Origin of the sequence: Nocardiopsis sp. NPDC049922, from assembly GCF_040660275.1 — a bacterium.
Taxonomy (GTDB): Bacteria; Actinomycetota; Actinomycetes; order Streptosporangiales; family Streptosporangiaceae; genus Nocardiopsis.
The window spans coordinates 223,275-278,805 of sequence record NZ_JBFAME010000007.1 but is presented as its reverse complement, the minus strand read 5'-3'; the positions used below and the strand labels follow the sequence as shown (position 1 = coordinate 278,805).

At 73.3% G+C, this 55,531-nt stretch carries 57 protein-coding genes and 1 pseudogene (2 of these 58 only partly in view); 23 read left to right on the top strand and 35 right to left on the bottom strand.

Annotated features, from left to right (window positions below; all coding sequences use genetic code 11):
* The 13 genes from AB0I72_RS15900 to AB0I72_RS15840 all read right to left on the bottom strand — a co-directional run.
* Positions 1–104: the start of a GNAT family N-acetyltransferase gene (locus tag AB0I72_RS15900; protein WP_358568360.1), read on the bottom strand. Its footprint begins 865 nt before the window's first position; 104 of the gene's 969 nt are visible here — the first part of the coding sequence; it begins with the start codon at positions 102–104; its stop codon lies off the left edge, out of view.
* 118 nt (positions 105–222) lie between these two features.
* Positions 223–429: a DUF5988 family protein gene (locus tag AB0I72_RS15895; protein WP_358568357.1), complete on the bottom strand. Its 207-nt coding sequence runs from the start codon at positions 427–429 to the stop codon at positions 223–225.
* Positions 430–558: 129 nt separating this feature from the next.
* A complete protein-coding gene (locus tag AB0I72_RS15890; protein WP_358568354.1) occupies positions 559–1,161 on the bottom strand; it encodes a hypothetical protein in 603 nt (200 codons plus the stop codon).
* A gap of 118 nt (positions 1,162–1,279) precedes the next feature.
* Positions 1,280–1,879 carry an HAD family phosphatase gene (locus tag AB0I72_RS15885; protein WP_358568351.1) on the bottom strand — a complete coding sequence of 200 codons (600 nt, stop codon included), beginning with the start codon at positions 1,877–1,879 and terminating at the stop codon, positions 1,280–1,282.
* A gap of 79 nt (positions 1,880–1,958) precedes the next feature.
* Complete coding sequence (locus tag AB0I72_RS15880; RefSeq protein WP_358568348.1) at positions 1,959–2,534, bottom strand: GNAT family protein; 576 nt, start codon at positions 2,532–2,534, stop codon at positions 1,959–1,961.
* Positions 2,531–3,139, bottom strand: a complete 609-nt coding sequence (locus tag AB0I72_RS15875; RefSeq protein ID WP_358568345.1) for a lasso peptide biosynthesis B2 protein — start codon at positions 3,137–3,139, stop codon at positions 2,531–2,533. Before AB0I72_RS15875 ends, AB0I72_RS15880 begins: the two co-directional genes overlap by 4 nt.
* Complete coding sequence (locus AB0I72_RS15870; RefSeq protein ID WP_358568342.1) at positions 3,136–4,827, bottom strand: albusnodin/ikarugamycin family macrolactam cyclase; 1,692 nt, start codon at positions 4,825–4,827, stop codon at positions 3,136–3,138. Before AB0I72_RS15870 ends, AB0I72_RS15875 begins: the two co-directional genes overlap by 4 nt.
* Positions 4,828–4,891: 64 nt before the next feature.
* Entirely contained in the window at positions 4,892–5,017 is a 126-nt protein-coding gene (locus AB0I72_RS15865) for an albusnodin family lasso peptide (RefSeq protein ID WP_358568339.1), read from the bottom strand.
* A 40-nt stretch (positions 5,018–5,057) separates the two neighbouring features.
* Positions 5,058–5,300, bottom strand: a complete 243-nt coding sequence (locus AB0I72_RS15860) for a hypothetical protein (RefSeq protein WP_358568336.1) — start codon at positions 5,298–5,300, stop codon at positions 5,058–5,060.
* 105 nt (positions 5,301–5,405) lie between these two features.
* Complete coding sequence (locus AB0I72_RS15855; protein ID WP_358568333.1) at positions 5,406–6,059, bottom strand: DUF5753 domain-containing protein; 654 nt, start codon at positions 6,057–6,059, stop codon at positions 5,406–5,408.
* A 53-nt stretch (positions 6,060–6,112) separates the two neighbouring features.
* Positions 6,113–6,904 (bottom strand): helix-turn-helix transcriptional regulator, encoded by a 792-nt coding sequence (locus AB0I72_RS15850; protein WP_358568330.1) that lies wholly within the window; start codon positions 6,902–6,904, stop codon positions 6,113–6,115.
* Positions 6,905–6,988: 84 nt separating this feature from the next.
* Complete coding sequence (locus tag AB0I72_RS15845; protein ID WP_358568327.1) at positions 6,989–7,516, bottom strand: DUF6879 family protein; 528 nt, start codon at positions 7,514–7,516, stop codon at positions 6,989–6,991.
* Complete coding sequence (locus tag AB0I72_RS15840; RefSeq protein WP_358568325.1) at positions 7,488–7,733, bottom strand: hypothetical protein; 246 nt, start codon at positions 7,731–7,733, stop codon at positions 7,488–7,490. Before AB0I72_RS15840 ends, AB0I72_RS15845 begins: the two co-directional genes overlap by 29 nt.
* Before the next feature lie 231 nt (positions 7,734–7,964).
* Here AB0I72_RS15840 and AB0I72_RS15835 point away from each other — a divergent pair, with 231 nt between their 5' ends.
* The 4 genes from AB0I72_RS15835 (at position 7,965) to AB0I72_RS15820 (ending at position 10,214) form a co-directional block, all read left to right on the top strand.
* Positions 7,965–8,819 carry a helix-turn-helix transcriptional regulator gene (locus AB0I72_RS15835; protein ID WP_075924750.1) on the top strand — a complete coding sequence of 285 codons (855 nt, stop codon included), beginning with the start codon at positions 7,965–7,967 and terminating at the stop codon, positions 8,817–8,819.
* Positions 8,816–9,031 (top strand): DUF397 domain-containing protein, encoded by a 216-nt coding sequence (locus tag AB0I72_RS15830; RefSeq protein ID WP_075924751.1) that lies wholly within the window; start codon positions 8,816–8,818, stop codon positions 9,029–9,031. Before AB0I72_RS15835 ends, AB0I72_RS15830 begins: the two co-directional genes overlap by 4 nt.
* Before the next feature lie 79 nt (positions 9,032–9,110).
* Positions 9,111–9,344 carry a hypothetical protein gene (locus AB0I72_RS15825; protein WP_358568321.1) on the top strand — a complete coding sequence of 78 codons (234 nt, stop codon included), beginning with the start codon at positions 9,111–9,113 and terminating at the stop codon, positions 9,342–9,344.
* Between the two features lie 93 nt (positions 9,345–9,437).
* Positions 9,438–10,214: a creatininase family protein gene (locus AB0I72_RS15820; RefSeq protein WP_358568318.1), complete on the top strand. Its 777-nt coding sequence runs from the start codon at positions 9,438–9,440 to the stop codon at positions 10,212–10,214.
* 21 nt (positions 10,215–10,235) lie between these two features.
* Here AB0I72_RS15820 and AB0I72_RS15815 read toward each other — a convergent pair.
* The 8 genes and pseudogenes from AB0I72_RS15815 to AB0I72_RS15780 form a co-directional block, all read right to left on the bottom strand.
* A pseudogene (locus AB0I72_RS15815) lies at positions 10,236–11,147 on the bottom strand (lysylphosphatidylglycerol synthase transmembrane domain-containing protein); the annotation flags it as partial.
* Positions 11,144–11,941 (bottom strand): class I SAM-dependent methyltransferase, encoded by a 798-nt coding sequence (locus AB0I72_RS15810; protein ID WP_358568315.1) that lies wholly within the window; start codon positions 11,939–11,941, stop codon positions 11,144–11,146. The pseudogene AB0I72_RS15815 and the gene AB0I72_RS15810, both read right to left, overlap by 4 nt.
* Complete coding sequence (locus AB0I72_RS15805; protein ID WP_358568313.1) at positions 11,938–12,975, bottom strand: glycosyltransferase family 4 protein; 1,038 nt, start codon at positions 12,973–12,975, stop codon at positions 11,938–11,940. The genes AB0I72_RS15810 and AB0I72_RS15805 overlap by 4 nt, the downstream gene beginning before the upstream one ends.
* The gene (locus AB0I72_RS15800; RefSeq protein ID WP_358568310.1) at positions 12,972–13,355 is read right to left on the bottom strand and encodes a 6-carboxytetrahydropterin synthase; all 384 of its coding nucleotides are present in this window, start codon (positions 13,353–13,355) and stop codon (positions 12,972–12,974) included. Before AB0I72_RS15800 ends, AB0I72_RS15805 begins: the two co-directional genes overlap by 4 nt.
* Positions 13,356–13,432: 77 nt before the next feature.
* Positions 13,433–14,407: a zinc-binding alcohol dehydrogenase gene (locus AB0I72_RS15795; protein ID WP_358568307.1), complete on the bottom strand. Its 975-nt coding sequence runs from the start codon at positions 14,405–14,407 to the stop codon at positions 13,433–13,435.
* Positions 14,408–14,458: 51 nt separating this feature from the next.
* The gene (locus AB0I72_RS15790; RefSeq protein WP_358568304.1) at positions 14,459–15,181 is read right to left on the bottom strand and encodes a CDP-alcohol phosphatidyltransferase family protein; all 723 of its coding nucleotides are present in this window, start codon (positions 15,179–15,181) and stop codon (positions 14,459–14,461) included.
* Entirely contained in the window at positions 15,174–15,818 is a 645-nt protein-coding gene (locus tag AB0I72_RS15785; RefSeq protein WP_358568301.1) for a GTP cyclohydrolase II, read from the bottom strand. Before AB0I72_RS15785 ends, AB0I72_RS15790 begins: the two co-directional genes overlap by 8 nt.
* A gap of 176 nt (positions 15,819–15,994) precedes the next feature.
* Positions 15,995–16,615, bottom strand: coding sequence for a hypothetical protein (locus AB0I72_RS15780; RefSeq protein WP_358568470.1), 621 nt, complete (start codon positions 16,613–16,615; stop codon positions 15,995–15,997).
* Positions 16,616–16,647: 32 nt separating this feature from the next.
* Here AB0I72_RS15780 and AB0I72_RS15775 point away from each other — a divergent pair, with 32 nt between their 5' ends.
* Positions 16,648–16,899, top strand: coding sequence for a hypothetical protein (locus AB0I72_RS15775; RefSeq protein ID WP_358568298.1), 252 nt, complete (start codon positions 16,648–16,650; stop codon positions 16,897–16,899).
* A 99-nt stretch (positions 16,900–16,998) separates the two neighbouring features.
* Positions 16,999–17,841 (top strand): alpha/beta hydrolase, encoded by an 843-nt coding sequence (locus tag AB0I72_RS15770; protein ID WP_358568295.1) that lies wholly within the window; start codon positions 16,999–17,001, stop codon positions 17,839–17,841.
* A 40-nt stretch (positions 17,842–17,881) separates the two neighbouring features.
* On the opposite strand, the gene AB0I72_RS15765 is transcribed toward AB0I72_RS15770, so the two are convergent.
* The 3 genes from AB0I72_RS15765 to AB0I72_RS15755 form a co-directional block, all read right to left on the bottom strand.
* Positions 17,882–19,648, bottom strand: a complete 1,767-nt coding sequence (locus tag AB0I72_RS15765) for an ABC transporter ATP-binding protein (protein ID WP_358568292.1) — start codon at positions 19,646–19,648, stop codon at positions 17,882–17,884.
* Positions 19,645–21,324, bottom strand: coding sequence for an ABC transporter ATP-binding protein (locus tag AB0I72_RS15760; protein WP_358568289.1), 1,680 nt, complete (start codon positions 21,322–21,324; stop codon positions 19,645–19,647). Before AB0I72_RS15760 ends, AB0I72_RS15765 begins: the two co-directional genes overlap by 4 nt.
* Positions 21,325–21,533: 209 nt before the next feature.
* Positions 21,534–22,475: a phosphatidylinositol-specific phospholipase C gene (locus AB0I72_RS15755; protein WP_358568286.1), complete on the bottom strand. Its 942-nt coding sequence runs from the start codon at positions 22,473–22,475 to the stop codon at positions 21,534–21,536.
* A 192-nt stretch (positions 22,476–22,667) separates the two neighbouring features.
* Between AB0I72_RS15755 and AB0I72_RS15750 the strand changes: the two genes are divergently transcribed.
* On the top strand, positions 22,668–23,189 hold the full coding sequence (locus AB0I72_RS15750) for a GNAT family N-acetyltransferase (protein WP_358568283.1): 522 nt from the start codon (positions 22,668–22,670) through the stop codon (positions 23,187–23,189).
* 60 nt (positions 23,190–23,249) lie between these two features.
* On the opposite strand, the gene AB0I72_RS15745 is transcribed toward AB0I72_RS15750, so the two are convergent.
* Positions 23,250–24,293 (bottom strand): aldo/keto reductase, encoded by a 1,044-nt coding sequence (locus AB0I72_RS15745; protein ID WP_358568281.1) that lies wholly within the window; start codon positions 24,291–24,293, stop codon positions 23,250–23,252.
* A gap of 97 nt (positions 24,294–24,390) precedes the next feature.
* On the opposite strand from AB0I72_RS15745, the gene AB0I72_RS15740 reads away from it, so the two are divergent.
* Positions 24,391–25,002, top strand: coding sequence for a TetR/AcrR family transcriptional regulator (locus AB0I72_RS15740; RefSeq protein WP_358568278.1), 612 nt, complete (start codon positions 24,391–24,393; stop codon positions 25,000–25,002).
* A gap of 4 nt (positions 25,003–25,006) precedes the next feature.
* Here AB0I72_RS15740 and AB0I72_RS15735 read toward each other — a convergent pair whose 3' ends face one another.
* Positions 25,007–25,525, bottom strand: a complete 519-nt coding sequence (locus AB0I72_RS15735; protein WP_358568275.1) for a hypothetical protein — start codon at positions 25,523–25,525, stop codon at positions 25,007–25,009.
* Entirely contained in the window at positions 25,522–26,325 is an 804-nt protein-coding gene (locus AB0I72_RS15730; RefSeq protein WP_358568273.1) for an IclR family transcriptional regulator C-terminal domain-containing protein, read from the bottom strand. Before AB0I72_RS15730 ends, AB0I72_RS15735 begins: the two co-directional genes overlap by 4 nt.
* 173 nt (positions 26,326–26,498) lie before the next feature.
* Between AB0I72_RS15730 and pcaD the strand changes: the two genes are divergently transcribed.
* On the top strand, positions 26,499–27,275 hold the full coding sequence (gene pcaD / locus AB0I72_RS15725) for a 3-oxoadipate enol-lactonase (RefSeq protein WP_358568270.1): 777 nt from the start codon (positions 26,499–26,501) through the stop codon (positions 27,273–27,275).
* A gap of 53 nt (positions 27,276–27,328) precedes the next feature.
* Here pcaD and AB0I72_RS15720 read toward each other — a convergent pair whose 3' ends face one another.
* From AB0I72_RS15720 to AB0I72_RS15700, 5 genes are all read right to left on the bottom strand, one after another.
* Positions 27,329–28,165 (bottom strand): SAM-dependent methyltransferase, encoded by an 837-nt coding sequence (locus tag AB0I72_RS15720; protein ID WP_358568267.1) that lies wholly within the window; start codon positions 28,163–28,165, stop codon positions 27,329–27,331.
* A gap of 349 nt (positions 28,166–28,514) precedes the next feature.
* Positions 28,515–29,258 (bottom strand): hypothetical protein, encoded by a 744-nt coding sequence (locus AB0I72_RS15715; protein WP_358568264.1) that lies wholly within the window; start codon positions 29,256–29,258, stop codon positions 28,515–28,517.
* On the bottom strand, positions 29,255–32,263 hold the full coding sequence (locus AB0I72_RS15710) for a DEAD/DEAH box helicase (protein ID WP_358568261.1): 3,009 nt from the start codon (positions 32,261–32,263) through the stop codon (positions 29,255–29,257). Before AB0I72_RS15710 ends, AB0I72_RS15715 begins: the two co-directional genes overlap by 4 nt.
* A 57-nt stretch (positions 32,264–32,320) precedes the next feature.
* Positions 32,321–33,727: an MFS transporter gene (locus tag AB0I72_RS15705; protein ID WP_358568258.1), complete on the bottom strand. Its 1,407-nt coding sequence runs from the start codon at positions 33,725–33,727 to the stop codon at positions 32,321–32,323.
* A gap of 8 nt (positions 33,728–33,735) precedes the next feature.
* The gene (locus AB0I72_RS15700; protein ID WP_358568255.1) at positions 33,736–34,560 is read right to left on the bottom strand and encodes a glycerophosphodiester phosphodiesterase family protein; all 825 of its coding nucleotides are present in this window, start codon (positions 34,558–34,560) and stop codon (positions 33,736–33,738) included.
* A 153-nt stretch (positions 34,561–34,713) separates the two neighbouring features.
* On the opposite strand from AB0I72_RS15700, the gene AB0I72_RS15695 reads away from it, so the two are divergent.
* The 5 genes from AB0I72_RS15695 (at position 34,714) to AB0I72_RS15675 (ending at position 40,901) form a co-directional block, all read left to right on the top strand.
* Entirely contained in the window at positions 34,714–35,205 is a 492-nt protein-coding gene (locus AB0I72_RS15695; protein ID WP_358568252.1) for an Rv3235 family protein, read from the top strand.
* A gap of 306 nt (positions 35,206–35,511) precedes the next feature.
* Positions 35,512–37,410: a S9 family peptidase gene (locus AB0I72_RS15690; protein ID WP_358568249.1), complete on the top strand. Its 1,899-nt coding sequence runs from the start codon at positions 35,512–35,514 to the stop codon at positions 37,408–37,410.
* Positions 37,411–37,895: 485 nt separating this feature from the next.
* Positions 37,896–38,894: an NlpC/P60 family protein gene (locus AB0I72_RS15685; RefSeq protein WP_358568246.1), complete on the top strand. Its 999-nt coding sequence runs from the start codon at positions 37,896–37,898 to the stop codon at positions 38,892–38,894.
* Positions 38,895–38,991: 97 nt separating this feature from the next.
* Complete coding sequence (locus tag AB0I72_RS15680) at positions 38,992–39,168, top strand: hypothetical protein (protein WP_358568243.1); 177 nt, start codon at positions 38,992–38,994, stop codon at positions 39,166–39,168.
* 122 nt (positions 39,169–39,290) lie between these two features.
* On the top strand, positions 39,291–40,901 hold the full coding sequence (locus tag AB0I72_RS15675; RefSeq protein ID WP_358568241.1) for a glycosyltransferase: 1,611 nt from the start codon (positions 39,291–39,293) through the stop codon (positions 40,899–40,901).
* 56 nt (positions 40,902–40,957) lie between these two features.
* On the opposite strand, the gene pstS is transcribed toward AB0I72_RS15675, so the two are convergent.
* Positions 40,958–42,112 carry a phosphate ABC transporter substrate-binding protein PstS gene (gene pstS, locus AB0I72_RS15670; protein WP_358568239.1) on the bottom strand — a complete coding sequence of 385 codons (1,155 nt, stop codon included), beginning with the start codon at positions 42,110–42,112 and terminating at the stop codon, positions 40,958–40,960.
* A gap of 188 nt (positions 42,113–42,300) precedes the next feature.
* Here pstS and treY point away from each other — a divergent pair, with 188 nt between their 5' ends.
* The 5 genes from treY to AB0I72_RS15645 all read left to right on the top strand — a co-directional run bounded on the left by treY (position 42,301) and on the right by AB0I72_RS15645 (position 50,090).
* Positions 42,301–44,691, top strand: coding sequence for a malto-oligosyltrehalose synthase (gene treY / locus AB0I72_RS15665; protein WP_358568236.1), 2,391 nt, complete (start codon positions 42,301–42,303; stop codon positions 44,689–44,691).
* A gap of 148 nt (positions 44,692–44,839) precedes the next feature.
* Entirely contained in the window at positions 44,840–46,432 is a 1,593-nt protein-coding gene (locus AB0I72_RS15660) for a serine/threonine-protein kinase (RefSeq protein WP_358568233.1), read from the top strand.
* A gap of 40 nt (positions 46,433–46,472) precedes the next feature.
* Complete coding sequence (locus AB0I72_RS15655) at positions 46,473–47,387, top strand: putative RNA methyltransferase (protein ID WP_358568230.1); 915 nt, start codon at positions 46,473–46,475, stop codon at positions 47,385–47,387.
* Positions 47,388–47,417: 30 nt separating this feature from the next.
* A complete protein-coding gene (gene treZ, locus AB0I72_RS15650) occupies positions 47,418–49,190 on the top strand; it encodes a malto-oligosyltrehalose trehalohydrolase (RefSeq protein WP_358568227.1) in 1,773 nt (590 codons plus the stop codon).
* 75 nt (positions 49,191–49,265) lie between these two features.
* Positions 49,266–50,090 (top strand): alpha/beta fold hydrolase, encoded by an 825-nt coding sequence (locus tag AB0I72_RS15645; RefSeq protein WP_358568225.1) that lies wholly within the window; start codon positions 49,266–49,268, stop codon positions 50,088–50,090.
* A 4-nt stretch (positions 50,091–50,094) separates the two neighbouring features.
* Here the strand turns inward: AB0I72_RS15645 and erm are convergent, their stop codons facing one another.
* A complete protein-coding gene (gene erm, locus AB0I72_RS15640) occupies positions 50,095–50,895 on the bottom strand; it encodes an ErmE/ErmH/ErmO/ErmR family 23S rRNA (adenine(2058)-N(6))-methyltransferase (protein ID WP_358568223.1) in 801 nt (266 codons plus the stop codon).
* Positions 50,896–51,379: 484 nt separating this feature from the next.
* Between erm and AB0I72_RS15635 the strand changes: the two genes are divergently transcribed.
* Complete coding sequence (locus AB0I72_RS15635; protein ID WP_358568220.1) at positions 51,380–52,081, top strand: class I SAM-dependent methyltransferase; 702 nt, start codon at positions 51,380–51,382, stop codon at positions 52,079–52,081.
* A 124-nt stretch (positions 52,082–52,205) separates the two neighbouring features.
* Here the strand turns inward: AB0I72_RS15635 and AB0I72_RS15630 are convergent, their stop codons facing one another.
* Positions 52,206–52,931: a response regulator transcription factor gene (locus AB0I72_RS15630; protein ID WP_358568218.1), complete on the bottom strand. Its 726-nt coding sequence runs from the start codon at positions 52,929–52,931 to the stop codon at positions 52,206–52,208.
* Between the two features lie 382 nt (positions 52,932–53,313).
* On the opposite strand from AB0I72_RS15630, the gene AB0I72_RS15625 reads away from it, so the two are divergent.
* The 3 genes in view from AB0I72_RS15625 to AB0I72_RS15615 are tightly spaced (at most 22 nt apart) and all read left to right on the top strand, a layout consistent with a single transcriptional unit that may run on beyond the window.
* Positions 53,314–53,886 (top strand): TetR family transcriptional regulator, encoded by a 573-nt coding sequence (locus tag AB0I72_RS15625; RefSeq protein ID WP_358568216.1) that lies wholly within the window; start codon positions 53,314–53,316, stop codon positions 53,884–53,886.
* Between the two features lie 22 nt (positions 53,887–53,908).
* Positions 53,909–54,769 (top strand): ABC transporter ATP-binding protein, encoded by an 861-nt coding sequence (locus AB0I72_RS15620; protein WP_358568214.1) that lies wholly within the window; start codon positions 53,909–53,911, stop codon positions 54,767–54,769.
* Positions 54,766–55,531, top strand: the 5' portion of a protein-coding gene (locus AB0I72_RS15615) for a hypothetical protein (protein WP_358568212.1). Its footprint extends 749 nt past the window's final position; only the first 766 of its 1,515 coding nucleotides appear in the window; the start codon lies at positions 54,766–54,768; its stop codon lies beyond the right edge, outside the window. Before AB0I72_RS15620 ends, AB0I72_RS15615 begins: the two co-directional genes overlap by 4 nt.

The window sequence follows — 55,531 nt, the reverse complement described above, 5'->3', positions numbered from 1 at the left end:
GACGCGTCGCTGTTCACCAGTTCCGGGCGGGTGGCGGTCAGACGCTGCGCCAGACCCTGCATGAGTCGTACGTCCGCGGCGGTCAGGAGTTCGAGGTCGGTCATGGTGCGCCACTGTGTCAGGACTTCGACGAAGCCGTCGAGCCATTTTCCGGGGCCGCCCGACCGCGGACACCGACCGACGCGTTCACGACCCGCGGGGCGAACGTCGCCCGCCACGGCGCTACGAGGCCATCTCCGTGCGTGAGGTCCACTCGTAGACGGGCAGGTCCCCCTCATCGGTGTACAGGTGCCGTGCGGTGGCGCTGAAGTGCTCGTATCCGCCGCGGAACGCGATCTTGACCTCGTCGCCCGCGCGCGGCGCCGGTACGATCCGCTGCGGAAGGTCCTTCGGTCCGCCTTCCAGGACCGCCTTCTGTGTCTCGTCCATACGATCAGACTCGCACGCGCCCCGGGGCCTGTCACGCACCGCGCCACCGCCTTTACCCAGGTGGGAAGGGTCGGACGCACGAGTGCCCCGCCGGGGTCCGACGGGGCACTCGTGCGTTCGGTGTGGCGCCTACCGGCGGCCCATCGGGGCCGCTTCGGCCGGGGCGGCCTCAGCCGCCTCCGCGGGCTTGGCGGGCTTGGCGGGCGCCGCCTCCGCGCTCTCCGCCGGGGCGGCCTCAGCCGCTTCCGCGGGCTTGGCCGGCCCCGCCTCGGCGGGCGCGGCTTCGTTCGGAGCCAGCTCCATGGTCTCCCCGGACTCCGCGGCCTCAGCCGCCTCCGCCGCGTCGGCGGGGTTCTGCAGGACGAGCAGAGCCTTCACCGAGGGGTCCAGCTCGCGGACCGTGTCGCCCGCGCTGACGTACTCGACGGCCTGCGCCCGGCCGTTGGACTCGAACTGGTCACAGGAGTTCCGGATCAGGATGACCGGCGACTCGGTGTTGTTCGTGAACCTGTGGAACTCCGTGTTCTTCGCCTCCGCGATCACCTCGTCCGGCAGGTTGTGGCAGGACCCGGGCTTGGCGTCGGTGATGACGTGCTCGTTGGTCTTGAGCTGGCTCCAGTCGATGACCTCGAAGGTCAGCGTGCCCTCCGCGGCCTGGGCCGGGGTGGCGATGGACAGGGTCAGCGCGCAGGCGGCGAGGCCCGTCGCGGCAGCGGTGGTGAAGCGAACCACGATTACACCCTCCGTATGGGATTGATTACAAAACGTTATACACGGGGGTGGGTGTGGATCGCGAGCACGTCGACGGCATGCAGGAAGACTGTTGGCCGTCCCGTGGCCTGCGGTTGGTTCAACCCTCGAGGACGCGCTCCCGCAACGCCCGCAGGGAGGTGAACCGGTGCGCCGCCAGCCCCAGCCGGACGGCCGCGTCGACGTTGGCCTGCCGGTCGTCCACGAACAGCACCCGCGCGGCGGGCACCTCCAACCGCTCCACCGCCCACGCGAAGGCCGCGGGCTCCGGCTTGGCGCGGCGGATGCGGCTGGACAGGCCCACCACCGAGAACGGCTCCAACACCCGGGCGTGCCGTTCCCCGAAGAAGTCGGCGATCTCCGCCGGAATGTTGGACAGCAGCCCGAGGCGCATCCCCTCGGCGGCCAGCCCCGCGACGTAGGCGACCATCTCCTCGTCGACCCGCGACCAACTCTCCACGTCCAGGGCGAGCAGCCGCCGCACCCGCCGCTCGTCGAAGACCACGCCGAGCCGGTCGGCCACCGACTTCCAGTACGCGGGTCCGTCGAGGTCGCCCCGGTCGTAGGCCTGACGCGGGAACCAGTAGGCGTCCCAGAAGTCCGCCCCGGCCGCTCCGGCCTCCCGTTCCAGGGCCGCGCGCCCCTCGGGCGACTGGTCGCGGGCGATCACCCCGAACATGTCGAACAGCACGGCGTCCACGGATCGGGCCTCCCGTCGGATCGGATCCGACCACCCTAGCGCCGCGCCCCTACGCCCCTGGGAGCGGCCCGATCAAGGGTCACGGCGCGAACTGTTGCTTCACCAGAGACTTCCACGGCACGTCCCCGGGGACGGCGTCCATGAGCACCTCGTTCACCGTCTCGCCCAGCCACTGATTGGAGTCCCGGCGCACCCCCTGTCGTCGGAAGCCCGCCTTCTCGTACGCGCGGATGGCCCCCGTGTTCGGTTCGATGACCGTGAGATAGACGCACCGCAGGTTGGTGACGTGGAAGGCGTAGTCCAGGACCAGCCGCGTCGCCTCCGTGCCGATGCCCTTGTTCCGCGATTCGCCCAGTGCCACGACGTACTCGCCGTTGCGGCGCATCGGGTCCACGTAGACCTGAGCCAGTCCCACCGGTTGGGGGTCGTCCCCGGTCAGGTCGTAGACGGTGAAACGCAGCTCCCGGTCCGAGGCTCGCCCGTATCCCTCGAGGAGGATCTCCCGGGTGGTCTCCATCGGCTGCGGCGTCTGCCGGTTGTAACCGACGATGGTGGGAATCGACTGCTCCCACCGCCAGTACTCCTCGACCAGGTCGGCACGCAGCGGGCCGATGCCCGCCCTGTCTCCGTGCAGCCAGACCAGGGGTTCGCTCATGTCGCTTCCTTCATGGTTGGGATGGCCAGCAGCGCCGTGCACCGCCGTGTGCTGTCCGGTTCCGCCACGGGGAACCCTTCCGCCTCGATCCAGGCATGCAGTCGGATGGGATCGCCGATCGCGCCGTGGCACCAGCGCGCCCCTCTTCCCAATGCCGCCAGCGTGAGCACTGCGGCCACCGACTCCTCCAGACACGCGACGCGCACGGGCGAGAACAGCCCGAGACCGCGCACAGCGTGGACTGCTCTCTCCGCCTCGGTGACCGTGGCCGGAGGCCGACCGTACCCGGACACGTGCCGCACGAGGCGGAGCATGCGGTGCATGCGCAGGTGACGTCGTCCGGTCCGTCCGACCACGATCACCACGAGAAGAGCTCCTGCGGCGATGAGCCGATGAACAGGAGGGACGCGTGGGAACTCGGCGAAGCCCATGGGGAGCTCCTGCACACCCCAGCTCGCCTCCCACTTCCGTCCTGCGACGACTGGTCGGGGGTATTTTCCGGTCGCCAGGACCTGGACGGCTCCGGTCTCGTAGTGCACGACCACGGTCGCCGACCCCAGGTCGCACGCTCGGACCGCGTCCAGGTCACCGTGTGAGGTCGTCATACCGCGCCAACCTCACACGCGTCCCACGGGATCCTCGGTGCGGCGTTGACCGCGCGAAGCCACGCCTCGGTGGAGACGGTCGATTCGATCTGGGCGAGCTCGTCTCCGATGCCCAGGGCCGCGTGCCGTATCGACTTTCGCAGGCAGGCGACGTCGACCAGTCCCTGAGCGGCCAGGTGGCCGTCGACGAAGTCGAGGAGCACGGGTAGCGCCTTCCTTAGCCCCTGGTGGTGGTCGCTGGAGGCGTCCCCCTTGGTGGTGCGGCGGGTGAGTCGTACTGGGAAGAGGTCCCGCATGGCCTCGGCCATGACCGGCTTGTACCGCGCTGGTCCGGGCAGGTCGTCGACTGGTACGGACAGATAGGAATGGATGACCTGGGAGTCGAAGTAGGGGTTGTGCAGTGCTATGCCGAACGCCTCGGCGAGCTGTGCGTCGGCGCGCGCCGTGCGTCCGGCCTGGGTCATGGTGCGCATCAGGCTTCGCTGGGTCTGGCTCTGCAACGAGAAGGGGTTCGCATCGTTGGAAGCGGGAAATGCAGCGTGAACCCAGCGCGGAACTGGGTCCGGTTCGATCCTGGAGTTCGCGGTGCGGAACGCGTCGATGATGGACGTCCGGCGAACGTGCGCCCACCGGGCGGCCTCGCCGAGTGCTCGTCCGATTCGGCCACACCTCAGAAGTTCGACCAAGTGGTAGGGCGGTGTGAGGAGGAGGGCATCCCCTCCGTCCCCGGTCATGTGCAGGTCGGAACCCACCTGTTCGACCAGCCACACCAACTGCGCGGAGAAGTAGGCGTACGAGACCGTGGACGGTGCGGGTTCGTCGGTCGCGGGAACCACACCGAGCTCGCGATAGGGGGCGTGTTCTTCGGTGACCGGCAACCAGCGGTGGTCGAGCCCGATGTGGTGGGCGGCCTCGCGGGCGTAGTCCAAGTCTCCGCCGTCGTGGACCCCCTTCGGGTGGACGGTGACGCCCACGATCCGGCGCTGCTGAGAAACCAGCCGTTCCGCCGCCAGGAGACCGAGGGCTGAGGAGTCGAACCCTCCGGAGAAGTCCGTGCTCGGTCGCGACGCTCGGTCTACCCGGACGGAGACCGCTCCTTCGAGCGCGGCACGCAGTCGACGCGCGTGCCCTTCAGATCGTGGTGTCGGCCGCCACACAGCCTGCGGGAGCGGCTCGGTGCGCGCGGACAGCCGGATTCGGTGCCCGGGAGGGACTCGCTCGACGCCGAGGAAGAAGGAGTCCGTTCCGAGTTCCGCCGTGTCGGGGCTGATCAGGCGCGCGGCCACTGTGTCGAGGTTCACCCTCAGTGCGCCGTCGAGGCAGGCCAACAGTCGCGAACTTGAGGCCCACTGCGTTCCCTCCGGGGTTCGTCGAGTGTAGACCGGGATCGCCGACGCCAGGTCGGTCCAGAGGGTGACCGCTTCCGGCTCTATCTGCGCGACGACGTAGCTGCCCGGCCACCGCCACACGACGTCATCGGGCACAGTGCCCGCCGTGGTCTGGTGTAGATCGTCCGTGTCAGCGCCGCACGGGCCCAGCACGACCACGTGCCGTCCTCTGTGCGTGACACACCGGCGTTCGTGTTCGGGCCAGTCCGTGCTTGTCCAGACCTGTGTCAGGTGGGGAAGGATCGGGCGGCAATCACGCGGACGGGTGAGGGGCGGACCGATCGAGCCACCGAACCACATGGGTGTGCTCCTGCGCTGTCTGTGGGGTGTCCGGGACCAGGCGGCCCCGAACACCCCGGTGCGGTCAGTTGTACGGGCTGCGCTTGTTTTCGTTACGGGCGCGGCCCTGGCCGAGGGTCAGGTCAGCGACGTCTCCCAGTTCGATGACTTCGTGCTCGACAGGGGTGGGGGAGTCGGGCTGGGTGTCCATGCGTGTGTCTCCTTCGTTTCGTGGCGGGTGCGGGTAGGGGTCACGCGGTTTCGAACGGCCGACCGGCGCGCTGCCCGGGGCTCTCCAACGCGGCCACGAACAGCTCCAACGTGGGCTCGATGATCGTGGGCGCGGTCAGACCCGACGGGGAGCGGTCGGTGGCCACCCACAGGTCGCTGTTGCGGTGGATGGCGTAGCGGTCGCCGTAGTGCCTGCGCAGTACGGCGAGCGCTACGGCGCTCGGGTCGGGTGACCGCTCGTCAGAGGCGGGGGAAGGGCGCATGGGAGCATCCGATCTGCGTCGGCGATGCGGTGATCGCTGGTCTGATCAGGACGCTACAGAGAGTGTGTGTCGGACTCCAAGCGAGTTGCATGAAGTTGCACAGATTCAGTCGAGCGCCTCGATGGCGGAGGTGATCACGGCGCGGGCCTCGTCGCCGTGGACAGCGAGCTCCTGGAGGCGGTCGAACGCCTTGATGTAGGTCGCGATCTCTGCGGGGGCTTCGATGTTGATTTCCGCGGCCAACAGTTCCGACTGGACGAGCGTGTCGTCATAGATGCTGAACCCTTCGACTGGCCACATGGAGCGAGGGGCAGACGACGGGATGACCCCGAGGGACACATGGGGTAGGGAGGACATGGTCAGAAGGTGCTCAAACTGTTCTGCCATGGTTTCGTTGTTTCCCATGCGGTACCTGAGCACTGACTCTTCAAGAACGATCTCAAATGTTCGATCTTTCTGGTGAATAATGCGGGAGCGGCGCACTCGGGCTTCGGCGGCTGGCTCCACCTCGTTGGGAATCCCTCGGAATTCAGTGATCGTTGCGAGGAGCGAATTCGCGTAGGCCGGTGTTTGGAAGAATCCCGGGATGATGTCCGGCATATATTTCCTGAATCGCTGGGTGCGTTCGTAGAGTGGGATGTAGGACTCCTGTAGCTTGCGGAGTCCGCCTTGCTCCTTCTGGGTCCATTCGGTGTAGACCGATTCAGCGTACTTTGCCGACGTGTTTTGTTCATTGTTGGAATCGGAAGAGTTCTGCATATTCTTTCCCTGTCTGTCTGGAGATGCTGTCTGGCGTCTTCTTTTTATGGCTATTATTCGAGTGCTTCGATGGCTGAGGTGATCAGCGCTCGGGCCTCGGTCCCGTACGCGGCGATCTTCTGGAATCGGTCGAATGTCTTGAGGTATGTGGACACTTCTGTGGGGGCCTCGATGCTGAGTTCCGCAGCTGCGAGTTCAATTTGGACAAGATAGTCATCAAAAATGACGTAGGCTTCCATTGGCCAGATGGGGCGGGGGGATGTGAAGGGGATGATGCCGATGGAGACATGGGGTAGAGGCATGACTGTCAGGAGGTGGCCGAGTTGTCCGGCCATGGTCTCACTGTCTCCGATGCGATGCCGAAGGACTGATTCTTCCAGCACCATGGCAAGGCGGCGGTTCCCTCGCCAGAGAATTCGTGAACGGTCTATTCGGGCCTTGGTGGCCTCCTCGACGTCATCGTCGATCTCATCGAATTCAGTGATAGATCTGAAGAGCGCGGCAGCGTACTCAGGGGTTTGAAGAAAACCGGGAATCAGGTTTGGTGTGTAGTTTCGGAAGACCTTGGTCTGTTCGTAGAGGGGGATATAAGATTCTTGTAGGTGGCGCAAGCCTGCCCGCTGTTTTCTCCGCCACTCCACGTAGAGGGATTCGGCGCTTCGTGACGCGGCGATGAGATCGTCTGCCTGATCACTTGCGTTGCAGGCTCGGCACCAAGCCCTGATATCCGCGTCGGAGGGGGGAGTCCTAGCGTTCTCGATGCGTGATGACTTGGACTTGTGCCAACCGCACTGAGAGGCCAGCTCTACCCCCGTGATTCCGGCATCCAGGCGAAGTTCCTTCAACCGCGCGGCGACGGCTCCACGGGCTGCTTGGGCATTGGATGGGGAAGACGAGGGCACGAGTTGGTGATCCGTTGGTCGTGGTGGTCAGATGCGGAAGGATCTGTGCGGTGTCGCGCGCTTCCAGACTTCCTCGAAAGCAGAGTCGCAGAGTTCGACCACATGCGGTGTTTCGATGATCTCGGGTTCGGTCGGCGTGCCGTCACCCGCGAAGTGGTTGATGTACAAGGTTCGGTTGTCGAAGAGCCAGAAGTCATTGCCAGGAAGAGCGATGTCGGTGGCGTGGCGTCGGGCGAGCCAGCGAACCTCTTCACCGGTGATGAGGTTGCCTTCGGTCTCCTCATACTCGAAGCGGATGTAGTCGGTCACTGGAACAGAGACAATGCGTGCACGGCGCACCGCCGCGCCTTTGGCTACAGCGTTCGAGACGGCTTGGTAGAAATCATTCCACCAAGAAGCGCGGTCCGACCAGTCGGTGCCCTGGCCGCTTCGCTTCCACCTGTGGAAACCCTCCATCTCCTCCTCAACGCCGTAGACGTCACGCATCTCCAGGTGAAGAGCAGATACTTCGCAGGAGTTCAACAGGTCATTGATGCCGGACGCGTTCGACGTCATCGCACGCCTTCCTCAGCAGCTCGATCAGACGGGAGGGAATGCGGACCACGGATTCGTGGTCCGGAATGATATCGATTTTCTGGCAGGCCGCCAGAGTTTCCGCGTCCGCCGTCCAGCCCTGAATCACCAGGTCAGCATTGTCGGCGTCAACGAAAACCGTGGGGGAGCGGCCGTTATTTGACTCAGGGTCCTTGCCGACGAACTTCAGGTTCACCATGGATGCTGTCCTCTCGGGGGTTGGTTGCATCCAGTTGCACCAGGATCCGTGAGAGCTGGACGCTCTGTCAAGGGTTCCTGATTCTCTGTGCTGAAGAATGACCACTTTGAGTAGTGATGCGTCATATGTCGCGCCAGCGGGTCTCCCTGTCGAATCCTCTTCAGAACTTTCATGAAAGGACTTGAAAATCATCACGCTCAGTGCTTACCCTGTGGCGCAGAGGAGGTGGTCATGGCTGATGTGACGGTCGGGCGACGGCGGCTCGGTATTGATCTGCGGAGGTTGCGTGAGCAGCGCGAGATGACCAACGCCGAGGTCGCGCGGGAGTCCGGGCTCTCCGAAGCGACGCTCAGCCGCATCGAGAACGGCAAGCGCGTCGTCAAGCCGAGTGAGCTGCGCGTCCTCATGAACCTGTACGGGGTGACCGACCCTGACCAGCAGGCACGCTTCGCCGCGATGTCCAAGGTCAGCGCCAAGGACAACTGGTGGGACGACTACGACGACGTCCTTCCCTCCGGGCTCGGGAGCTACGTCGGTCTGGAGGCCGAAGCAGATCGTCTGCGGAGCTACCACCCCAGCGTCATCCACGCCCTGCTCGCCACCGAGGACTATGCCCGTGCGGTGACGCGGGCGACCATGCCCGATGGATCGCAGGATGACCTCGATCGTCTCGTGGAGTTGAAGATGCAGCGCCGACAGGTGCTGGAACGCGAGAACCCCCTGAGGCTGTGGGCCATCCTCGACGAGGCCGCGCTCCGGAGGCCGTTCGGCGGACCCGCGGCCATGCGTGCCCAGTTCACGCATCTTGTGGAGATGGCGCACAGGCCCAACATCACCGTGCAGATCATGCCGTTCAGCCGAGGACCACATGCGGGTCTGGTCGGTCCGTTCATGCTGATCGAGTTCGAGGATCCGGACGACCTGGATCACGTCTACGTCGAGTCCCCAGCCGGGAACCTGTTCCTCCAGAAGCGTCCGCTGGTGGCAGAATTCCGAGAGAGTTTCTCCCTGATGAGCGCTTCTGCTCTGGCGCCCGAGGACCTCGAAGAGTTCATTTCCAGTATCGCAAAGGACCTGACCGAATGACTGCTGTTCCTGACCTCTCCGGCGCGCACTGGTTCAAGGCTCAGGCCAGTGACACCGCCAAGGGCTGCGTGGAGGTGGCGCACCTGGACGAGGGGACCGCCGTGCGCAACTCCCGGGACCCGCAGGGCGGCGTGCTGTTCTTCACCCCCCATGAGTGGGAGTGCTTCCTCGACGGGGCGCACAAGGGCGAGTTCGTCCGGCCCGCTCGGTAACCGAGAGAACCACTGCCCGGGGCGTCCATGAGTTGGCGCTCGATCGCCCCGGGCAGTGCTCACCGAAGGGAGATCCACGATGACCGAGGACCACACCAACGGCACTACCTCTGTCTACCACGACGAGCCCGGCGCGGAGTTCTTCGAGTTGCGGCTGACCGAGGGCGAGCACAGGGGCCGGGCGTTCGCCTGGGGCATGGAGCTGCCCGACGGCGGCACGGTCGTCTACAACATCCTCGACCGCTCGATCATCCGGGGGAGCCTGCCGGAACGCACCGCCCGTCGTCTGCGCGCCGAGCTCGTCTGGTTGTGACGCACCGCCGGGTCACGGGGCACGCCGTCCCGTGTCCCGGCGCACCTCTCCGCCCTGCGGCCCGTGCCGCCCGTACCCGCGATACTGGGGCCCATGGACGACCTCATGCTCTCGCTCCTGCCCCTGACCACCACCGTGGAGGAGGGCGAACGCGACTCCCGCGTCGCACTGCTGCCCGTGGGCAGCCTCGAACAGCACGGCCCCCACCTGCCCCTGATCACCGACACCGTCATCGCCTGCGTCCTGGCGCGCGAACTCGCCCGCGCCCACCCCGTGCGCCTCCTGCCACCGCTGACCATCTCCTGCTCCCACGAGCACGCCGCCTGGCCGGGCACCGTCAGCCTCTCCGCGCGCACCCTGCACGCCGTGGTCACCGACATCGCCGCCTCGCTCGGCGACACCCGGCTCGTCCTGGTCAACGGCCACGGCGGCAACCACGTCCTGGCCAACGTCGTCCAGGAATCCCAGGGCACGATGGCGCTCTTCCCCCAGGCGCACGAGTGGGAGGCGGCACGCGAGGCCGCCGGGATGACCACCGACAACGACACCGACATGCACGCGGGGGAGCTGGAGACCTCGGTCCTGCTGCACACTCACCCCCACCTCGTCCGCCCCGGCCGCGCCGACCACGTCACCGGCCCGCGCGACCACATGCCCACCCTGGGCCTGGCCCCCTACACCCCCACCGGCGTGGTCGGCCGTCCCTCACTGGCCACCGCCGACAAGGGCCGTCGCCTGCTCGCCGCGCTCGTCGCCGCCCTCGGCGGGCACCTGGCCGCCCTGGACCCGGCGGCGTCCGACCAGCCGCACGGCGATGACCGCCGCGCCGGGCAGCCCCGCCACGAGCGCCAGCAGCCCGTAGACGACTGACGCCGTCACCCCCTGCTCGGCGCCGAGTCCGGCGGCGCCGAACGCCAACGCCGTGACCGCCTCGCGCGGCCCCCACCCGCCCACGTTCACCGGCAGGCTCATCGCGAGCAGGGACAGCACCACCAGCGGCGCCACCTGGGCCACGGGGGCCGACACCCCCACCACCGAGGCCGCGAACACGAACAGGCCCACGTGACCGGCCAGCGCCGCCGCCGACAGTCCCACGACCTCCGCTCCGCGCGCGAGCACGCCCGCGCGCGCGTCCACCGCCGTGTCCCGCAGCACGCACCACCACCGGGGACGCCGCCCCCGACCCAGCACCAGCCCCGCACCGACCAGCGCCGCGGCGGCCACGATCACCCCGGCGGACACGCCGACCGCCCGCAGCCCCGGACCGAACAGCGCCGCCGGAAGGGCGAACAGCAGCGCCGCGCCGGTCACCGCCAGCACGACCTGACCAGCCACCCGCTCCAACACCACCGCACGCACCCCGCGCCCCACGTCACCCGCGTACCGGCCGTGGCTGACCGCCCGGTGGACGTCGCCCAGCACCCCGGCGGGCAGCACGGCGTTGAGGAACACGGCGCGGTAGTAGTCCCCGACCGCCCGGGTGAACGGCAGCCGCAGCCCGACCCCGCGCGCCACCACCCACCAGCGCGCCGCGCTCAACACGGTCGTGTACGCCCCCACCCCCAGCGCCACCAGCACCGCACCGGCGTCCACCACCGCGAACGCGGACGTGAACGCCCCGGCGGGGAACCACCACACCACGCCCGCCAGGATCGCCGTCCCCACGAGGGCTCGCACCCACCCCGTCCACAGCCGTGCGTTCGTGCCTCGTCGGCCACCCAAGGTTCGTTCGGGGCCCGGGTCCCGCGGTGTGCCCGTGTCCCACGCGGCGTCCGCGTCCGGCGGGGCGTCGGATGCCCTCATGGCGTCTCCGAACCGGGCGCCCGGGGTGGAAGCACCACCAGGTCGGTGTGGTGGACCGTGGCCCACAGGCGGCCCCGCTCGCACTGCGCCAGCCGCCGCTCCAGATACGCCGCCACCGGCAGCGCGGGTTCCTGTTCGGCCGCCGCGCCCACCCAGCCGCGCAACCACTCCCGCAGCAGGTCGCCGCGTTCCGGCCCCAACCGCCACGGGCTCGCGAACGCGCGCGTCCGCGCCCCCAGCCCCTCGAACACGTCGGCCGTGACGGCGGCGGAGTCGGGCCCGAGCCTCCCGCCGCGCCGCTGGTGGTCGTCGAAGGCCCGCGCCAGCCGTGCGTCGAGCGGATCGGCGGGGGACAGCTCCACCCGGCCCGCCACCGTCAGCGTCAACAGCGCCGGACACCCGGCCTCGACGACCGCCCCGGCCAGCGCCTCCACCTCGGCACGCGTCAACAGGTCCAGCAGTGCCGAGGCCACCACCAGAGTCACGCCGTCCAGATCGCGGGCCCGCAATGACGCCAGGTCCAGTGTGCGGGTCCGCACACGGTCGACCGGCACGCTCTCCCTCGCCAGCCCCAGCAGGGCCGGATCCCGGTCGAACAGCACCCACCGCCGCGTCTCCGGGAGCCGCGGCGCGAGCCACCGGCCGAGCGACCCCGTGCCGCACCCCAGGTCGGCGACCACGCGACCGTGTCCGCGCACCTGCTCGACCGCTCGCTCCGACCTGGCCTCGGCGTCCGCGCCCTCGCGCAGCGCCAGCCACTCCGGTGCGAACGCCGGTACTCCAGTCGAGGTCAACGGCACCCCTCCTCGTCGAGGACCGCGCACATCGCGCGCGCCGCCTGCTTCCATCCTGCCAACTCCGACCGCCGCCGGCGCGCCGAGGTTCGCAGTCCTTCGCGCAGATCCCGGTCGACCAGCCAGAGCCGTAGCGCCTCGGTGAGCGCGGCGGCGTCCTCCGGGGCGACGAGGAGGCCGGGCCGAGAGCCCCCGGCATCCCGTCCCAGCGCCTCGGGAACCCCGCCGACCCGCGCGGCCACCACCGGCACACCGTGCGCGAGGGCCTCGGTCACCGCCATGCCGAACGTCTCGGCGCGGGAGGGGAGCACCACCAGGTCGGCCGCGGCGTAGGCGGCCTCCAGGTCGGCCCCCGTGAGCGCACCGGTCAGGCGCACCCCCAACGCTCCCGCCCGCGCCCGCACGCGCTCGGCGTGCGCGCCCCGGCCGACCGGGCCCACGCACACGCACTCCCACGGCGGGCCGTCCAGCCGCGCGAGGGCCTCCAGGAGCAGGTCGTGCCCCTTGCGCGGGGTCACCGACGCCACGCACAGCAGGTGGGAGACGCCGTCGGTGCCGGGTGCGAGCGGTGCGGGGTCGGTGCCCGGGGCGACGTGGTGGACCCGGGCCAGGCCGTGGTGGGCGGCCAGCTTCCGTGCCGCCCACCCGCTGGTGGCCACCACCCCGGTCATCGTGAGCACCGCGCGCTCGCGGGCGTCCAGGTCGGCGGCCTCGTCGGGGGACAGCCCGGTCTCGTCGGCCAGGGGGAGATGGACCAGGACCACGATCCGCAGCCGGTCGGCGTGCGCTGCGACGACCTCCGGCACCCCGCAGGCGACCAGTCCGTCCACCAGCGCGCCCGCGCCGTCGGGCAGGCGCGCCAGCTCCCGGGACAGGCGGTCGCGGTCGGCGGCGTCCGGCCGTGGCCAGGATCCGGGTACCTCGACGCGACGCACGGGCCGCCCCAGGGCGTCGAGCGCCGCCGCGATCCGCGCGTCGTAGGTGTTGCCGCCGCTGGGCACGTCGGCCGCAGGCACCACGAACGTGACGGTCACAGGTCGCGCTCGTAGGTCGCCCACGCCACGTGCGACTCGTGCAGCGTGACCGACACCCCCGTCAGGCCGCGCCCACGCGCGTCGATCCGCTCCACCAACCGGTCGGCGATCACGCGGGCCAGGAACTCGGTCGAGGTGTTCACCCCCGCGAACTCGGGCACCTCGTCCAGGTTCCGGTAGTTCAGCTCGGCGACCAGCGCGCCCAGCTCCCGCGTCACCAGGCCGATGTCCACGACGATGCCGTCGTCGTCGAGCTCGGGGCGGCGCAGGGTCGCGTCCACGACGAACGTGGCGCCGTGCAGCCTGCGCGCGGGACCGAACACCTCGCCCCGGAAGCTGTGCGCGACCATCAGGTGGTCGCGGACGGTGACACTGAACAACGGGCGTCCTCTCGGATCGGGGATAGGGATGGGCCGGGGCCCGGACCAAGGAGGGCCCGGACGCTCGGCGGTCGGGGTCAGGGGTAGGCGACGCGGTGGCACAGGGCGGGCAGCGACCCGTCGGCCAGACGGGGCAGGACCGACGGCAACTCCGCGAAACGGCTCTCCCCGGTGACGACCGCGTCGAAGGCCGGGTCGGCGAGCAGCCGCAGCGCGAGGTCCAGACGGTCGCCGTGGTCGTACCGGCCGCGCCGGGCCGGAGCCACGGACCCGACCTGGCTGGCGCGCACGGTCAGGCGGCGGGAGTGGAAGTCCCCGCCGAGCGGCACACGCACCTCGCGATCGCCGTACCAGCTCAGCTCGACCACCTCGCCCTCCGTGGCGACCAACTCCAGGGACCGCGTCAGCCCCTCCTGGCTGGCGCTGGTGTGGAAGACCAGATCGCGCTGGGGGGCCGCCGCCTCGGGCGTCGCGAACCCGACCCCCAGGCGGTCGGCGATCCCGGCGCGCGCGGGGTCCACGTCCACCAGCTGCACCCGGGTCCCGGGGACCCCCGCGGCCAACCGGGCCAGGCAGCATCCCACCATCCCCGCGCCGACCACGGTGACGCGGTCCCCGACCAGCGGCGGCGCGTCCCACAGGGCGTTCACCGCCGTCTCCACGGTTCCGGCCAGGATCGCCCGCCCGGGCGGCACGTCGTCGGGCACGCGCCGCACCGCCGTCGACGGGACCACGAACCGCGTCTGGTGCGGGTACAGGCTGAACACCACACCCGCGACCAGGTCGGCCGGGCCCTCCTCGACCACCCCGACGTTGAGGTACCCGTACTTGACCGGGCCGGGGAAGTCCCCCTCCTGGAAGGGCGCCCGCATCGCCCCGTACTGGCCGGGCGGAACCCCGCCCCGGAAGACCAGGGCCTCGGTGCCCCGGCTCACCCCCGAGTACAGCGTGCGCACCAGCACCTCGCCCTCGCCCGGCGCGGCCACGGCGACGTCGCGCACCTCGCCCAGGCCGGGTGCGGTCACCCAGAACGCGCGCGCCCGCTCACCCATACGTCCTCTCCTTCCGTCCCGCACGAGGCGGTCGCCGCACCGTCGCGGGAGTCACGTCCCCGCCGACACCGACCTCGGCGCCCGCACCGGGCAGGGCCGGGCGGCGATCCACAGCCCCAGGACGTCACGGCCGAACGACCAGACCAGCGCCGCCAGGGCCGAGGCCACCAGCACGGTCGCCGCGGCCACGGGCAGCACCCCCGCCGCCGCGATCACGAGGACCACCCCCTGCACCGCGGCCACCACCTTGCGTGCCCGGCTCGGCGGCAGCGGGCCCCGAAGCCACGGGGCCGCCCAGGCCGCCGCACCGAACGCGTACCGCATCAACCCGATCACCAGCACCCACGGCCCCAGGGCCAGAGCCACGTACGCGCTCAGCACCAGGATCAGCAGCGCGTCGGTCTCCATGTCGAACGCGGCGCCGAACCCCGACTCCGTTCCGTTCCCGCGCGCCACCGCGCCGTCGACCAGGTCGAGCGCGAGCGCCACCGCGGCCAGGGCGACCAGCGCCCACACCGCGCCGCCGTCGACGGCCAGCGCCAGCACCCCTCCGCCCAGGACCGCCCGGACCAGCGTGATCCCGTCGGCGAACCCCAGACCGCGGCGTCCGGACCGACGCGCCGACCACAGCAGCAGAACCGCGCCCGCCACCGCGTGCGCGCCTCCCGCCCACCACGCCCAGGGTTCCAACCCCACGGTCGCGGCGAGTCCGCACAGCAGCGCCGTCTGCGCCGCCAGGGCGCCCGCCACCTGGTAGCGCACCGGCTCACCCACGGTCGGGCTCCGGATCGGCCCCGCCCAGGTGCGGCAGGTCGTGCCCCATGCGGTCCCGCTTGGCGGTCAGGTAGGCGAGGTTCTCCTCGCGCGGGGCGGAGAGCAGGGGGACCCGCGCCGCCACCTTGATCCCGTGGTCCTCCAGGGCCCTCCCCTTGGCGGGGTTGTTCGACAGCAGCCGCACCGAGCGCACCGCCAGATGCCGGAGCAGCCGGGCGGCGGCCCCGTAGGAGCGGGCGTCCACGGGGAGCCCGAGCACCGTGGCCGAGTCGACCGTGTCCAGACCCTGGCCGTCCTGGACGGCGAGCGTGCGCATCTTCTCCAGCAGACCGATCCCGCGTCCCTCGTGGCCGCGCAGGTAGACGAGCACGCCCTGGCCGCGTTCGACGATCGCGTCGAGTGCCGCGTTCAGCTGGTCGCCGCACTCGCACCGCAGGGCGCCGAGGGCGTCGCCGGTGACGCACTCCGAGTGCAGCCGGACCAGGACCTCCTCACCGTCGTCGAGTGCGCCGAAGGTCAGCGCCAGGTGCTCCTGCCGGTCCACGGGGTCGCGGAAGGCCAGAGCCCGGAACGTCCCACGGTGGGTGGCCAGCTCGGACTCGGCGACGTCAGCCGGGTCAATGGTCTGCTCGTACATGATCCCCCTCGCGCAGGCGTCACAACGGGCCGGTGCCCACCCGGTCCGTAGCGAAACCTCGCCGTGTGTGGGTGTTTCGGCCGTCATCATGTGTGGATGAGGGGAAAGGAGAGAAAGTTGCGCCACGTTCCGGTCCAGGAGCGGGCGACCGGAATCCGAAGCTCGGGGGTCCCCGCTCAGGACCCGGGAAGGATGACGCGGATCTCCCCGCCCAGCGTCGCGCCACCGGCCAGCCGCAGGGTGGCGCCGCTCCAGAACCGTCCCGGGGCGTAGTAGCCGGGGCGGCGGCCGCGCGGCAGCAGCCCCATCGCCTCGTAGGTCAGGCCCATGACCTCCGCGCAGTAGGTGGTCTCCAGGTCGCGGTCGCGGGCGCGGCGGCCCAGCGGGACCCGGCCGCGGAGCCAGCGGGTGACCATCGCCGCCGACGAGGGGAAGGGGGTGCCGTTGAGCCTGGCCACGATGCGCAGCGCGGCGTCCTCCATGGCGGGGGTCGCCACGGGGTCGAGCTGCCGCAGCCAGCACTCCTGCCCGTACCGGCGGCCCCACACCAGGACGGCGTCCCGCAGGTCGTGCAGCTGCGCTCCCCGCTGGTGGGCGCCCGTCCACATGTCGACGAGCGAACGCCCGAGCTCGGCGTGCCACATCAGCGGCGGGAGGTCCTCGATCGTGAGGGTCATGCCGACGTGGTTGACCGGACTGTTCGTGCCGAACTGGATCGCCCGGTCGGCCACGCTCGTGCCACGGAACACCCACGCGTCGCCGGTCCGCGTGATGGCCAGGGCCTCGTCCAGGGACATGCTCGTTTCCGTCACATCGCTAGCCTAGGCACATGCGTTGGAGGAGAGTGCTCGGTGTGGCCGCCTTCGTCGGGGTCGCCGCCACCGGGGCGGTGATCGCCCGCGCCGAACGCAGGCGCCGTGCGTACACGCCCGACCAGGTCAGGGAGCGCCTGCGCGAGCGGGTGGCCAGGATCGAGGCCAGGGAGGAGGCGTCGCCCGCCCCGCCGCCGCGCACGTGGCGCGACCGCCTCGCCGACCGCTGGCGCGCGCTCACCCGGAGCCGCCCTCGGCCGCCCCGGTGAAACGCCGCGGAGGAAAATCCGGCGCGGTGCGATGACTTTCGGCGTGACCGGGGGTCCTACTGGTGAAGGTGTCCACACATCCACCCTGGGAGGCCCCTGATGAACCGCTCCACGACCCCGTCCGCCACGTCCGCCACGTCCGCCACTCTTGAGGTCCCCGGCGCGCGCCTGTACCACGAGGTGCGCGGACAGGGACCCCTCGTGGCGCTCGTCGGCTCCCCGATGGGCGCCGACTCCTTCGCGCCGCTCGCCGACCTGCTCGCCGCCGACCACACGGTGCTCACCACCGACCCGCGCGGGATCGGCCGCAGCCCGCTCGACGACCCCGCCCAGGACTCCACGCCCGACCTGCGCGCCGACGACCTGGCCCGCCTCATCACCCACGTGGACGCCGGGCCCGCGGTGGTCCTGGGCTCCAGCGGCGGCGCCGTCACCGTCCTGGCCCTCGCCCAGGCCCGACCGGATCTCGCGCACACCGTGATCGCCCACGAGCCGCCGCTGAACGAGCTGCTGCCGGACCGCGACCGGCTGCACGCCCGCACCGAGGAGATGATCTCCACCTACCTGTCCGGCGACGTCATCGGGGCCTGGCGCCAGTTCATGGCCAGCGCCGACATCGCCATGCCCGACGAGGCGCTCCAGCAGATGTTCGGCGGCGACCGGGACGCCCAGGAGGTCGCGGACGAACGCCGCTTCTACGGGCACGAACTGCGCGGCACCACGCACTGGCGCCCCGACCTGGACGCGCTGCGCGCGGTGTCCGCGCGCGTCGTGGTCGGGATCGGCGAGGACTCGGCCGGGGAGCTGTGCGACCGTGCGTCGAGGGTCCTGGCCGCCGGGATCGGCACCGAGCCGGTCATGTTCCCCGGCGGCCACATCGGCTTCGCCGAGGACCCCGAGGCGTTCCACGGCCGCCTGCGCGAGGTGCTCGCCCAGGCGTAGGAACGCCGTGTGGCCGGGCCGTCCGCCCGGCCACACGGGGTCAGCGGGCGGGCGCCCGGAACTCCCGGTCGGACCACGCCCGCCACAGGTCGGCGTACGGTCCGCCCGCCGCCGCGAGCTCGTCGTGCGGCCCGGACTCCACCACGCGGCCGCCGTCGAGCACCACCACCCGGTCGGCCTCGGCCGCCTGCGTCAGCCGGTGGGCCACCACCAGCCCGGTCCGGCCCTCCAGGGCCCGGGCGGCGGCCTCCTCCAGCTCGCGCGCGCCCGCGCTGCCCGCGTCCGCCGTCGCCTCGTCCAGGACCGCGATCGGGCGGTCGGCGAGCACCAACCGCGCCAGCGCGAGCTGCTGCGCCTGGGCGGCGGTCAGGGCGTTCCCGCCCGCGCCCACGACCGTCGCCCACCCGTCCGGCAGCGCCTCGACCCACGCCCGCGCCCCCACCGTCTCCAACGCGCGCAGCAGATCCTCGTCACCGGCCCCGGGGCGGGCGAGGCGCAGGTCCTCGGCGAGGGGACCGGCGAAGACGTGCACCTCCTGGCTGACCAGGGTGACCGCCTGGCGGGCGGCCACCGGGCCGGTGACCGCCAGGTCGAGGCCGCCGACCCGGAGCGTTCCCTCCGTGGCGCGGTGCACGCCCGCGACCAGCGCGGCCAGGGTGGTCTTGCCCGCGCCGCTCGCCCCGACCAACGCGACCCGTTCCCCGGGCCGCACCTCCAGGTCGACGCCCGACAGGACCGGCGCTCCCGGGCGGTAGGCGTGGCCCACCCCCGACAGCGAGAGCGAACCGTCCGGGGCGGGGAGGTCGTCGGGCTCCTCCGCCGCGGGCAGGTCGCACACCCCGATCATCCGCGCCAGGCCCGCGCGTGCCTTCTGCGCCTCGTCGGCCAGTCCCAGGACCGTGTTCACCGGGTTGAACAGGTTGTGGAGGTACAGCGCCGCGGCGGTGGCGGTCCCGATCGTGGCCGCGTCCCGGTCCACGAGCCAGAACCCGGCCACGAGCACGCCGGAGAGCCCGACGAACTCCGCCAGGTTGAGGCTGCTGAAGAACCGCGTGGCCAGGCCCGTCCCGGCCACCGCCAGGTGCGCGGCCCGCTGCGAGGACTCCGCGACACCCCGGGTGTGCTCGTCGGCCAGGCCGAACGCCCGCACCGTCCGCGCGCCGCTGATCGTGTCGAGCAGACGGTGCTGACGGGCGCCCACCGCGCGACGGTGCTCGTCGTACACCGGCGCGGCCCCTCGGCGGTAGCGGCGCAGGGCGACCACCTGGATCGGCGCCGACGCCAGCGCCGCCAGCAGGAACCGCCAGTCCAGCAGGGCCAACGCCCCCAGGGTGAGCACGATGGTGAGCACGGCCTGGGCCAGCTGGGGGAACGCGTCCCGGACGGCCCGGGTCACCATGGTGACGTCATCGGTGACCCGGGAGGTCAGGTCGCCGGACCCGGCCCGCTCCACGCGTTCCAGCGGCAGCCGCAGCGCCCGGTCGACGAACCGCTCGCGCAGGTCGGCCACCACGCCCTCGCCGAGCCGCGCCACCCCCGCGGCGCCCAGCGCGGTCCCGGCGCCGCTGACCACCGCGACGACCAGCAGCGCGGCCACCGGGGCGACCAGCGCGCCGGGACCGCGCTCCGCCACGACCACGTCGACGATGTGCCCGAGGAGCGCGGCGGTGCCCAGCCCCACGGCGGTGGCGCCGGTGAGCGCGCCCCCGGACCAGAGCGCCGTGGCCCAGCGGTCACGCAGCAGGGCTCCGACCGCGCCGCGCACGCGGGCGGCCGTCGCGGTGGGCAGCAGGTGGTCCGCGCTCACGCGAGCACCGTCCTTCGGTAGGAGTCACTGGTCCGGAGGAGGTCGGCGTGGCTTCCGCGGGCGGTCACCGTGCCGTCCTCCAGCAGCACCACCGTGTCGGCCGCGTCCAGCAGGGCGGGACTCGTCGTGACCAGGACCGTGGTCCGCCCCCGGCGCAGCGCCGCCAGCCGTCGCGCCACACGCGCCTCGGTGACCGCGTCGACGGCGGTGGTCGGGTCGTGCAGGACCAGCACCGGCGGATCGGCGGCCAGCGCCCGCGCGAGCGCGACCCGTTGGCGCTGCCCGCCCGACAGCGAACGTCCGCGTTCGGTGAGTTCGGTGGCCATGCCGTGCGGCAGCGCCGAAGCGACCTCGTCCGCGGTGGCGGCGGCCAGCGCCGCCGCCAGCGGCCCCCGCGCGGCGGCGGCCACGTTGTCGGCCAGGGACGCCTCGAACAGGGCGGCGCCGTGCTCGGCGACGAGCACCGCGCGGCGCAGGTCGGTCAGGGCGATCTCGGCGGCGTCCACCCCGTCCACCTGGACCGATCCCCGCTCGGGGGCCACGTCGCGGGACAGGCAGGCGAGCAGGTCGGAGGCGGTCGCCGGGTCGGGGGCGACCACGCCGACCAGGGTTCCGGGCGCGATGTCGGCGTCGACGCCGCGCAGGCTCCCGTGGTGGAGGTCGCGCAGCCGCAGCGCGCCGTCGGGCTCCGCGGGCAGGGTGGCGGTGCCGTCGGGAACCGCCCACGGCGCGTCGAGCACCTCGGCGATCCGACCGGCCGAGGCCCGCGCCTGGGCGAACGCGCCGTTGACGAACCCGAGCCCGCGGAAGGGGCCGTGGAGGAACTGGGCCAGCCCGACGGCGGCGACCAGACCGCCGACGCTGACCTGGCCCCGCATCGCCAGCACCGCCCCGGTCAGGGCCACGGTCGCGATGAATCCGCCGGTCAGCGCCAGCACGGTTCCGTCGTGTCCGGCCCGGGCACGGGCGGCGTGCAGCGCGGCGGCCAGGGAGGCGCGGCTGGTGGTGCGGTAGCGGTCCGCCGCGGCGGCCTCCGCGCCCAACCCCTTGACCACGCGCAGGCCCGCGACCAGGTCGGCGGCGATGCCGGAGGCCTGGGCGGCGCGCTCCTGCTCACCCTCGCTGCGGCGGGTCAGGGGTCGGCCGACCAGGTGGGTGAGGTAGAGCAGCGGCGGTGTCCCCAACAGCACCAGCAGCCCCAAGGGGACCGACACGTTCAGCAGGGCGGCGGCGCTGACCGCCAGACCCACCGCGCACGCCACCCCGAAGGGGGCCGTGCCCACGGCCGCCCCGACCCTCTCGGCGTCCCCGGAGGCGATGGCGGCCAGCGCTCCCGGCAGACGGCCGCGCTCGGCGCCGCCGCGCGCGTCCAGGACCCGCCGGGTCAGCCGGAGCCGCAGGTCATGGGCGGCCTGCTCGGAGGCGCGCTCGGCGACACGGGCGCCGAACCGGTAGCTGAACGAGAGCACGACGAAGACCACGCCGAGCACCGCCAGCCAGAGCAGCAGGGCGCGACCGGACCCGGTGGCCACGGCGACGTCGATGACCACGCCGATGACGACCGGCACCAGCGCCTCGCCCGTCTGGTGGCCCGATCCCAGCAGGGCGGCCGTGGCCACGCGGCGGCGCTGGCCCCGGAGGGCGCCGCGCAGCACGGCGCGTCCGGGCGCGCTCACGCGGCGGCCCTGGGGAACGGTGTCCGATCATCCCGTGTCCGGTGGTCGAACATCGCGGCGCGCATGGGCGTTCTCCTCGGGTCGGTTCGGCGGCGCCCAGTAAAGCAAGGCTTGCCTAACTGGGCAACTTCCGTCGGAGGTCGCCGGAGGACGTCATGGCACGGGGCCCGCCGCCCGGCCCGCCCACCCGCGAGGGCGGGCCGGACAGGTTAGGCGCCCGGGTTGTGTCCCAGGACGAGGTCGATGAGCTCCTGGCTGGGGAAGTCCATCACCACCACGCCGGTCCGGTGGGCGGCCGGGGCCCGCAGACGGTCCAACGCGTACGTGTTCACCCCGCGCAGCCCGAGCGCGCCCCACGCCACCTCGCGCGGGTTGGCCCACGGCGCCCCGCTGCCGCTCAGGTGGTTCACGTACAGGACGTCGTCCGGGCCCGAGGCGGCGGCGTCGAGGTGGGCGCGGGCGCTGTCCCACTTCTCCGGGATGTCGAAGAGGGTGGGCACCCGGTAGTCGTCCTGGACGGCCAGGGCCGGACCGTTCCACCGCACCCCGTAGTCGCGCGCGGCCGTGAAGTCCTGCACGATCACGATCCGCCCGCGCACCTCGCCCAGGTCGGGCACACGGGACCCGCCCCGCTCCGGAGGGACCCACAGGTGCGCGCCGAGCAGGTCCCGGGTGTCGGGGTTCTGGTGGATGTAGTGGTCGAGGGTCTGCTCGTAACTCCGGGTGTTGCCCTCCTCGGTGTGCTCCTTCTTCATCCGCATCAGGACGGTCTCGGCGGGGTGCGCGGCGAGGAAGGCGCAGACGTCCCGCACGACGTCGGTGAAGTTGAGGTGCAGGTACTCGGCGCCGTGGTGGATGGTGAAGGCGTTCTGGAAGTGGCGGGTGCGTACGTCCAGGAAGCGCGCACCGGAGTCGAGCTGTCCGGCGAGGGTCAGGTCCTGCGTGCGCGACCAGACGGTGCCGGTCCAGGCGCCGCTGTCGTGGGTTCCGGGCACGGACAGCGCGGTCAGGGCGACGGCGTCGGGCAGTGCACCCATCCAGTCGGTCCGAGCGGCGGCGGAGGCCGTGGCGGGTCGGGGCGCGGCGACGAGGGCGAACACGCCGGTCAGCGCGACGCCCAGCACCGCGCGGCGTCCGGGTGTGGAAGGCATGGGGGGAGTCCTTCGGGGGGTGGGGGGACGGGCGGGCCGGGCGCGGCCCGCCCCGGTCGCCGTCCACCCTGACACGGGGTCCGGCGCGTGAACACCCTCCTCAGCGCCGCGATCCCACCCGGGTCGCGGCGGTCGCACATATGTGCGGCGGCCCCCTGTCGCGGTCGCGCGGTCCGGGTTACCGTGGTTCGTATGAGCCTTGAGCTGCGGACCGACCGACTCCTCATCAGGGAGTGGGAGCTGGACGACGCGGAGGCGGCCCTGCGCGTCTACGGGGCCGAGGACGTCGCGCGCTGGCTGACACCGGCATGGCACCCGGTGGCCGACATCGACGCGATGCGTTCGGTGCTGCACGCCTGGATCGAGGCGGGTCCCAACCTGATCCCGCCAGCGGGGCGGTGGGCGATCGTGCGCGTCTCCGACGGCGAGCTGGTGGGAGGGCTGTCACTCAAGCTGCTCCCGCCCTTCGAGGAGGACTTCGAACTCACCTGGGCGATCCGCCCCGACCTGTGGGGCCAGGGGTACGCGACCGAGGCCAGCAGGGCCATCACCGACTGGGCCTTCAAACAGGGCATCGAGGAGCTCTTCGCGGTCGCGCGGCCGACGAACGAGCGCGCGATCTCCGTGGCGCGCCGACTCGGCATGGAGTGGGTGGGCGAGACCGAGAAGTACTACGGCATGCGCCTCCAGGTGTTCCGGATGCGCCCCGCCTGACCCGCGCCGGACACGGGCGGCCCGGCCGGAACCGATCCCCGGCCGGGCCGCCCGCGTGCTTCACGCCCGGGCGAACATCGGCGGGTCGAGCCGCGCGAAGCCCTCCTGCCGGTGGTACGGCGACCGGGGGTAGGGCGGCTCGCGGTGGCTCACCGCGTCCAGGCGCGCCACCTGGTCGGGGGTGAGCTCCCACCCGACCGCGCCCAGGTTGTCGCGCAGCTGGTCCTCGTCGCGCGCGCCGACGATGACGGAGGAGACCGTGGGTCGGCGCAGGAGCCAGTTGATCGCGGTCTGGGGCACCGTCCGTCCGGTCTCCTCGGCGATCTCGGACAGGACGTCGACGACGTCGAGCAGCACCTCGTCGTCCACGACCGGTCCCAGGGAGGCGGTCCGGTGCAGACGGCTGCGCTCGGGAAGCGGCGCCCCGCGACGGATCCGTCCCGTCAGGCGGCCCCAGCCCAGCGGGCTCCACACCAGGGCGCCCACCCCCTGGTCGGCGGCCAACGGCATGAGCTCCCACTCGTAGTCGCGGCCGACGAGCGAGTAGTAGACCTGGTGGGCGACGTACCGGGGCAGGTGCAGGCGGTCGGCGGCGGCCAGGGCCTTCATCAGCTGCCATCCGGCGTAGTTGGACACCCCCACGTAGCGGACCTTGCCGTCGCGTACCAGGGCGTCCAGCGCGGACAGGCTCTCCTCGACCGGGGTGGCGGCGTCGAAGCCGTGCAGCTGGAGCAGGTCGATCCGGTCGGTGTCCAGGCGGCGCAGCGCCCGTTCGGCGCCGTCGATGACGCGGGCGCGTGAGGTGCCCGCGTCCTGGGGGCCCTCGCCCACGGGCAGGCCGAGCTTGGTGGAGATGAGCGCTCGGTCGCGCCGTCCGCGCAGGGCCGCGCCCAGGGCCTCCTCGGCCGCGCCGTCGGAGTAGACGTCGGCGCTGTCGAAGAGGGTCACCCCCGCCTCCAGGGCGATGTCCACCATGCGGCGCGCCTGGCGGTGGTCGCCCGCGCCCCACTCGCCGAACAGCGGTCCCCGACCGGCGAAGGTCCCCGTGCCCAGGCTCAGTTCGGGCACGCGCAGGCCGCTGGAGCCCAGGGTTCGATACTGCATGACGATCCTCCCACTCACCACTAACGGGTCTGTAGTTCCGTTAGTATCGGACGCACGCTAGCATGGATCAGGAGCTCATGGAACAGGAGTCCCGTTAATGGCGGCGAGTGAGGAACCGGGCACCGTGCGACCCGGAGGACGGACGGCCCGCGTGCGCGCGGCCGTCCTGCGCGCGGCGGGCGACGCCCTGGCCGAGCACGGCATGGACCGCCTCGACCTGGCCGACGTGGCCCGGCGCGCCGAGGTCGGCAAGACGACCGTCTACCGCCGGTGGGGGAGCGTGCCCGCCCTGGTGACCGACCTGCTGGAGGACATGGCCGAGCAGTCCCTTCCCAGGGTGGAGACGGGGTCGCTGCTGGAGGACCTGACCGCCAACGCCCGCCTCGTGCGCGACACCCTGACCGACCCGCGCCAGGGGGCCCTGTTCCGAGCCGTGATCGCCGCCGCCACCTGCGACGACAGGACCGCCCGGGCGCTGCACCGGTTCTACGCCACCCGGATCGGGGAGTGGGCGCCCTGCGTCGAGACGGCCGTCGAACGCGGCGAGGTTCCCCCGGGCACCGACGCCCACGAGGTGATCCGGGCGGTCTCGGCGCCGCTGTACTACCGCGCGCTCATGAGCGGCGACCCGCTGGACGGGGACAGCGCGGCGCGCGCGGCCCGGGCCGCGTTCGAGGCGGCCCGGGCCGGGGTGTACGTGCGCTCGTGAGGGGTCAGCCGCCCAGGTTCCGCGCCTCGGGCAGGTCGGCGTCGCACAGGGCGCACACGAAGTGGGCGTCCTTGACGAGGTTGCGTTCCCCGCACGTCGGACAGCGCCGGAAGACGAACGGCGCTGTCAGATGACCGGGGTGGGCGAGCCCGGCTCGGTCCAGCGCCGCCGCGACGGCGGGCCAGCAGTCCGGGTCGGGACAGTACCCGGTCGACTGGTTGCTCACCCCGATCACGCGCCACTCGCCCGCGTGCCACGCGAAGCTGATCTCCCCGGCGGCCAGGACCGGTTCGCCTCCGGCACAGACCACGTGTTCCCCGCGTCGGGGCGCGACACGGAGCACGCCGTCGAGGCCGACGACGAAGGTGAACGGTTCCTCACGCTCCGCCGACTCGCGCGTGGCCAGCCACGCGCCCAGGTCGGCCGACCTCCGCACCGCGTGACCGTCCGCCCCCGGGCGGACCAGGGCGAGCAGCTCGGCGGGGCCGACGTAGGCGTAGCGGTTCCGGGCCGGGGCGGTCACCGCTCGGCGTCCCGGCAGGCCACGGACGCCAGATCGGCCTCGATCAGCGCCGCGGTCTCCACCAGGGCGGGGAGCAGACGGTGGTGGATGTCGTCGAACGAGGACCGCCCCGCCTGCGCGGACACGTTCACCGCCGCGACCACGCGGCCGGACGCGTCGCGGATGGGCGCGGCCACGGCGCGCAGCCCCTCCTCCAACTCCTGGTCCACGACCGCGTAGCCCCGCTGGCGCACGCGGTGCAGCTCGGCGCGCAGGCGGGCACGGTCGGTGATCGTGTGCCGGGTGAGCTTGGGCAGGTCGGCCCTGGCCAGGTAGGAGTTCAGGGCCTCGTCGTCGAACCCGGCGAGGATGACGCGCCCCATCGACGTCGGCGCCGCGGGGAAGCGCGTCCCCACGGTGATCGCCACCGTCATGATGCGCAGGGTGGCCACACGGGCGACGTAGACGATGTCGTCGCCGTCCAGGACCGACACGGACGCCGACTCGCGCACCCGGGCGGACAGGTCCTCCAGGTGGGGTTGGGCGACGTCGGGGAGCCCGGCCGAGCACACGTAGGCGTAGCCGAGTTCCAGGACGCGGGGGGTGAGGTAGAACAGGCGCCCGTCGGTGCGCACGTAGCCGAGGTCGACCAGCGTGAGCAGGAAGCGACGCGCGGCGGCGCGGGTCAGGTCGGTCGCACGGGCCACGTCACTCAGGGTCATGGACGGCCGTTCGGCGGAGAACACGCGGAGCACCGACAGTCCCCGCTCCAGGGACTGTACGAAGTGCGTGCCGCGGGCCGGTTCGGCTTCGGTGGACATGGGGCCTTCCTGGTCGGGACGGGGGGTGGGCGGGAGCGGGAACGCCCGTGGTCGCAGTGATGGTGTCACACCGTGCTGCATGCGTCACGCTCGCGGTGGCCCCGAGGGATCAACCGGGCGGATCGCGGGTAGGACCGGCGGCGCGAGCCGTGTCGAGAACGAAGAGGGAAGCGATGAGCGTCGACGTCCACCACATCGAGAGCGGACCGGCGGGAGCCCCGCCCCTGGTGCTCTCGGGGTCGCTCGGATCCACGCTCCGGATGTGGGACCCGCAGGTCGAGGCGCTCTCGACCGACTTCCGGGTGATCCGCTACGACCACCGCGGGCACGGCGGCACGCCCGCGCCCGCGGGTCCGTACGCGATGGCCGACCTCGGCGGGGACGTGCTGCGGCTCCTGGACCGGTTGGGCGTGGAACGCGCGCACTTCGCCGGGCTCTCGCTCGGCGGCATGGTCGGCCAGTGGCTGGGCGTCCACGCCCCCGAGCGCGTCGACCGCCTGGCCCTGCTCGCCACCTCCCCGTACATGGGGCCGCCGAGCATCTGGCGCGACCGGATCGCCGTCGTCCGCGAGCGGGGCGCGGGGGCACTCGCCGACGCGGTCGTGGAGCGGTGGTTCACCCCGGCCTACGCCAAGGAGCACCCGGAGGAGGCGGCCCGCATGCGCGACGGGATCGCCGCCACCGACCCCGAGGGGTACGCGGGCTGCTGCGCGGCGATCGAGCACCACGACGTGCGCGGCGAGCTGGACCGGATCCAGGCGCCGACCCTGGTGGTGGCGGGGGCCGACGACGCCGGGACCCCGCCGCGCGGCCACGGCGAACTCATCGCCGAACGGGTGCCGGACGCTCGGCTGGTCGTCCTCGACGACGCGGCCCACCTGCTGTCCTGGCAACGGGCGGCCAAGGTCAACACCCTGCTCGCGGAGCACTTCGCGCCGACACGGGGGTGAGCCGGGCCGACCGGGCCCCGTCGGCCTCCCCACCGCGATGACGCGTTCCGGGGTCAACGCTTGACGGCCACCCCCGCCATCTCCCACAGCTTGATCTCGGGGTCCTCCGGGCGCGTGAGCGGGGTCTGGTCCGGGTGCCGCCAGGTGGCGCAGTCGACCGTGCGCGGACCCGAGTCGCGCTCGTCCGTCCACGGGCTGACCAACTCCAACCCGGCGAAGACTGCCGCCGCCTCCGGCACGCTGCGCACCCGGCCCCAGGGGGTGCCGAAGGACCGGATCTTCGCGGTGATCCACTCGCCGGCGGCGGCGTCGTCGGTGACGCAGTGGGAGAAGATCACGTAGGACCCGGGCGCCAGGCGGTCGACGAGGACCCCCAGAGCGCCGAAGGGGTCCTCGTCGTCGGGGACGCAGTGCAACAGGGAGACCGCCATCAGGCACACCGGGAGGTCGGTGTCGATGAGCCGCCGGGTCTCGGGCGCTTCCAGGATCCGCTCGGGGGCGCGGAAGTCCTCGTGCAGGAACGCGGTCCGCCGGCCGTCGTCGATCAGGGCCCGGCCGTGCGCGGCCACGATCGGGTCGTTGTCCACGTAGACCACCCGGGCGCCGGGGTTGGCGCGCTGCGCGACGTGGTGGGTGTTCTCCGCGGTCGGCAGCCCCGCCCCCAGGTCGAGGAACTGCTCCACCCCCCGCGAGGCCACGAACTCGACCGCGCGCGTGAGGTAGGCGCGGTTGTCGTTGGCGAGGGAGAACACCTCCGGGACCCGGTCCAGAAGTACGTTGCAGGCCACCCGGTCCACCTCGAAGTTGTCCTTGCCGCCCAGCAGATAGTCGTACATCCGCGCGATGCTGGGGGTGTCCATGTCGATGTCGGGGGGGAAGCGATCGGCCATGTGCGGTCCGGGGCGCGCCGACTCCTGAGCCGGGGCGGATCCCTGCCTCCTTGCTGTGCGATGCGGGTGTGGCCGCCGGACGCGGTGCGACCGGCGGGCGTGGGCGCTCACGGGGAGCGTCCACGGCGAGGAGGCCGAACTCGGTGGTGGGCCGTCAGCGGGTGCGGGACGCGGGCCGTGTGCGCACCGGCGCGTGGGATGGCTGGCCCCACGGCGGAGTGCGCGGTCGACGGTCACCGCGGTGGAGGCGCACCCCGGTGGCCCACAGTCACCCGGTGCGGTCTCCAGAGGAATCGTAACCGCGGAACTCCGCGCCCATCGGCGTTTTCCACAGAAAGTCCCACGGGGGCTATTCGACTTTCGCGCGGGCGTCCTTCGCGCGCGTGAACAATGGCAGCTCGTCGGCGACCGATCCCGGCGCCGCCGCCCGCACGCGCGCGCCCGCGTTCTCCGGGAAGCTCGGTGCGGCGGGCGGTTCGGGCGCCGACCAGAACGCGGACGCCGAGACGGCGGCCGCCCCCCGCCCGTTCTCCGAAAGGGGGATCCATTCCCCGCCGTTCGCGCTGGCCGACGCGTTCTCCTCCCCTTCCCGATCCGGCGCCGGACCGGTTCCCCGGACGGAAAACGCCGCCACCCGGTCCACCAGGGCGCGGCGCTCACGGCCCGCCCACCGCGTCAGCGTGAACGGGTCCCGGTCGGCCTCCCGCGCCAGCGCGGCGGCCGTCGCGGACAGGTGGGAGCAGCGGCCCTCCCAGCGGTCGCACGAACACGTGGCGACCACGTCCGCCCACCCGCGCGGCACCAGGTCCAGTCCCAGGAGCTCGAACACGCGCGCCGCGGCCACCGGCAGCTCACCGGCCAGCAGCCGGGCGCGGAACACCGGCTGCGAGGCCAGCGCCGCGCACGCCCGCTCCCAGTCGCCGTCCGAGAGCACCGGCCGGATGAGGCTCGCCTCGTGGACGCCGCCACGGGCGCCGCCCACCCGGGCGAGCACCTCGCCGGGCCGCACCGACCACCGCTCCACCGCGTCCCCGGACGCGCCGACCGACGCGCCCAGGGCCGCGCCCACCAGGGCCGACCACGTCCCGCTCATCCGGCCACGGCCTCCGGCGCCAGGCGCACCACCTCGCGCAGATCCTCCACGGACAGCCCCGCCAACCACTGCTCTCCGGTGGTCACCGCGCCCTCGGCCAGCGCGCTCTTGCGTTCGATCATCTCGTCCACCCGTTCCTCCACGGTTCCCACGCACACCAGCTTGCGCACCTGCACGTCCCGTCGCTGCCCGATCCGGAACGCGCGGTCGGTGGCCTGGTTCTCCACGGCCGGGTTCCACCACCGGTCCACGTGCACCACGTGGTTGGCGGCGGTCAGGTTCAGCCCGGTCCCGGCCGCCTTGAGCGACAGCAGGAACACCATGGGGCCGGGCGTGTCCTGGAAGCGCCGCGTGAGCTCCTCCCGTTCGGCCCGCGCGGTGCCCCCGTGCAGCCACAGCACCGGAACTCCCAGACGGGAGCGCAGGTAGGGGGCCAGACGGTCGCCGAAGCGCGCGTACTGGGTGAAGCACAGCGCCTTGTCGCCCCGCGCCACGGCCTCGCCCAGGATCGCCTCCAGCCGGTCGAGCTTGCCGGAGCGTCCGGCCAGCGCCGAGCCGTCCCCCAGGAACTGGGCCGGGTGGTTGCAGATCTGCTTGAGCCGCGCCATGGTCGCCAGGACCAGACCCTTGCGCTCCCTCTCGTCCGCCTCGGACATCCGCTCGGCCATGTCGTCGGCCACCGCCTTGTACAGCGACGCCTGCTCCGGGGTGAGCGTGCACCACGTCCGCACCTCGAACTTCTCCGGCAGGTCCGCGATGATCGACCGGTCGGTCTTGAGCCGCCGCAGCACGAACGGCCGGGTCAGGCGGCGCACCAGCTCCGTCGCGGCGCCCTCGTCGCCGTCGGCGGGCTCGGCCACCGTGCGCTGGAAGTCCTGGGCCGCCCCCAGCAGCCCGGGGTTGGCGAAGTCCATGACCGACCACAGCTCGCCCAGGTTGTTCTCCACCGGCGTCCCGGTCAGGGCGATCCGCGTGGCGGCGGGCAGCGACCGCACCGCCCGCGCCTGGCGCGTGCCGTGGTTCTTGAGCGCCTGGGCCTCGTCGCACACCACCCGGTGCCAGGGCAGCCCGGCCAACTCCTCGGCGTCGCGGGTGACCACGCCGTAGGTGGTCACCACCAGGTCGCACGAGCCGACCAGCCGCGCCAGCGCGTTCCCGGCCGGCCGGTCGGGGCCGTGCTGGACGTGCACGCGCAGGTCCGGGGCGAACCGGGCGGCCTCGCGCGACCAGTTGCCCACCAACGACACCGGGCACACCAGGAGCGTCGGCCCCGGGGCCGGTCCCCGCGCGCGCTCGTCGGTGAGCAGGGCCAGCAGCTGGACGGTCTTGCCCAGCCCCATGTCGTCGGCGAGGATCGCGCCCAGGCCGAGTTCGCCGAGGAAGCGCAGCCACGACGCGCCCCGGTCCTGGTAGGGGCGCAGCGTGCCCGCGAAACCCGCCGGCGTGCCCAAGGGGCGCAGTTCGGCCGAGACACCGCCCTCCAGCAGCGCGCCGATGGGTCCCTCGGCGACCACGTCGGTGACGGGCAGGGGAGCGGCGTCCGCCACCCCGATCGCCGCGCGCAGCGCCTCGTCCACCCGCGACCACCGGCGCCCTCGGCTCCGGAGCGCCTCCAGGGCGGAGCCGACCCGTTCGGGGTCGATCTCCATCCACCTGCCGCGCACGCGCACCAGCGACCGTTTGAGCCGCGCCAGTTCCGCGAGCTCGTCCACCTCCTCCTTGGACAACGGCTCCTCGGAGCCGGGCCCGTTGACGAGCGCCTCGAAGGACACCCGCACCAGATCGTCGACGCCCACCCCGCCCCGGGCCCGGCGCGGGGCCTCCTCCACGGTCATCCGCAGGCCGAGGGCCTGGCGGCCGCTCCACTCGGGCAGGACCACGCCGAACCCGGCGGCGCCCAGCCTCGGCGCCGCCTCGGCCACGAAGGTCTCCGCCCCGGCGGTGTCCAGGAGCAGGCGGGCGGGCGCCAGGTCGCGCAGTGCCCGGTGCAGCGCGGAGTAGTGGTGGCGCGCGGCGCGGCGCAGGTCGGCCAGGGCGGTCTCGCCCACGTCGTCGGGCAGCCAGGCGGCGCCCTCGCCCAGCCACACCCGTTCCAGGGGCAGCCGCAGCCCCGGGTCGGTGTCCGACCGCACCCAGAACTCCACCGCCCAGGGGCTGTCCCGGTCGGGCTCGCGCAGCACGAACAGCAGCTGGGCCCGGCCCGGGCCGCGCACGCGCGCCCGCCACTCGCGCAGGGGCCCGCGCAGCGCCTCGGCGGCGGCCGGATCGACGCGGGGGTCCGCTCCGGTGAGCGCGGACGCCAGCCGGGCCGCCGGAGTACCGGTCGTCGACGCCGTGCCGTGCGGACGTCGGGCCAGGCGGCGGGCGACGGCGTCGGTGAGCAGCTCCAGCGGAGCGAGCACGCAGCGGCGGGCCACCGCGTCGGGGCCGTCCTCGGGCAGATGGGCGCGGGCCGCGACGGGAAGGGCGCGGGTGAGCGCCGACAGGTGCGCCTCGGCGGCCTCGACCGGGGCGGGCCGCCAGCGCGCCCGCACCGGGTCGCCGACCAGGTCGGGCAGGACGCATCCGGTGGCGACGAGACGCTCGGCGAAGTCGCGGACCGCCCCCAGGTGCGCCAGGGCCGGGCCCCGTCGGACCCGGCCGTCCCCCGGGCCCGCCAGAGCGCACAGCAGGGTCTCGGCGCGGCGCGCGTCCAGGACCAGCGCGGGGACCCGCCAGGGGAGCAGCCGCGCCGGAGCGCCGCCGGACCCGGCGGCATCGGAGCGGGCCGGCGCGCGGTCGTCGCCGGGCAGGGTGAGGGACAGTTCGTCGGCGGTGGCGTCGGCGGCCTCCTCCCCGGCCCCCAGGGACTCCAGGAGCGACCGCAACGCACCGGCCGTCAGGGCGAAGGGGTGCCGCCCCGGGCTCTCGGCGGGACCCGGACCGGGCGGGGCGGACGCGGACCGGGCCTCCTCGGCCCACACCGCCAGCGCGTCCCCGACCCACACCCCGTGCAGAACCCGCACCGCACCTCCCCGTCCGTCGTCGGCCCCCAGTATGGCCGGGGCCGACGACACGGCGGCTCACAGGCGGCTCGGCGCCTCGTTGCCGACCGCCGCGATCCCCACCCGCATGCGTGTGCGCCACAGCAGGACGGCGCCCAGGACGAAGAACACGATCAGCGAGACGATCGCCACCCGGTAGCCGCCGGTGAGGCTGACCACGACCGTGACGGCCAGCGACCCCAGGAACGTCGACCCCCGGTCGGAGATCTGGAACAGGCTGAAGTACTCCGCCTCGCGGCCCTTGGGGATCAGCTGCGAGAACATCGACCTGGCCAGCGACTGCGTGCCGCCCAGCACCAGACCGATGCCCACGCCCATGGCCACGAACAGCGGCACGTCGCCCGCGGGCAGGAAGTAGGCCAGGCCGACCAGCACGCACCAGACCGCGAGCGAACCGAGCACCGTCGCCTTGGTGCCGACCAGCCGCGCCACCCGCCCCGCCAGGAACGCGCCGGCGAAGGCGACGAACTGGATGACGAGGATCGTCGTGATCAGCGTGCTCTCGTCTAGGCGCAGGTCCTGGCTGGCGAACGGCGCGGCGTAGCGGATGGCCGCCTGGATGCCGTCGTTGAAGAAGATGAACGCGACGAGGAAGAGGATGGTGTTCGGGTACTTGCGCATGTCACGCAGCGTGTGCCCGAACTGCCGCAGGGACTGTCCCACCTTCGGCCGCCCCCGCGAGGCCAGGGCCAGCGCGCCGTAGCGGTCGCGCAGCGGTCGGACGGCGAGGACCGTGAACCCCGCCCACCACAGGCCGACCGACGCGAACGCGATCCGCACCGCGTGGTCGGTGCCGATCCCGAGGGAGTCGGCCGACAGCACCAGCCCCAGATGGACGGCCAGCAGCAGGGCGCCGCCCAGGTACCCGATCCCCCAGCCGGTGACCGACACCCGGTCGCGCTCGTCGGGGGTGGAGATCTCGGGCAGGAACGCGTTGTACACGGCGATCGAGAGCCCGTACAGGACGTTGGCCAGCACGAACAACACGGCCGCCAGGTGGTAGCCGCCGACGGCCGCGTACAGGCCCGCCGTGCACGCCGAACCGCCCACGGCGAGCCAGACCAACCACCGCCGCTTGTGCCGCGACTGGTCGACCATCGCGCCGACGACGGGCAGCAGGACGATCTGGAGGAGGATCGCCACGGTGGTCAGCGCCGGGTAGAGCGCGTTCGGGTGCAGGGTGATCGCGTCCACGCCCAGCGGCGCGATGGACAGGGACGGGTCCTGGCACGCCTCCGCGTCGGGCGCGCCGGCCGAGACGCACGCCAGGTTGCTCATGTACGGGCCGATGAGCACGGTCACCACCGACGTGATGAACACCGAGTTGGCCCAGTCGTAGACGTACCATCCGCGCTGCTCGCGCCTGCGCTGTACGGGATCGGGGGAGGGGGAGCCGGTGGTCGTCGGCTCCGGGGCGTTGACCATGGGGGACGCTATCCGTTCTTCGGGGTTCTGTCGGCGGCGCGGGCGCCGTCGGGCCACCGGCCGCGCTGGGTGAGCACCCGCTTGAGGCCGACGGTGTTGTCGGTGACGATCCCGTCCACACCGGCGTTGAGCAGGCGCTCCATGACGTCGGTGTCGTTGACCGTCCACACGTGCACCTGGAGGCCGAGGCGGTGGGCGGTGTGGATCAGGTCGCGGCTCAGCACGGGGAAGGAGCCCTGCCACAGGGGGATCTGCGCGCACACCGGGACCCGACTGGCCAGCGCGCGCAGCAGCGGCGACAGGGAGGCCACGCGCAGCCGGGCGACGTCGACCGGGCCGCAGGAGGTGGCGACGGGGCGGTCGAGGAGGCGGCGTGCCCGGTCCAGACGGAGCTGGTCGAAGGAGCCGACGCACACGCGGTCCCAGGCGTTGGTGCGGCGCAGCACGTCGCGCAGGGCGGGGACGGCGGCGTCCGACTTCAGGTCGATGTTGAACCGCGCCTCCGGCCAGGTTCCCAACAGGTCCTCCAGCACCGGCACCGGCTCACGTCCGGCCACCCGGGCCCGTGCCACCTCGCGGTAGGGCAGGTCGCCGATGGCGCCGCTCATGTCCGTGGTGCGGTCCAGCGTGCGGTCGTGGAAGGCCATGAGGACGCCGTCGCCGGTGGCGTGCACGTCCGTCTCCAGGTAGGTGTACCCGAGGTCCACGGCGTGCTGGAAGGCCACGGCGGTGTTCTCCAGCTCGGTGCGCCGGACGCCCTGGTCGTCGGTGATCCACCCGCCCCGGTGCGCGAGGGCCAACGGGGCGGGGGAGGAAAGGTACGCGTTGGTCACCCTGGTCAGTATGCCGCGTGCGCGGGCCGGGCGGTTCCCCGGTCGGATGGCGTCGTGGCCAAGAAACCTGGAATTCCCGGTGGCCGGTCGGCGGCGTTCGGCCCTCTGTGTCCGGTGAAGGCGCACGACCACTCCTCGGAAGGGACCCCCTCCATGGCCCACGCCGCCCGACGCCCGCTGTGCCCGCGCCCCGCCTGCGACCACGGCCGCGCCCCGACGCACCGGCCTGCCGCCACCCCCGCCAGGACCCCGCTCCGCCGCCCGCGCCGGGGGCGGTGCGGCGCCCCGCTCCAGGGCCACCGGACCCCGGACGACGTGCACCGGCTGGCCCAGCGGATGGCGGAGGTCCTGGTGGGCCGCCGCGCGCCGGAGGTGATGCGCGACCAGCTGGCCGTCCCGGTCCGCGAGGAGCTGCGCCGGTTGCGGGCCAGCGTGCCGTGCGGCATCGCGCCCAGGCTGGGGCGCGTGTTCCACCAGGCGCTTCCGCCCGGGTCCCTGGAGGTCAGCGCCGTGATCGCCTGCGACCACCGCGCGCGGGCGTTCGCCTTCCGGGCCCGCCGTGCGGGGGACCGGTGGGTGTGCACGCACCTGGAGACCGACCGCCTGCACGGTTCGCTGGCCCGGTCCCGGCAGAGCCCGCGGTGAGCGGCGGTCGCGCGGCGGCCGTGCGGCGGCTGGTACGCGGTGCCGCACCGGCGGCGTCCACGCGCGGATCGGTGGCCCTTATGTCCTGGATTTCCCGGGGGAGGCGCGGATAGGGTCCCCGTGGGTCGGTTCCTCCCGGATCGGAGGGGACCGGCCCGTCCGGATGGCGGTCCCGTCCCACCCGCTCGGGATACGACCACCCCTCCGTCGTGCCAGCCACACGGCGTCCCCGGACAACGGACCCCCGCCAAGGAAAAGGAGGGGCCGCCCGGCTCACCCCCGTGCCGGGATGGCCGAGATCGGCGTATGCGACCTTCTGACATCGTCCACCTGCACAGCATCAGCGCCCCCACGCTCTCGCCGGACGGCACCCGCGCCGTCTTCTCCGTGATCCGCCCGGATCTGGAGGAGGACGCCTACACCGGCGCCCTGTGGTCGGTGCCCACCGACGGCTCCGCACCGCCCCGCCAGCTCACCCGCGGCACCCGGGACGACGCGCCCGTCTGGTCGCCCGACGGCGGGTGGATCGCCTTCCTCCGCCCGGACGACGCCAAGAAGGCCCAGCTCCACGTGCTGCCCGCCGACGGCGGCGAGCCCTGGAAGGTGACCGACCACCCGCTCGGCGTCGCGGGCGCCCGCTGGAGCCCGGACTCCACCCGTCTCGCCTACACCGCGCGCGTCCCCGAACCCGGGCGCTACGTCGGCGTCGAACCCGCCAAGGAGCCGCCCCGCAGGATCACCGAGCTCAGGTACCGCGAGGACGGCCTCGGCTTCACCAACGACCGCCGCCCCCAGGTGTTCGTCACCGCTCCGATCGACCCCTGCGGCGAGCCGGGCGAGCCGGTCCAGGTCACCGACGCCGACGCCGACCACGGCGCCCCCGCGTGGAGCCCGGACGGCTCCCTGCTGGCCTTCGTCGCCGCCCGCCACGCCACCCGCGACACCGACCTGGCCGAGGACGTGTGGGTGTGCGCCCCCGAGGCGGGCGCCGAGCCGCGCCGCGTCACCGCGGGCGACCTCACCGCCGAGGCCCCCCGCTTCTCCGCCGACGGGACCACGGTCTACTTCCTCGCCGACGAACTCGGCCCGGACCTGAACGACTTCGTCGGACGGACCACGGGCGTGTGGTCGGCCCCGGCGGACGGCTCGGCCGCACCCACCCGGCTGACCCCGCAGGAAGGCCCGCGTGCGACCGGTGAGGTCCTGGTGACCGCCGAGGGCCTGGTGACCCGGATCGAGAACCGGGGGGCGGTGCACCTGGTGCGGGTGCCCTTCGCGGGCGGCGAGCCGACCACGCTGGTCGGCGGCCCGGTGCAGACCCAGTCCTTCGACCACCGGGGCGGGGCGACCGTCGCCGTGGTCGCCGACGGCGCGGGCGGCGGCGAGCTCGTGCGCGTGACCGAGGACGGCGAACAGGACCTGACCTCCTTCGCCGAGGGGCTGGACCCGCGCCCGATGACGGAGCTGACCGCCCGTACCGCCGACGGCTACCCCGTGCACGGCTGGGTGACCCTGCCGGAGGGGGAGGGGCCGCACCCGGTCGTGCTCATGATCCACGGCGGCCCGTTCACGCAGTACGGCTGGCAGCTCTTCGACGAGACCCAGGTCTACGTCGAGGCCGGGTACGCGGTGGTCATGTGCAACCCGCGCGGCTCGTCGGGCTACGGGCACGAGCACGGCCGCGCGATCATCGGCTCGGTCGGCGCGGTCACCGCCACGGACGTCCTCGCCTTCCTCGACGAGGCCCTGCGCGACGAACGCCTGGACGCCTCGCGGGTGGGCGTCATGGGCGGATCGCACGGCGGCTTCATGACGACCTGGATCGCCGCGCACCACGGCGACCGGTTCCGGGCGGCGATCACCGAACGCGCGGTCAACGCCATCGAGAGCTTCCACGGCTCGTCCGACATCGGCTTCCTCTTCCCCGGCCCCCTGTACGGCCCGGCGCAGACGTGGGCGAAGGAGAGCCCGCTCACCTACGCCGACCAGATCGACATCCCGGTCCTGATCATCCACTCGGAGGAGGACTGGCGCTGCCCCGTGGAGCAGGCGCAGCGCCTGTTCGTGTCGCTGCGCACGCGCGGGCACGAGGCCGAGATGCTGCTGTTCCCGGGCGAGGGCCACGAACTGTCGCGCTCGGGGCTGCCCAGCCACCGGGTCGCCCGCTTCGAGGCCGTCCTCGACTGGTGGTCCCGGCACCTGTGAGCCGGTCGGCGGGGTCGGGGCGCGCCGCCCCGACCCCTTCCCCGTGTCGCTGTGACGTATCGCACAGAACCGGGCCGCCGGTTCGGGCTGTCTCAGGCCCCGCGTCACGCCGAGGCGTCGCGGATGCTCCCACACCACCGGCGATCCGGTCGCCGAAGCGACAACCGCGCAGGTCAAGTGGGTTGCCCAAGGGAAGGTAACGAACGGGTAGCGAATCAGTCGGCGATGGTTTAGTGTTCCCACCAAGCCGGAACGCCCGAGTGATCCCCACAAGGGGGACAGTGTCCGGTTTCCGTCGTGCTCTGCTCGCCCGCAACCCTCGTTCCCACGAGCAGAGGCCGCCGCATCAGCCCGGCCCACCTCCCACGGCCCTTCGCGCCGCCGCCGGATCCCCCGCCCACGCATACGCCGCACGCCCGGTCCGGGCGTGTCCTCGGCGATGCCCGGCGGCGGTAGACGGGTGTGGGAGAAAGGCAGTCGAACCCTTGACTCGCAACCCGGAATCCCGTGTGCGCGGACGGTACCGACTCGCGACGGTCGGATGCGCGGCGGCCGGCGCCGTCCTGCTCTCGTCCGGCGCCGCCCTGGCCGACACCTCCGCCGAGGAGGCCCAGAACCGCTACGAGGAGCTCCAGCGCGAGCTGTCGGAGCTCAACGAGGCCTTCAACCAGGCCGAGCAGGACCACGAGGCGGCCGCGGCCGAACTCGAGGACGTCGAGGAGCGGTTGGCCCAGGCCCAGGAGGACCTGGACGCCATGTCCTCCGACGTCGTCCAGATCGCCCGGTCCGCCTACACCGGCGCGACCCACAGCCTGTTCGCCGTGCTCTTCCGGGAGTCGCCGGACGAGGCCCTCCAGAACATCGCCGACCTGGACCACCTGTCCGCCGGACAGCAGATCGTGCTGGCCGACTACGTCACCGAGGTCGAGCGCGCCGAGGAGCTGCGCGCGGAGGCGGCCGCCGCCGAGGACGCCGCGGCCGAGGCCCTGGAGGCGGCCGAGACCGCCCAGACCGAGGGCGAGGCCGCGCTGGAGGAGCAGGAGGAGGCCCTGGCCGACCTGGGCGGAGAGGACCCGACCGCGGGTGCGGCCGCCACCGGCGGCGCCGAGGTCGCCGCCTCCGGCGACGTGCGGGCGGTCCTGGACTTCGCCCGCGCCCAGATCGGCAAGCCCTACGAGTGGGGCGGCACCGGCCCCGACGCCTACGACTGCTCCGGCCTGGTCCAGGCGGCATGGGCCCAGGCGGGCGTCAACCTGCCGCGGACCACCTACGACCAGGTCAACGCCGGTACGCGGATCTCCCGTGACGAGGTGCGCCCCGGTGACCTGCTGTTCTTCTACGACGAGTCGGCGCCCAGCCACGTGGGCCTCTACTCGGGCAACGGCAACATGATCCACGGCTCGAACCCCTCGAAGCCGCTGGAGGAGGTCGCCCTCGCCGACTACTGGGACGGCGTGTTCACCGTCGCCGTCCGCGTCGGTTAGGGCGTGTGCCCGGGGCGGACCGCCGCCCCGGGCACCGCGCCCCGGGCACCGCGCCCCGGGAGCGCCGCCCGTCGCCGAACCGCGTATCGTGTGCCGAATGGGACGACTTCTCCTCAAGATCGGCCTGGGCCTGGCCGTGGTTCTGGCCCTGTTCTGGCTGCTGTCCTTCGTGATCGGCGTGCTGGTGTGGGTCCTGATGATCGCCCTCGTCATCGGTGTGGTCTGGCTCGGTGTCAAGATGCTCAGGACCGACGCGGGCGGTTCCGGACGCTGACGCGCCGCCGACCGGCCGGGACCGTTTCGTAACACATCGGCGATCGTCGCCGCGCCGGTGGGAATCATGGCTATAGTGACTCTGTGTCACTGAATAAGCACGTAGCGTCTCATGTCGACGGAGTGTCCCACCGCGGCCGCGTGGAACGCGTGCGCACCCGCGTCTTCCGCAACGACTGGAGCGCCCTGACGCCGCCGCGGCTCGGCCAGTGGACCCCCGAGCTGCGGGTCAGCGTCGTCATCCCCGCGCGGGGCGGACAGCGCCGCCTCGACCTCGCCCTGGCCGCACTGGCCGTGCAGACCTACCCCGACCGCCTCCTGGAGGTCGTGGTCGTCGACATCCACACCGCGCCCCCGCTGCGGCTCCCCGCCGCCCGCCCCCGGAACTGCCGCGTCCTGCGCGCGCCCGAGGGCGTCTGGGGCGCGGGGTACGCGCGCGCCCTCGGCGCCCACGCCAGCTCCGGCGACATCCTCGTCTGGATGGACGCCGACATGATCGCCTGCCCCGAGTTCGTCGAGGCCCAGGCCCGCTGGCACCACACCCACGCCGAGGCGGTCACCCTCGGCCGCGTCCGCTTCGCCGACACCGGCCCCACCGACCCCTCCGACGTGATCGCCCGCGCCCGCACCCGGACCCTGCACGACACCCTGGAGACCGGCCGCCACCACGAGTGGGTCGACCACCTGTTGCACGACAGCGGCGACCTGCGCGACGCCGACCACCTGGGCTTCCACGCCTACGTGGGCTCCGCCGCCGGCCTGCGGCGCAGCCTGTACGAGGCCGCCGGAGGGGTCGACCCCGACCTCGACCTGGGCCAGGACACCGAGTTCGGCTACCGGCTGTGGCAGGCGGGCGCCGTCATGGTGCCCGAGCGCGCCGCCACCGCCTGGCACGTGGGCCGCGCCACCACCGCCCGCACCCGGCTGCCCTCCGAGCGCTTCCGCACCGAGGTCCTCGCCGAGCTCATGCCCCACCCCCACGCCTACCGCGAACTCCTGCCCGCCCACCGCAGGCGCGTCCCCCTGGTCCACGCCGCCGTCGACGTCTCCGGCGCCCCCTACGACCTGGTGCGCGGTTGCGTCGACCGGATCCTGGACAGCGCCGAGACCGACCTCGGCCTGACCCTGGTCGCCGACTGGGAGGGCGCCGGTTCCGGGTCCGCCCACGTCGGCGACCCCCAGTTGGACCTGCGCCTGGTCCAGGCCAACTACCTGGGCGAACCCCGCGTCTCCTTCGCCTCGACCATGCCGCGCACCGGGTTCCCGTCCCCGTTCCTGCTGCGCGTGCCCGTCGCGTGGGGCCTGGGACAGGTGGCGCTCTCCCGCATGCTCGCCAGCGCCGAACGCGCCCGCGCCGGGCTCACCGAACTCTTCCCCGCCACCTCGCCCACCCGCGACGCCGGGGTGCGGCTCTGGCGGACCCGCGCCCTGGCCCGCGCCCTGCGCGTCCGCGACGACGGCGAGGACCTGGGCGACGTGGTCGCCGAACTCCACGGCCGCTACCGCATCCACGCCGGGGAGGAGACCCTCACCGACCTGTCGCTGTACCGCTCGGTCCCGCCACCGCCGCGACCGGCCCCCGACGCGCGACCCCGGATCGCGGACGGCGCGGGCGAGGAGGCGTGCCCCGCCCACGAGCCCGAGCACGCCCCCCGGACGGGCGGGCGCGGTCGCATCGGGTCCTGGCTGCGCACCTGGCGGGGTCGGCCGCGCCGCTCACGCGACCACGACTGAGGCCCGGACCGGCCGCCGCCGACCCGGGCCTGGTCCGAAGCCGCCCGCGAAGGACCTCAGCCGCGCACGCCGATCGAGTCGATGGAGGCCAGCAGCTGCTCGCGCAGGGCGTCGTTGACCGGGGCCGACCCGGTCTCGTCGGAGACGTTCTGCTGCCCCTCGGGGCTGACGACGTAGCGCAGGAAGGCCTGGAGCCGCTCGACCGTGGCCGCGTCGTCGTACTCACCGCACACGACCTCGTAGCTGACCAGCACCATCGGGTAGCTGCCCGGCGCGGTCGTGCCGTAGTCCAGGTCCAGGGCCAGGTCGAACTCGTTGACGTTGTCCTCCCGGCGCGGGGAGTCCGCCACCACCTGGGCCGCGGCCTCGGGCGAGATCTCCACGAACTCACCGCCCACGCCCAGGTTCACCGTCGACATCCCGTGCACGTGCGACATCTCCACGTACCCGATCGCGCCCCGGGCGCGCTCGACCGTGTCGGCGATGCCGCTGTTGCCCTGCGCGGACTCGACCGGGGTGACCGGCCACTGCCCGTCGGCCTCGTGCGGCCAGGCGTCCGGCGCGGCGGCGGACAGGTAGCGCGTGAAGTTCTCGGTCGTGCCGGAGTCGTCGGACCGGTTGACGGGGGTGATCGCCTGGTCCGGCAGCTCCGCGTCGGGGTTGGTCTCGGCGATCTCGGGGTCGTCCCAGCGGGTGATCTCCTGGTTGAAGATCTTCGCCAGGGTGTCCGGCCGCAGGTTAAGCGAGTCGACGCCGTCCAGGTTGAACACCACGGCGATGGCCACCACGTAGGCGGGCAGGTTGACGGTGTCCGACCCGAGGCAGCGCTCCGCCGCGTCGGCGTTCTCCTCCGGGCTCATCGCCGCGTCGGTCCCCGCGAAGTCGACGGCGCCGTCGATGAACTGGCTGCGACCGCCGCCGGACCCGATCGAGTCGTAGTACACGCGGGCGTCCTGGCACGCCGTCTGGTAGCCCGCGATCCACGTGGTCATCGCGTTCTCCTGGGCGCTGGAGCCCGCACCGGACAGGCTCCCGGAGAAGCACTCGATGTCCTCGGGGGTCGCGATCTGGAGCCCCCCGGGAACCGCGTCGTCACTGCCGCAGGCGGTGGTCGCCAGCATCAGACCGGCCAACGCGGCGGACGCCGCGCCCCGATGGACGGCGCCACGGCGCCGGACGCGGGACTGGGAGTGCTTGTGGGACGGGAGCACGACTACTTCAAACCCTCTCGTCGGTGTGGCCGGGCGCGGGCACGTCTTCGCTGGTGGTGGGAGGTCGCCGACGAGTCTAGCCATCGCCGGGCGCGCACGCCCAACGCGGCTCCGTGTGGGATGGCGCTCATCGCGCGCCCCGCCCGCCGCGCATGACACGCGCGCCGCCTGGGCAGGTGTCCTGCGTGATGAGCGCACACGACACGACCGCCACGGCCGCGCCGACGTCAACCTACCGCCTCCAGCTACGCCCCGGGTTCACCCTCGCCGACGCCACGGCACTGCTGGACCACCTCGGCCGAATGGGCGTCGGCGCCGTCTACCTGTCACCGCTGCTCACCGCCGCACCCGGCTCCCAGCACGGGTACGACGTCGTCGACCCCACCCAGGTCGCCCCGGCCCTGGGCGGCGACGCCGCCCGCGAGGCCCTCGTCGACAAGGCGCACGACCTGGGCATGGGCGTGGTCGTCGACATCGTCCCCAACCACATGTCGGTCGCCGACCCGGCCGCCAACGCCTGGTGGTGGGACGTGCTCGCGCACGGCCGCGACTCCGTCTACGCGCGCTGCTTCGACGTCGACTTCGACGCCGGGCCGCTGCTCGTCCCCGTCCTGGCCGACGACGGCGACGGCGGCCGGGCCGCACTGGACGAACTCGCCGTCGCCGACGGCTGCCTGGCCTACCACGACAAGCGCTACCCCCTCGCGCCCGGCACCCACACCCCCGGCGACACCCCCGACCAGGTGCACGAACGCCAGCACTACCGGCTGGTGTCCTGGCGGCGCGGCGACGCCGAGCTCACCTACCGCCGCTTCTTCGACGTCAGCGACCTGGCCGCCGTCCGCGTCGAGGAACCCGGGGTCTTCGACGCCACCCACGCCGAGATCCTGCGCTGGGCCGACCTGGGCCAACTGGACGGGCTGCGGGTGGACCACGTCGACGGCCTCACCGACCCCGGCGGCTACCTGCGCCGTCTCGCCGAGCGCTTCGACGGGTGGGTCGTGGTCGAGAAGATCCTCGCCCCGGACGAGGACCTGCCCCAGTCCTGGCCCGTCGACGGCACCACCGGCTACGACGCGCTGCGCGAGGTGTGCGGGGTCTTCGTCGACCCCGACGGCCTGCCGGAGTTCACCGCGCTGGCCGTCGACCATGGCGTGGACGTGGACACCGAACACGCCGACGCCCACGCCCGCCACCAGGCCGCCACCCGCCTCCTGCGCGCCGAGGTGCGCCGGATCGCCGCGCTCCTGCCCGCCCAACCGCCCGCCAGCACCCCCCGGCCCTCCGCCATGGCCGTCCGCCAACGCGAGGAGGCGATCGCCGAACTCCTGTGCTCCTTCGACGTCTACCGCTCCTACCTGCCCGAGGCCGGGACCGCCTGGACCGGGGCCGTGCGCCGCGCCGCCGACCGCCGCCCCGACCTCGCCTTCGACCTGGCCGTCATCGACCGCCGCGTCCGCGAGGACCCCCGGGGCGAACCCGCCCGCCGCATCCAGCAGACCAGCGGCATGGTCATGGCGATGGGCGTCGAGAACACCGCCCTGTACCGGTGCACCCGGTTCGTCGCGGCCAACGAGGTCGGCGGCGACCCCGCCCGGGCCGCGCTGGCCCCCGAGGAGTTCCACGCCCGCGCCGCGCACCGCCAGGCCGCCCGCCCGCACACCATGACCACCCTGTCCACCCACGACACCAAGCGCTCGGAGGACGTGCGCGCCCGCCTGGCCGCCCTGTCCGAGATCGCGGACGACGTCACCGCCGCCGTCCGCCGCTGGACCGACCGCCGCGCCCTGCCCGAACCCTCCCTCAACCTCCTGGGCTGGCAGACCCTCGTCGGCGCCTGGCCGATCGACGAACAGCGCCTGTCCGACTACCTGCTCAAGGCCGCCCGCGAGGCCCGCCTGGGCACCTCCTGGACCGACCCCGACCCCGACTTCGAGGAACACGTCCGCACCTGGCCCGCCCGCGTCCTGGGCGACCCCGGGCTCAGCGCCGAGGTGGCCGCGATGGTCGACGCCGTCCGCGACGCCGGATGGAGCAACTCCCTCGGCCAGAAGACCCTGCAACTCCTGGGCCCCGGCGTCCCCGACGTCTACCAGGGCACCGAGCTGTGGGACCTGTCCCTGGTCGACCCCGACAACCGCCGACCCGTCGACTGGGCCGCCCGCGCCGACCTGCTCGACCGGGTCGAACGCGGCTGGCGCCCACCCGTCGACGACACCGGCGCGGCCAAGTTCCACCTCGTGCGCACCTGCCTGCGCCTGCGCCGCGAACTGCGCCCCGGCGGCTACCTCCCGCTGACCGCCACCGGCCCGGCCGCCCGCCACGCGCTCGCCTTCGCCCGCACCTCGGCCGGGGGCCACCGCCCCGACGTCGTCGCCGTCGCCGCCCGCCTGCCGCTCACCCTGGCCGCCCGGGGCGGATGGCGCGACACCGCGCTGCCGCTGCCGTCGGGCCCCGGAACGTGGACCGACCGGCTCACCGGCCGCGCGCTCGCGCCCACGCGCGCGGACGGCTACACCGTCGCCCCCCTCGCCGACCTGCTGGACCACTACCCGGTGGCGGTCCTGGTCCGCGCGTGAGGTCCCCGACCCGGCCGCTCCACGGCGCACCGGCCACCGCCCCGACCGGTCGGCCACGGCGGGAATCTCCGTACACTGGGCCCCGGCGCCCCGCCCTCGCGCACCTTCCCCCTCGGGCCCTTCTTCCCCTCCCCACACAGGAGCCACCGTGACCGAGTCCCGCACCCAGCTGCGCGAGCGCTACGAGCTGATGGCCGAGGTGGGCCGCGGGGGCATGGGGCGGGTCTGGCGGGCGCGCGACACCGAACTCAACCGGACCGTCGCGGTCAAGGAGATCCTGCTGGGGCCAGGACTGGACGAGGACGACCGCGCCCGCAGGGCGGCCCGCGCGCGCCGGGAGGCGCAGGCCATCGCGATGGGCCAGCACCCCAGCATCGTCACCGTGCACGACATCCTGGAGGAGGACGGCCGCCCCTGGATCGTCATGGAGTTCCTCACCGGCGAGTCACTGCACCGCCTGGTGGAACGGGAGGGACCGGTACCGGCCCGGCGGGTGGCCGCGTGGGGACTGGACCTGCTCGACGCGCTGGGGGCCGCGCACGCCCAGGGCATCACGCACCGCGACGTCAAGCCCGAGAACGTCATGGTCACCGACACCGGGCGCGTGGTGCTGACCGACTTCGGCATCGCCGCGATCTCCGACACCGCCGCCGTCACCCAGACCGCCGGTGTGCTGGGCTCGCCCGCCTACATGGCCCCCGAACGCCTGGCCTCCGCCCCGGCCAGTCCCGCCAGTGACCTGTGGTCCCTGGGCGCCACCCTCCACCACGCGGCCACGGGCGTCTCGCCGTTCCGCCGGGAGAGCATCCCCGCGACCCTGCACGCCGTCACCACCGCCGAACCTCCCCGCGTCCTGCCCGGGGCGCTCGGCGAGGCCGTCCGGGGCCTGCTGGTCAAGGACCCGGCACGGCGGATGGACGCCGTCGCCTGCCGCCGCCTGCTGGAGTCCGCCGCCCGGGAGGAGGACGCCACGGCGGCGGACGCCCCGGCGGCCCCGGGCGCCTCCCCCACGGGAACGGTCTCCGTGCCCGCCGGGGAGCCCGCCGCTCCCACCGCGACCCCTCCCGCGCGGGAGCGACGCCTGTCCTGGCCCGCGGTGGTGCTCACCCTGGGGCTCGCCGCCCTGGTGGTCGCGGCCGTGGCCTTCGTCCCCCGGGGGGACGACGGGGCCGGGCCCGCCGCGACGGGGCGGGACGACCAGGCGTCGTCCCCTTCCGGGGAGGCGTCCACCGCCGACGGGGAGACGCAGGGAAGCGGGTCCGCCGAGGAGGTCGCGGACACCGGCGACGAGCCCGCCGTCCCAGGGATGACCTGGACCGACGACACCGAGGGGTTCGCCGTCCTCGTGCCCGACGGTTGGATCCGGCGGACCGACGGCGCCAGCGTCTTCTACGACTCGCCCGTCGACGACGCCTACCTCCAGATCGACCGGACACCCCATCCCACCGACGACGAGTACGCGCACGTGCTCGACCAGGAGAACGCCTCCGTGGAGGGGAACCGGCTGCCCGGCTACGCGCGGATCCGGTTGGAGGACGTCACCTCCCGGACCTCCTTCCACTCGGCGGCCGACTGGGAGTTCACCTGGAACCAGGACGGGAGCGCACGGCACCTGCTGAGCCGGAACATCGCCGTCGCGCCGGGCGAGCACTACACGGTGGCGTGGGCGTCGAGCGAGGACGTGTGGGGACGGGGCGCCGACTGGCGCGACCAGGCGATCGCCTCCTTCGAACCGGCGTGAGCCCGGTCCCAGGCGGACCCATCGGTAGTCTGAGACGATCATGGCGCCCACCGACACCCCACACCACACCGGCCCCAGGCTGCGCATGCCCGACGCCGTCGCCACAGCCCTGGCCTGCCCCACCTGCGGCACCGCCCTGGAGCCCGGCGCACGCGGCCTGGAGTGCGCCGCCGGACACTGTTTCAACGTCGCCCGCGAGGGCTACGCCAGCCTGCTCACCGGCGCCACCCCGCCCGGCAGCGGGGACAGCAAGGAGATGGTCGCCGACCGGCTCCGCTTCCAGCACGCCGGACACTACGACGCGATCGGCCTCGCCCTGGCCGACACCCTCGCCCGCGAACTCGGCGACCGTCCCGCGCCCCTGGTCGCCGACGTCGGCGGCGGCACCGGCCACTACCTCACCCAGGTCCTGACCGCACTGCCCGACGCCGTCGGCCTCACCCTCGACGTCTCCAAGTTCGCCGCCCGCCGCGCCGCCCGCGCCCACCCGCGCGGCGGCGCCGTCACCGCCGACGCCTGGCGCGCCCTGCCGCTGCGCACCGGCGCCGTCGACGCCCTGCTCAACGTGTTCGCCCCGCGCGCCGCCGCCGAGTTCCACCGGGTCCTGCGCCCCGACGGCGTCCTGGTCGTCGTCACCCCCGCCCCCGACCACCTCGCCGAACTGCGCGCGCCGCTCGGCCTGCTCGACGTCGACCCCCGCAAGGACGAGCGCCTGGCCGAGGGCCTGCACGGGCACTTCGCGCCCGCCGGGGAACGCGAGGTCCGCTTCACCATGGACCTGACCCACGACGACGTGACCACCGTCGTCGGCATGGGACCCAGCGCCCGCCACATCGCCCCCGACGACCTCCGCGCCCGCGTCGACGCCCTGCCCGAGCCGACCACCGTCACCGCCTTGGTGCGCGTCCACGTCTACCGCCCCCGGGAGAACCCCGACACCGCCGGTCGGGGGTGAGAACGGCCGGTGCCGGGTAGGCCACCCGGCGTGAGCGAACGGGACACCACCAGCAGCCCAGGCCTCGGCGTCCACGGCGACTTCGCCGTCTGGGCGCCCCACGCCGACCGCGTCCGCCTCCGCGCCGACGGCACCGACCACCTCATGCGCCGCGACGCCAGCGGATGGTGGTCCGCCCACGTCGACGGGGCCGGACCCGGCACCGACTACTGCTACCTGCTCGACGACGCCCCCGAGGTCCTGCCCGACCCGCGCTCGCGCTGGCAGCCCGGGGGCGTCCACGCCCCCAGCCGCGTCCACGACCACGCCGCCTTCCCCTGGACGGACGCCGCCTGGACCGGCCGCCCCCTGGCCGGGGCGGTGCTCTACGAACTGCACACGGGCACCTTCACCCCCCAGGGCACGCTCACCGCCGCCGTCGACCGCCTCGACCACCTCGTCGACCTCGGCGTGACCCACGTCGAACTCATGCCGGTCAACGCCTTCGACGGCACCCACGGCTGGGGCTACGACGGGGTGCTGTGGTCGGCCGTCCACCACCCCTACGGCGGCCCCGACGCCCTCAAGACCCTCGTCGACGCCTGCCACGCGCGCGGCCTCGCCGTCGTCCTGGACGTCGTGCACAACCACCTCGGCCCCTCCGGCGCCTACCTGCCCCGGTTCGGCCCCTACTTCGACGGGGAGACCGCCTGGGGTCCCTCGCTCAACCTCGACGGGCCCGACTCCGACCCCGTCCGCCGCCTGGTCGTCGACAACTGCCTCGACTGGCTGCGCCACTTCCACCTCGACGGGCTGCGGCTGGACGCCGTCCACGCCCTGCGCGACGACCGCGCCACCCACCTGCTGGCCGAGCTGTCCGCCGAGGTCGACGCGCTCGCCACCGCCCTGGGCCGCCCGCTGTCCCTGATCGCCGAGTCCGACCGCAACGACCCGCGCACCGTCCTGGCCCGGGAGGCGGGCGGCCTGGGGCTGACCGCGCAGTGGTCCGACGACCTCCACCACGCCCTGCACACCGCCCTGTCCGGGGAGACCCACGGCTACTACGCCGACTTCGCCGGTCCCGACGTGCTGCCCACGGTCCTGCGCCGCGTCTTCTGGCACGCGGGAACCCACTCCTCCTTCCGCCGCCGCACGCACGGCGCGCCGGTCGACACCGCGCGCGTGCCCGGCAGCCGCTTCCTCGCCTACCTGAGCACCCACGACCAGATCGGCAACCGCGCGCGCGGCGACCGCATGGGCTCGTACGTGTCACCGGGGCTGCTGTGCTGCGGGGCCGCGCTCGTCCTGTGCTCGCCCTACACCCCCATGGTGTTCATGGGCGAGGAGTGGGCGGCCACCACCCCGTGGCCGTTCTTCGCCTCCTTCGACGACCCCGAGCTGGCCGAGGCGGTCCGCCGGGGCCGGCGCCGCGAGTTCGCCGCCCTGGGATGGGCGCCCGAGCGGATCCCCGACCCGATGGACCCGGCCACCCGCGACGCGGCCGTCCTGGACTGGGACCAGCGGGACCGGGAGCCCCACCGCCGGGTCCTGGACGCCTACCGCTCGCTCATCGCCCTGCGCCGCGCCGAGCCCGACCTCGCCGACCCCCGCCTGGACCGCTTCGAGGTGCGGGCCAGCGCCGACGGCCGCCAGCTCGTCCTCGTCCGCGGGGTCCTGCGCCTGGTGTGCAACCTCGCCGCCGCCGACGCCCCCGTCGAACTGGACGCGCCGCCGCGCGAGACGCTGCTCGCCACCGGCGAGCCGAGGACGACCGGGGCCACGGTGACCCTGCCGGGGGAGTCCTTCGCGGTGCTCCGGGTCTGACACGGCGGGTACGATCCGGTCGACCGATGACCCGACGGGACGACACCGTCCCGTGTGAGACGGAGGGCGGCATCCGTGGCCGACACCGCGTGGCACCTCGACGAACGGTTCGACGCACCGAACGGGACGGTGCGCTGGACCAGGCTGGGCGAGGGCGAACCCGTCGTCCTCCTGCACGGCACACCGTTCTCGTCGTACGTGTGGCGGCACGTGGCCCGCGCGCTCGCGCCGCACCACACCGTGTACGCGTGGGACATGCCCGGGTACGGGGCGTCGGCGAAGTTCGACGGCCAGGACGTGTCCCTGGCCGCGCAGCAGCGGGCGTTCACCGCCCTGCTCGACCACTGGGGCCTGGACCGGCCCCGGGTGGTCGCCCACGACTTCGGCGGCGCCGTGGCCCTGCGCACCGCCCTGCTCGACGGAGTGGCCTACGACCGCCTCGCCCTGGTCGACGCGGTGAGCGTGCGCCCCTGGGGCAGCGACTTCTTCCGCCTGGTCAACGCCCAAGCCGACGTGTTCGCCGCCCTCCCGCCCCACCTGCACGAGGCCCTGGTCCGCGCCTACATCGCCACGGCGGCGCACCACGAGCCACGCGCCGAGGTCCTCGACGCCCTCACCCGGCCCTGGCTCGGCGCCGACGGACAGCCCGCCTTCTACCGCCAGATCGCCCAGGCCGACGAGCGCCACACCGCGGAGGTCGAGGACGCCTACGCCGACCTCGACCTCCCGGTGCTCGTCGTGTGGGGCCGCGAGGACACCTGGCTGCCCCTCGAACGCGGTGAACGGCTGGCCGCCGCCGTCCCCGGGGCCCGGCTGCACCCCCTGACGGGCGCCGGGCACCTGGTCCAGGAGGACGCACCGGCCGAACTGACCGCCGCCCTCCTGGACTTCCTCGCCTGAGCGACTACCCGTCCAGCGCGCCGAAGAGCGCCAGCCACTGGTCGGGCGCCACCAGGCCGACGGGCGTTCCCGGGGCGACCCCGGCCACGCGCAGCGCCGCGTCCACCCGCCGCGCGGGGTGGGCGCGGCGCAGCGAGGCCGCCAACGATCCGCCCACGCCGCCGAACCCCAGCTCGACCGTGCGGCGGTAGGCGCCCATCCGCTTCCGGGGCAGCAGCGGCTCGGGCCTGCGCCGGAGCACCAGCACCCCGGAGTCCACCCGGGGGACCGGACGGAACCGGTTCCGATCGATCCGCCCGGCCAGCGACCACGACCACTCCGGCCAGGTCAGCACCGTCAACCGGGTCCACCGTCCGTAGGCGCCGGTGCGCTTGCGCGCGTACTCCAGCTGGGTGACCAGCGTGGCCGAGGTCAGGCCCGGCGCGTCCAGGCACCAGCGGACGATGTCGGCGGTGCGCGCGTAGGGGATGTTGCCGACCACGGTGAACGGTCCGCGCGGCGCTCGGGCGCGCGTGAAGTCCGCGCACACCACCCGCACGCCCCGGTCGGGGTCGCGGTAGCGGGCGGTGAGGCGCTCGGCCAGGCGGCGGTCGATCTCGTAGGCGATCACCCGCCGCGCCGCCGGGGCGAGGAGGCGGGTGAGGGCGCCGTCGCCGGGACCCACCTCGACCACCAGGTCGTCGGCGGTCACCCCGGAGACGCGGACCACGTGCCGGGCGGCGCCGGGGTCGGCGAGGAAGTTCTGGGAGAAGCGTCGGCGGCGGTCACCGGCGCCGCCGGGACGCGGACGTGTCGTACGTGCCATGGAAGGGTCCGATCCAGCCACACGCGTGGCGGACGTGGACGGGCGGCACGGACGGGCGCGGCGAGGCGCGCACGCGAGGGGAAACGGGGTCCGGGCGGCCCGTCCGAGGCGGTTCGGGGACGGGACTGGACCTGGACCGGCACACGCGCATGACAGGGGAGCCCGACACCCGGACACGGCGGCGCGCGGACGTGCGGGCACGTCGGCGCCGGGGCGGGGTCGCGGGCGGTCACCCTCGGACGGAGCCGCTCCGAACACACGGGTTCGGGGGCTCGCGGGCGTCGTCTAGCGGTCCAGGGACCCGGACCGGGGCCGGACGACGAGATCGTGGGCGTTCGCGGACCAGGACGGGACCTGGTTCACGAGCGCGTGGAAGCTGGCCATGCGCCCACCGTAGGAGGACGCCGCCCACGGGGGCAACGGGTTTTCCACAGGCCCGGAAATGCGGTGGCGGGCTCCTTCCCGGCCGCGACATACTCGCGACATGCCGAACTTCGCGGACTTCGACACCCGCCACTACCGCACGGTCGACGTGGCCTCCGGCTACGACGGCTGGTCGAGCACCTACGAGGACTCCGTCCTGGACGCCATGGACCTGGCCCTCCTCGACGGGCTCACCCGTCCCGACTGGTCCGGCGTGGCCCGCGCCGCCGACCTGGGCTGCGGAACGGGCCGCACCGGGGCGTGGCTGCGTGAGAGAGGCGTGCCGCACGTGGACGGCGTCGACCTCAGCGAGGGGATGCTGAGCCTGGCCCGCCAGCGCGGCGCGCACACCACCCTCGCCCAGGGGGACGTGCGCGACACCGGTCTGCCGGGCGGCGGCTACGACCTGGTGATCTCCTCACTCATCGACGAGCACCTGCCCGACCTCGCCCCCTACTACGCCGAGGCCTGGCGGCTGGCCGCGCCCGGCGGCTCCCTGGTGCTGGTCGCCTACCACCCGCAGTTCATCATGGTCTCGGGCATGCCCACCCACTTCACCGACGCCGCCGGTGAGGACGTGGCGATCAGCACCCACCTGCACCTGCTCAGCGACCACACGCGCGCGGCCATGGCCGCCGGGTGGACCCTGGCGGAACTGGCCGAGGCGACCGTGGACGACGCCTGGGTGACGGCCAAGCCGAAATGGAAACGGTTCTACGGTCACCCGATCTCGGCGGCCATGGTCTGGACCAAGCCCGCGTGAACCCGGGCTCGGGGGCGGTCGGCCGGTCGACGTACCGGGCGGGGTCGGCGTCCCCCCGTGTTCGGCCCGCCCCGGCAGCGGGTGAGGGAGGCCGTGTCGTTCGGGCTCCGTGCGGTGCGGGCGCTCAGTTCTGGACGTACTCGGCGCGCACGGCGTAGATCGCGGCCTCGGTGCGCGAGTGCACCTGGAGCTTCTCCAGGATGTTGCGCACGTGGTTCTTCACGGTGTTCTCGGTGATGAACAGACGTGCGCCGATCTCCCGGTTGTTGAGCGAGCGCGCCAGCAGCTTGAGCACCTCGGTCTCCCGCGGCGTCAGCTGCGGCAGGGGAGGGGCGCCGCGCGGGGCGCTCTCCTGTTTGGCCAGCTCGGCGAACTCCCCGATGAGCTTGGTGGCCATCACCGGGTTCACGAAGGACCGGCCCGCGGCGATGGCGCGGACGGCGCCCGCGATGTCGGTGACCCCGATCTCCTTGAGCAGGTATCCCGTGGCGCCCGCCTTGAGCGCGTCGAAGAGGTCGACCTCCTCGTCGCTCATGGTCAGCATGATGAACTTGACCCGCGGCAGTGCCTCACGGATGCGCGAGCAGGCGTCGATGCCGCCGACCTGGGGCATGCGCACGTCCATGAGGATGACGTCGGGGTGGTGCTGTGCGGCCAGGTGCATCGCCTCCTCGCCGTCCCCGGCCTCGCTGACCACGTCGATGTCCGTCTCCACGTCCAGGACCGATACCAGGCCCCGCCGGAACAGGGCGTGGTCGTCCACGACGAGGACGCGGATGGGTGCGGACGGAGCGAGGGGTTCCTCCGCGGCCCGGGTCGGCGGTGGGGGGCTCGGGGGGTGCGGACTCACGTCGGCGGCCTTTCTCGCGCATGACAGACCTGGGAGAGGTTCCACGTCCCCCGCCTGTGTCCGGTGTGGCCCGGCGGTGGTGACTACACCGCCCCAGGAGGGGAGTTTCCACTCTAGGCAGGCTTCTCGCGGTCTACGGCGGAATCGAGCGAAGCTACCTGGCGGTACCCCGGGCAAGTCATCAGGAAACGGGCACAAGGAGGGGGATTCGCGCGCTTGGACACCGCATTCCTCTTCGTGAGGGATAGCTACGATGCCCGTTTTGGCGCTGACCGAAAGTGCTGTTCTCTACGGAGGTCGCGGTCGCCGCGTCCCGATTCCGTCCTTGCCCATCCAGGATGTTAGCGACTAACATGTTAGTCGCTAACATTTTGGGGGCCGGATGTCGGACTGGCGGGCGGACAAACGGGCGCGGACCCGCGCGAGGATCCAGGAGAGCGCCCTGGACCTGTTCGCCAGGTACGGCTACGACCAGGTCACCGTGGAGCGCATCGCGGCCGCCGCGGGCGTCTCCCACACGACGTTCTTCCGGTACTTCCCCACCAAGGAGGACGTCGTCCTGCGCGACGACTACGACCCGCTGATCGCGCGGTACGTCTCGGCCAGGACCGAGCAGGATCCGGTCGAACGCGTCCGCCTGGGCATCGCCGAGGCCTTCACCCACCTCGACGCGGCGGCTCTGGCGGCCGCCCGCGACCGCACGCGCCTGATGCTCTCGGCGCCGAGCCTGCGCGCCCGCGTCTGGGAGAACCAGGTCGCCACCCAACGGCTCCTGGAGGAGGTCCTGCACGGGTCGACGCCCGGCCCGATCCCCCTGGCGACCCGCGCCATCGCGGCCGCCTGCACGGCCGTGCTCACCACCACGGTCACCGCCTGGGCCGAGGACGGCCCCACCGAAGCCCTCCCGAGCATGGTCGACGAAGCCCTCGCGGCCCTGCGCCCTCCCACGCCCTGACCGGGGCAGAAAGGCGGCAGCCGTGAGCGCGATCCACGTGCGCGGCCTCACCGTCCGCTACCGCGGGGCGCCCGTCCCCGCCGTGGACGGCATGGACTTCACCGTCGAACGGGGCGAGGTCTTCGGCTTCCTCGGACCCTCCGGAGCCGGGAAGTCCACCGTCCACCGGGTCCTCACCCGGCGGATCCGCCGGTTCGGGGGAACCGTCAGCGTGCTCGACGCCCCCGTGGGCCGGGGCCGTGACCGGGACTTCTTCGAGCGGATCGGTGTCGCCTTCGAACTCCCCGCACGCCTTCCCGCCCTGACCGCCCGGGAGGACCTCGCCGTCTTCGCCGCCCTGTACCGCGGCCCGACGGAGGACCCCGGGGAACTCCTGGAGCTGCTGGACCTGGCCGGGGCCGCCGACCGCGGGACCGCCGAGTTCTCCAAGGGCATGCTCGTCCGTCTCAACCTGGCCCGGGCGCTGGTCAACCGCCCCGAACTGCTCCTGGTGGACGAACCCACCAGCGGCCTGGACCCGGTCCGGGCCGAACGCGTCCGGGAGGTGCTCAGGGACCGGGCCCGCCAGGGGACCACGGTCTTCGTCACCACCCACGACATGCTCACCGCCGAACGCGTCTGCGACCGGATCGCCTTCGTCGTCGACGGACGCATCGCGGCCGTGGACAGCCCCCGGCGCCTGCGGCTCGCCCACGGGAGCCCGGACGTCGTCGTGGAGTTCCGCAGGAACGGGCGGCTGGAGCGCAGGGAACTCCCGCTGGACGGCCTGGCGGAGCCGCTCGGCATCGCCGGGGCGCACGTGGAGACCGTGCACAGCCGGGAGGCCGCCCTCGACGACGTCTTCGCCCGCGTCACCGGCCGACGGATGGGGCGCCAGGCGTGAGTGCCACGCTCCGGCGGCCCCGGGCCGCGCTGTCCCTGGAGGCGCGCACCCACACCAGGCAGGGCACGGTGGTCGCGGCCGTGGCCCTGGCGCTGGTGTGGGCCGCCGTCGTGCTCGCGCTCCCCTCGGGATCGGCCCGCACGGTCGCGGGGCTGCTGCTGTTCCTGGACACCGCCGGGTTCGGTGTGCTGTTCGTCGCCGTCCTCATGCTCGGCGAGCGCACCAGCGGGGCGTGGGCGGCGCTGGCGGTGAGCCCGCTGGGCGCGGGGGAGTACCTGACCGCACGGCTGGTGACGTTCACCGTGCTCGGAGCGGTGGCGGCGGTGCCGATCACGGCCGCCGCGCGTCCCGTCGGCGGCCTCGCCGGCGCCGTCGTGGCGGTCGCGGGCACGGCCCTGCTCGCCGCGGTGCTGTGCGCGGTGTCGGTGGCCGCGTGCGCGTCGGCGCGGGACCTCGCCGACCTGATGGTCGCCGTGCCCCTGTGCCTGGGGCCGCTCCTGGCGCCGCCGCTGGTGGTGGCGGCGGGCGTGGCCGACCATCCGCTCCTGTACGCCGTGCCGACCACGGCCGCCCACACGGTGGTGCGCTGGGGGCTGGACCCCGCATCCGTGCACCTGTCGGGGACGGCGGTCCTGGCGCTGGCGGCGGTCGCCGTCGGCGCGGCCGTCGGGTCCTGCCTGGTGGCGCGCTGGGCGCTGGCACGGGCGCGCACGGTCGAGGGAGCCCGGCCGCCGTGGGCCCGTGCCAGGAGGGGTGCGCGCC

Bases quoted from the DNA above. Each gene is read 5' to 3' on its own strand.
- AB0I72_RS15705 (WP_358568258.1), bottom strand. From the start codon at position 33,727: ATGGTCAACGCCCCGGAGCCGACGACCACCGGCTCCCCCTCCCCCGAT.
- AB0I72_RS15625 (WP_358568216.1), top strand. From the start codon at position 53,314: ATGTCGGACTGGCGGGCGGACAAACGGGCGCGGACCCGCGCGAGGATC.
- AB0I72_RS15690 (WP_358568249.1), top strand. From the start codon at position 35,512: ATGCGACCTTCTGACATCGTCCACCTGCACAGCATCAGCGCCCCCACG.
- AB0I72_RS15775 (WP_358568298.1), top strand. From the start codon at position 16,648: ATGCGTTGGAGGAGAGTGCTCGGTGTGGCCGCCTTCGTCGGGGTCGCC.
- AB0I72_RS15770 (WP_358568295.1), top strand. From the start codon at position 16,999: ATGAACCGCTCCACGACCCCGTCCGCCACGTCCGCCACGTCCGCCACT.
- AB0I72_RS15740 (WP_358568278.1), top strand. From the start codon at position 24,391: ATGGCGGCGAGTGAGGAACCGGGCACCGTGCGACCCGGAGGACGGACG.
- AB0I72_RS15845 (WP_358568327.1), bottom strand. From the start codon at position 7,516: ATGACGTCGAACGCGTCCGGCATCAATGACCTGTTGAACTCCTGCGAA.
- AB0I72_RS15865 (WP_358568339.1), bottom strand. From the start codon at position 5,017: ATGGACACCCAGCCCGACTCCCCCACCCCTGTCGAGCACGAAGTCATC.
- treY (WP_358568236.1), top strand. From the start codon at position 42,301: ATGAGCGCACACGACACGACCGCCACGGCCGCGCCGACGTCAACCTAC.
- AB0I72_RS15730 (WP_358568273.1), bottom strand. From the start codon at position 26,325: ATGTCCACCGAAGCCGAACCGGCCCGCGGCACGCACTTCGTACAGTCC.
- AB0I72_RS15840 (WP_358568325.1), bottom strand. From the start codon at position 7,733: ATGGTGAACCTGAAGTTCGTCGGCAAGGACCCTGAGTCAAATAACGGC.
- AB0I72_RS15635 (WP_358568220.1), top strand. From the start codon at position 51,380: ATGCCGAACTTCGCGGACTTCGACACCCGCCACTACCGCACGGTCGAC.
- AB0I72_RS15870 (WP_358568342.1), bottom strand. From the start codon at position 4,827: ATGTGGTTCGGTGGCTCGATCGGTCCGCCCCTCACCCGTCCGCGTGAT.
- AB0I72_RS15895 (WP_358568357.1), bottom strand. From the start codon at position 429: ATGGACGAGACACAGAAGGCGGTCCTGGAAGGCGGACCGAAGGACCTT.
- AB0I72_RS15750 (WP_358568283.1), top strand. From the start codon at position 22,668: ATGAGCCTTGAGCTGCGGACCGACCGACTCCTCATCAGGGAGTGGGAG.
- AB0I72_RS15830 (WP_075924751.1), top strand. From the start codon at position 8,816: ATGACTGCTGTTCCTGACCTCTCCGGCGCGCACTGGTTCAAGGCTCAG.
- AB0I72_RS15860 (WP_358568336.1), bottom strand. From the start codon at position 5,300: ATGCGCCCTTCCCCCGCCTCTGACGAGCGGTCACCCGACCCGAGCGCC.
- AB0I72_RS15720 (WP_358568267.1), bottom strand. From the start codon at position 28,165: ATGGCCGATCGCTTCCCCCCCGACATCGACATGGACACCCCCAGCATC.
- AB0I72_RS15795 (WP_358568307.1), bottom strand. From the start codon at position 14,407: ATGGGTGAGCGGGCGCGCGCGTTCTGGGTGACCGCACCCGGCCTGGGC.
- AB0I72_RS15785 (WP_358568301.1), bottom strand. From the start codon at position 15,818: ATGTACGAGCAGACCATTGACCCGGCTGACGTCGCCGAGTCCGAGCTG.
- AB0I72_RS15655 (WP_358568230.1), top strand. From the start codon at position 46,473: ATGGCGCCCACCGACACCCCACACCACACCGGCCCCAGGCTGCGCATG.
- AB0I72_RS15875 (WP_358568345.1), bottom strand. From the start codon at position 3,139: ATGACGACCTCACACGGTGACCTGGACGCGGTCCGAGCGTGCGACCTG.
- AB0I72_RS15745 (WP_358568281.1), bottom strand. From the start codon at position 24,293: ATGCAGTATCGAACCCTGGGCTCCAGCGGCCTGCGCGTGCCCGAACTG.
- AB0I72_RS15680 (WP_358568243.1), top strand. From the start codon at position 38,992: ATGGGACGACTTCTCCTCAAGATCGGCCTGGGCCTGGCCGTGGTTCTG.
- AB0I72_RS15825 (WP_358568321.1), top strand. From the start codon at position 9,111: ATGACCGAGGACCACACCAACGGCACTACCTCTGTCTACCACGACGAG.
- AB0I72_RS15880 (WP_358568348.1), bottom strand. From the start codon at position 2,534: ATGAGCGAACCCCTGGTCTGGCTGCACGGAGACAGGGCGGGCATCGGC.
- AB0I72_RS15755 (WP_358568286.1), bottom strand. From the start codon at position 22,475: ATGCCTTCCACACCCGGACGCCGCGCGGTGCTGGGCGTCGCGCTGACC.
- AB0I72_RS15835 (WP_075924750.1), top strand. From the start codon at position 7,965: ATGGCTGATGTGACGGTCGGGCGACGGCGGCTCGGTATTGATCTGCGG.
- pcaD (WP_358568270.1), top strand. From the start codon at position 26,499: ATGAGCGTCGACGTCCACCACATCGAGAGCGGACCGGCGGGAGCCCCG.
- AB0I72_RS15695 (WP_358568252.1), top strand. From the start codon at position 34,714: ATGGCCCACGCCGCCCGACGCCCGCTGTGCCCGCGCCCCGCCTGCGAC.
- erm (WP_358568223.1), bottom strand. From the start codon at position 50,895: ATGGCACGTACGACACGTCCGCGTCCCGGCGGCGCCGGTGACCGCCGC.
- AB0I72_RS15715 (WP_358568264.1), bottom strand. From the start codon at position 29,258: ATGAGCGGGACGTGGTCGGCCCTGGTGGGCGCGGCCCTGGGCGCGTCG.
- AB0I72_RS15820 (WP_358568318.1), top strand. From the start codon at position 9,438: ATGGACGACCTCATGCTCTCGCTCCTGCCCCTGACCACCACCGTGGAG.
- AB0I72_RS15855 (WP_358568333.1), bottom strand. From the start codon at position 6,059: ATGCAGAACTCTTCCGATTCCAACAATGAACAAAACACGTCGGCAAAG.
- AB0I72_RS15780 (WP_358568470.1), bottom strand. From the start codon at position 16,615: ATGTCCCTGGACGAGGCCCTGGCCATCACGCGGACCGGCGACGCGTGG.